This window comes from Rhodoferax sp. (assembly GCF_018063565.1).
In the GTDB taxonomy this organism is placed as follows: Bacteria; Pseudomonadota; Gammaproteobacteria; order Burkholderiales; family Burkholderiaceae_C; genus Rhodoferax.
The window spans coordinates 1-54,021 of the sequence record NZ_JAGPBB010000015.1 but is presented as its reverse complement, the minus strand read 5'-3'; the positions used below and the strand labels follow the sequence as shown (position 1 = coordinate 54,021).

General features: G+C 60.0%; 54 protein-coding genes and 1 pseudogene. 41 read left to right on the top strand and 14 right to left on the bottom strand.

Annotated elements, in window-relative coordinates; translation table 11 throughout:
- Positions 1-182: pseudogene (locus KBF66_RS05720) on the bottom strand (efflux transporter periplasmic adaptor subunit); the annotation flags it as partial.
- Positions 179-820: a TetR family transcriptional regulator gene (locus KBF66_RS05715; protein ID WP_296653708.1), complete on the bottom strand. Its 642-nt coding sequence runs from the start codon at positions 818-820 to the stop codon at positions 179-181. The pseudogene KBF66_RS05720 and the gene KBF66_RS05715, both read right to left, overlap by 4 nt.
- Before the next feature lie 76 nt (positions 821-896).
- Here KBF66_RS05715 and KBF66_RS05710 point away from each other — a divergent pair, with 76 nt between their 5' ends.
- From KBF66_RS05710 to KBF66_RS05690, 5 genes are read left to right on the top strand one after another with little or no spacing between them, the layout of a single operon-like run.
- A complete protein-coding gene (locus tag KBF66_RS05710; RefSeq protein ID WP_296653705.1) occupies positions 897-2,249 on the top strand; it encodes a S41 family peptidase in 1,353 nt (450 codons plus the stop codon).
- Between the two features lie 13 nt (positions 2,250-2,262).
- Entirely contained in the window at positions 2,263-3,795 is a 1,533-nt protein-coding gene (locus KBF66_RS05705; protein WP_296653702.1) for a wax ester/triacylglycerol synthase family O-acyltransferase, read from the top strand.
- A gap of 2 nt (positions 3,796-3,797) precedes the next feature.
- Positions 3,798-4,622, top strand: a complete 825-nt coding sequence (locus KBF66_RS05700; protein ID WP_296653699.1) for an alpha/beta hydrolase — start codon at positions 3,798-3,800, stop codon at positions 4,620-4,622.
- A gap of 4 nt (positions 4,623-4,626) precedes the next feature.
- Positions 4,627-6,162, top strand: coding sequence for a wax ester/triacylglycerol synthase family O-acyltransferase (locus KBF66_RS05695; protein WP_296653696.1), 1,536 nt, complete (start codon positions 4,627-4,629; stop codon positions 6,160-6,162).
- 3 nt (positions 6,163-6,165) lie between these two features.
- Positions 6,166-7,116, top strand: coding sequence for an alpha/beta hydrolase (locus KBF66_RS05690; protein ID WP_296653694.1), 951 nt, complete (start codon positions 6,166-6,168; stop codon positions 7,114-7,116).
- On the opposite strand, the gene KBF66_RS05685 is transcribed toward KBF66_RS05690, so the two are convergent.
- Positions 7,044-7,202: a DUF3309 family protein gene (locus KBF66_RS05685; RefSeq protein WP_296653691.1), complete on the bottom strand. Its 159-nt coding sequence runs from the start codon at positions 7,200-7,202 to the stop codon at positions 7,044-7,046. The two genes, KBF66_RS05690 and KBF66_RS05685, sit on opposite strands and share 73 nt — an antisense overlap.
- Positions 7,203-7,379: 177 nt before the next feature.
- On the opposite strand from KBF66_RS05685, the gene KBF66_RS05680 reads away from it, so the two are divergent.
- The gene (locus KBF66_RS05680; RefSeq protein ID WP_296653687.1) at positions 7,380-7,919 is read left to right on the top strand and encodes a lipocalin family protein; all 540 of its coding nucleotides are present in this window, start codon (positions 7,380-7,382) and stop codon (positions 7,917-7,919) included.
- A 128-nt stretch (positions 7,920-8,047) separates the two neighbouring features.
- On the opposite strand, the gene KBF66_RS05675 is transcribed toward KBF66_RS05680, so the two are convergent.
- Entirely contained in the window at positions 8,048-9,409 is a 1,362-nt protein-coding gene (locus tag KBF66_RS05675; RefSeq protein WP_296653685.1) for a sigma-54-dependent Fis family transcriptional regulator, read from the bottom strand.
- A 178-nt stretch (positions 9,410-9,587) separates the two neighbouring features.
- On the opposite strand from KBF66_RS05675, the gene petA reads away from it, so the two are divergent.
- The 9 genes from petA (at position 9,588) to rlmD (ending at position 17,693) form a co-directional block, all read left to right on the top strand.
- On the top strand, positions 9,588-10,214 hold the full coding sequence (gene petA, locus KBF66_RS05670) for a ubiquinol-cytochrome c reductase iron-sulfur subunit (RefSeq protein ID WP_296653682.1): 627 nt from the start codon (positions 9,588-9,590) through the stop codon (positions 10,212-10,214).
- A gap of 2 nt (positions 10,215-10,216) precedes the next feature.
- Positions 10,217-10,633 (top strand): group II truncated hemoglobin, encoded by a 417-nt coding sequence (locus KBF66_RS05665; protein ID WP_296653679.1) that lies wholly within the window; start codon positions 10,217-10,219, stop codon positions 10,631-10,633.
- A gap of 29 nt (positions 10,634-10,662) precedes the next feature.
- A complete protein-coding gene (locus KBF66_RS05660; protein WP_296653676.1) occupies positions 10,663-11,295 on the top strand; it encodes a hypothetical protein in 633 nt (210 codons plus the stop codon).
- A gap of 3 nt (positions 11,296-11,298) precedes the next feature.
- Positions 11,299-12,735 (top strand): cytochrome c oxidase accessory protein CcoG, encoded by a 1,437-nt coding sequence (ccoG, locus tag KBF66_RS05655; RefSeq protein WP_296653673.1) that lies wholly within the window; start codon positions 11,299-11,301, stop codon positions 12,733-12,735.
- Positions 12,736-12,780: 45 nt separating this feature from the next.
- Entirely contained in the window at positions 12,781-13,656 is an 876-nt protein-coding gene (locus KBF66_RS05650) for an alpha/beta fold hydrolase (protein ID WP_296653670.1), read from the top strand.
- Between the two features lie 68 nt (positions 13,657-13,724).
- Positions 13,725-14,501, top strand: coding sequence for a 5'/3'-nucleotidase SurE (gene surE / locus KBF66_RS05645; RefSeq protein ID WP_296653667.1), 777 nt, complete (start codon positions 13,725-13,727; stop codon positions 14,499-14,501).
- A gap of 95 nt (positions 14,502-14,596) precedes the next feature.
- Complete coding sequence (locus tag KBF66_RS05640; RefSeq protein WP_296653662.1) at positions 14,597-15,289, top strand: protein-L-isoaspartate(D-aspartate) O-methyltransferase; 693 nt, start codon at positions 14,597-14,599, stop codon at positions 15,287-15,289.
- 14 nt (positions 15,290-15,303) lie between these two features.
- Positions 15,304-16,224 (top strand): peptidoglycan DD-metalloendopeptidase family protein, encoded by a 921-nt coding sequence (locus tag KBF66_RS05635; RefSeq protein ID WP_296653660.1) that lies wholly within the window; start codon positions 15,304-15,306, stop codon positions 16,222-16,224.
- Between the two features lie 26 nt (positions 16,225-16,250).
- Positions 16,251-17,693 (top strand): 23S rRNA (uracil(1939)-C(5))-methyltransferase RlmD, encoded by a 1,443-nt coding sequence (gene rlmD / locus KBF66_RS05630; protein ID WP_296653655.1) that lies wholly within the window; start codon positions 16,251-16,253, stop codon positions 17,691-17,693.
- A 21-nt stretch (positions 17,694-17,714) separates the two neighbouring features.
- On the opposite strand, the gene KBF66_RS05625 is transcribed toward rlmD, so the two are convergent.
- A complete protein-coding gene (locus KBF66_RS05625) occupies positions 17,715-18,071 on the bottom strand; it encodes a hypothetical protein (RefSeq protein ID WP_296653652.1) in 357 nt (118 codons plus the stop codon).
- Between the two features lie 127 nt (positions 18,072-18,198).
- Positions 18,199-18,894, bottom strand: coding sequence for a Bax inhibitor-1/YccA family protein (locus tag KBF66_RS05620; RefSeq protein ID WP_296653649.1), 696 nt, complete (start codon positions 18,892-18,894; stop codon positions 18,199-18,201).
- Positions 18,895-19,078: 184 nt separating this feature from the next.
- Here KBF66_RS05620 and KBF66_RS05615 point away from each other — a divergent pair, with 184 nt between their 5' ends.
- Positions 19,079-19,486 carry a heme-binding protein gene (locus KBF66_RS05615; RefSeq protein WP_296653647.1) on the top strand — a complete coding sequence of 136 codons (408 nt, stop codon included), beginning with the start codon at positions 19,079-19,081 and terminating at the stop codon, positions 19,484-19,486.
- Positions 19,487-19,510: 24 nt separating this feature from the next.
- Here the strand turns inward: KBF66_RS05615 and KBF66_RS05610 are convergent, their stop codons facing one another.
- Positions 19,511-20,332, bottom strand: coding sequence for a pyruvate, water dikinase regulatory protein (locus KBF66_RS05610; RefSeq protein ID WP_296653641.1), 822 nt, complete (start codon positions 20,330-20,332; stop codon positions 19,511-19,513).
- Positions 20,333-20,553: 221 nt separating this feature from the next.
- On the opposite strand from KBF66_RS05610, the gene ppsA reads away from it, so the two are divergent.
- The 7 genes from ppsA (at position 20,554) to dnaB (ending at position 28,494) form a co-directional block, all read left to right on the top strand.
- Positions 20,554-22,947 carry a phosphoenolpyruvate synthase gene (gene ppsA, locus KBF66_RS05605; RefSeq protein WP_296653638.1) on the top strand — a complete coding sequence of 798 codons (2,394 nt, stop codon included), beginning with the start codon at positions 20,554-20,556 and terminating at the stop codon, positions 22,945-22,947.
- A gap of 37 nt (positions 22,948-22,984) precedes the next feature.
- A complete protein-coding gene (locus tag KBF66_RS05600; protein WP_296653636.1) occupies positions 22,985-25,315 on the top strand; it encodes a VC_2705 family sodium/solute symporter in 2,331 nt (776 codons plus the stop codon).
- Between the two features lie 114 nt (positions 25,316-25,429).
- Positions 25,430-25,795 (top strand): 30S ribosomal protein S6, encoded by a 366-nt coding sequence (gene rpsF / locus KBF66_RS05595; RefSeq protein WP_296653631.1) that lies wholly within the window; start codon positions 25,430-25,432, stop codon positions 25,793-25,795.
- Positions 25,796-25,816: 21 nt separating this feature from the next.
- Positions 25,817-26,134 carry a primosomal replication protein N gene (gene priB, locus KBF66_RS05590; protein WP_296653627.1) on the top strand — a complete coding sequence of 106 codons (318 nt, stop codon included), beginning with the start codon at positions 25,817-25,819 and terminating at the stop codon, positions 26,132-26,134.
- A gap of 15 nt (positions 26,135-26,149) precedes the next feature.
- Positions 26,150-26,434 carry a 30S ribosomal protein S18 gene (rpsR, locus tag KBF66_RS05585; RefSeq protein WP_011464487.1) on the top strand — a complete coding sequence of 95 codons (285 nt, stop codon included), beginning with the start codon at positions 26,150-26,152 and terminating at the stop codon, positions 26,432-26,434.
- A 12-nt stretch (positions 26,435-26,446) separates the two neighbouring features.
- Positions 26,447-26,899, top strand: a complete 453-nt coding sequence (gene rplI / locus KBF66_RS05580) for a 50S ribosomal protein L9 (protein WP_296653622.1) — start codon at positions 26,447-26,449, stop codon at positions 26,897-26,899.
- Positions 26,900-27,084: 185 nt separating this feature from the next.
- On the top strand, positions 27,085-28,494 hold the full coding sequence (gene dnaB / locus KBF66_RS05575; RefSeq protein ID WP_296653618.1) for a replicative DNA helicase: 1,410 nt from the start codon (positions 27,085-27,087) through the stop codon (positions 28,492-28,494).
- 48 nt (positions 28,495-28,542) lie between these two features.
- On the opposite strand, the gene KBF66_RS05570 is transcribed toward dnaB, so the two are convergent.
- The 3 genes from KBF66_RS05570 to KBF66_RS05560 form a co-directional block, all read right to left on the bottom strand.
- Positions 28,543-30,213: a PhoH family protein gene (locus tag KBF66_RS05570; RefSeq protein WP_296653615.1), complete on the bottom strand. Its 1,671-nt coding sequence runs from the start codon at positions 30,211-30,213 to the stop codon at positions 28,543-28,545.
- A gap of 173 nt (positions 30,214-30,386) precedes the next feature.
- The gene (locus KBF66_RS05565; protein WP_296653613.1) at positions 30,387-30,872 is read right to left on the bottom strand and encodes a peroxiredoxin; all 486 of its coding nucleotides are present in this window, start codon (positions 30,870-30,872) and stop codon (positions 30,387-30,389) included.
- 98 nt (positions 30,873-30,970) lie between these two features.
- Positions 30,971-31,339: an Mth938-like domain-containing protein gene (locus KBF66_RS05560; protein ID WP_296653611.1), complete on the bottom strand. Its 369-nt coding sequence runs from the start codon at positions 31,337-31,339 to the stop codon at positions 30,971-30,973.
- Between the two features lie 115 nt (positions 31,340-31,454).
- Between KBF66_RS05560 and KBF66_RS05555 the strand changes: the two genes are divergently transcribed.
- The 7 genes from KBF66_RS05555 (at position 31,455) to KBF66_RS05525 (ending at position 38,227) form a co-directional block, all read left to right on the top strand.
- Positions 31,455-32,681, top strand: a complete 1,227-nt coding sequence (locus KBF66_RS05555) for a pyridoxal phosphate-dependent aminotransferase (RefSeq protein WP_296653607.1) — start codon at positions 31,455-31,457, stop codon at positions 32,679-32,681.
- An 81-nt stretch (positions 32,682-32,762) separates the two neighbouring features.
- On the top strand, positions 32,763-34,121 hold the full coding sequence (locus tag KBF66_RS05550; RefSeq protein ID WP_296653604.1) for a homoserine dehydrogenase: 1,359 nt from the start codon (positions 32,763-32,765) through the stop codon (positions 34,119-34,121).
- A 28-nt stretch (positions 34,122-34,149) separates the two neighbouring features.
- Positions 34,150-35,577 (top strand): threonine synthase, encoded by a 1,428-nt coding sequence (gene thrC / locus KBF66_RS05545; protein ID WP_296653602.1) that lies wholly within the window; start codon positions 34,150-34,152, stop codon positions 35,575-35,577.
- Between the two features lie 61 nt (positions 35,578-35,638).
- Positions 35,639-36,172, top strand: coding sequence for a molybdopterin-guanine dinucleotide biosynthesis protein B (gene mobB, locus KBF66_RS05540; RefSeq protein WP_296653600.1), 534 nt, complete (start codon positions 35,639-35,641; stop codon positions 36,170-36,172).
- Complete coding sequence (gene glp, locus KBF66_RS05535) at positions 36,169-37,419, top strand: gephyrin-like molybdotransferase Glp (protein ID WP_296653599.1); 1,251 nt, start codon at positions 36,169-36,171, stop codon at positions 37,417-37,419. Before mobB ends, glp begins: the two co-directional genes overlap by 4 nt.
- A complete protein-coding gene (locus KBF66_RS05530; RefSeq protein ID WP_296653598.1) occupies positions 37,416-37,667 on the top strand; it encodes a MoaD/ThiS family protein in 252 nt (83 codons plus the stop codon). Before glp ends, KBF66_RS05530 begins: the two co-directional genes overlap by 4 nt.
- Positions 37,668-37,723: 56 nt before the next feature.
- Positions 37,724-38,227: a molybdenum cofactor biosynthesis protein MoaE gene (locus KBF66_RS05525; RefSeq protein WP_296653596.1), complete on the top strand. Its 504-nt coding sequence runs from the start codon at positions 37,724-37,726 to the stop codon at positions 38,225-38,227.
- Between the two features lie 6 nt (positions 38,228-38,233).
- Here the strand turns inward: KBF66_RS05525 and KBF66_RS05520 are convergent, their stop codons facing one another.
- Genes KBF66_RS05520 through KBF66_RS05505 form a run of 4 tightly spaced genes read right to left on the bottom strand, consistent with a single transcriptional unit; the run spans position 38,234 to position 41,006 of the window.
- Positions 38,234-39,433 (bottom strand): YbfB/YjiJ family MFS transporter, encoded by a 1,200-nt coding sequence (locus KBF66_RS05520; protein WP_296653593.1) that lies wholly within the window; start codon positions 39,431-39,433, stop codon positions 38,234-38,236.
- On the bottom strand, positions 39,433-39,825 hold the full coding sequence (locus KBF66_RS05515; RefSeq protein WP_296653590.1) for a glutathione S-transferase N-terminal domain-containing protein: 393 nt from the start codon (positions 39,823-39,825) through the stop codon (positions 39,433-39,435). The genes KBF66_RS05520 and KBF66_RS05515 overlap by 1 nt, the downstream gene beginning before the upstream one ends.
- Before the next feature lie 13 nt (positions 39,826-39,838).
- Positions 39,839-40,267 (bottom strand): universal stress protein, encoded by a 429-nt coding sequence (locus KBF66_RS05510; RefSeq protein WP_296653587.1) that lies wholly within the window; start codon positions 40,265-40,267, stop codon positions 39,839-39,841.
- Positions 40,268-40,286: 19 nt separating this feature from the next.
- On the bottom strand, positions 40,287-41,006 hold the full coding sequence (locus tag KBF66_RS05505; RefSeq protein ID WP_296653585.1) for a TerC family protein: 720 nt from the start codon (positions 41,004-41,006) through the stop codon (positions 40,287-40,289).
- A gap of 271 nt (positions 41,007-41,277) precedes the next feature.
- Between KBF66_RS05505 and KBF66_RS05500 the strand changes: the two genes are divergently transcribed.
- The 11 genes from KBF66_RS05500 to KBF66_RS05450 all read left to right on the top strand — a co-directional run.
- Entirely contained in the window at positions 41,278-42,534 is a 1,257-nt protein-coding gene (locus KBF66_RS05500) for a lipoprotein-releasing ABC transporter permease subunit (protein WP_296653582.1), read from the top strand.
- The gene (lolD, locus tag KBF66_RS05495) at positions 42,527-43,201 is read left to right on the top strand and encodes a lipoprotein-releasing ABC transporter ATP-binding protein LolD (protein ID WP_296653579.1); all 675 of its coding nucleotides are present in this window, start codon (positions 42,527-42,529) and stop codon (positions 43,199-43,201) included. Before KBF66_RS05500 ends, lolD begins: the two co-directional genes overlap by 8 nt.
- A gap of 143 nt (positions 43,202-43,344) precedes the next feature.
- A complete protein-coding gene (locus KBF66_RS05490; RefSeq protein WP_296653576.1) occupies positions 43,345-44,418 on the top strand; it encodes a response regulator in 1,074 nt (357 codons plus the stop codon).
- On the top strand, positions 44,415-45,062 hold the full coding sequence (locus KBF66_RS05485) for a response regulator transcription factor (RefSeq protein WP_296653573.1): 648 nt from the start codon (positions 44,415-44,417) through the stop codon (positions 45,060-45,062). The genes KBF66_RS05490 and KBF66_RS05485 overlap by 4 nt, the downstream gene beginning before the upstream one ends.
- A 177-nt stretch (positions 45,063-45,239) precedes the next feature.
- Positions 45,240-47,315: a GGDEF domain-containing response regulator gene (locus KBF66_RS05480; RefSeq protein ID WP_296653569.1), complete on the top strand. Its 2,076-nt coding sequence runs from the start codon at positions 45,240-45,242 to the stop codon at positions 47,313-47,315.
- 21 nt (positions 47,316-47,336) lie between these two features.
- A complete protein-coding gene (locus KBF66_RS05475) occupies positions 47,337-50,030 on the top strand; it encodes a transporter substrate-binding domain-containing protein (protein WP_296653564.1) in 2,694 nt (897 codons plus the stop codon).
- 99 nt (positions 50,031-50,129) lie between these two features.
- On the top strand, positions 50,130-50,537 hold the full coding sequence (locus KBF66_RS05470) for a response regulator transcription factor (protein WP_296653561.1): 408 nt from the start codon (positions 50,130-50,132) through the stop codon (positions 50,535-50,537).
- Entirely contained in the window at positions 50,534-51,685 is a 1,152-nt protein-coding gene (locus KBF66_RS05465; RefSeq protein ID WP_296653558.1) for a methyl-accepting chemotaxis protein, read from the top strand. Before KBF66_RS05470 ends, KBF66_RS05465 begins: the two co-directional genes overlap by 4 nt.
- Before the next feature lie 10 nt (positions 51,686-51,695).
- Complete coding sequence (locus KBF66_RS05460) at positions 51,696-52,064, top strand: response regulator (RefSeq protein ID WP_296653555.1); 369 nt, start codon at positions 51,696-51,698, stop codon at positions 52,062-52,064.
- Entirely contained in the window at positions 52,061-52,369 is a 309-nt protein-coding gene (locus KBF66_RS05455) for an STAS domain-containing protein (RefSeq protein WP_296653552.1), read from the top strand. Before KBF66_RS05460 ends, KBF66_RS05455 begins: the two co-directional genes overlap by 4 nt.
- Before the next feature lies 1 nt (position 52,370).
- Positions 52,371-54,021, top strand: a 1,651-nt coding sequence (locus tag KBF66_RS05450; protein WP_296653549.1) for a chemotaxis protein CheA, incomplete at its 3' end; no start/stop codon positions are given.

The following is a 54,021-nucleotide window of genomic DNA, read 5'->3' as shown; positions in this document are numbered from 1 at the left end:
GCCTCGACCGTGCCAATGCCAAAAATCGCCGGGCTCAGGCTGCCCTCTTTGGGTTGGGTCACGGTGACCTTGATCGGGGCCAGCGGCCCGGTACGCAGCGACACATAGGCGACGGCACCGATCAGCAGCAGCGCAGCAGCGCCCAGGGCAATGCGGCGCAGCAGGGTTTGTTGGGGGTTCATGGGATTCCTTGGGTTGAATGGGGGGTGGCGTGTTGCAGTCCGCGCTGGTAGATGGCAAACACGGCCGCTGCCTGCTGGCACATGACAGATACATCACCGGCCATCAACGCCTGCATCACCAGCCCTTGAACTGAACCAAGAAACAGCACGCTAGCGCTTTCCTTATCAATGTCAATAGCTATCAAATTTGAATATTCTGCCGAAGTCAGCAGGCGCATGAGCAGTGCGCGGTAGGCTTGCATCAGGGCCCGCACCTCGGCTTTGTGCGGAGAATCCTCAGGTTGCTGCAGTTCGTGGAACAAGATGCGGGGCACGCCCGGGTGTGCCAGCACAAATTCCACATGCGCCATGAAAACGGCGCGCAGGGCTTCCAAGGGCTTGCCCTCATTCAGTTCGGCGGCTTCTTGCAAGCGACTCAGCAGCGTGTCATGAACCCAGCACAACACCGCCAACCAGAGCGACTGCTTGCTGTCAAAGTGGCGGAACATGGCACCCTGGGTGATACCCACGGCCATGGCCAAGTCGCCGGTGGTGATGGCTGCAGGGCTGCGTTGCGCGGCGAGTTGAATGGCGGCGTCGATCAAACTTGCCTGGCGGATTTCAGTGGCTTGCTTGCCGGGTTTTTCGCTTGAATACATACTGAAGTAATTAATCTATTACTTATTCTAGCGGCTGGTTGTTTACCCCAGGTCGTTTTGCCCTGAGAATCCATATATGAAGTACTTTTTTAAAATGTGTTGTGCCAGGACGATGCTGTGCGTGGCAGTGGCGGCCCTGGCAGGTTGTGGTGGCGGCGGTGCTGACCCGGCACCGACCACGCCGGTTGCCAACAGCTGTGATGTCTCGGTACAAAAGACCTGGCTGCGCGACACCATGCGCCAGACCTACTTTTGGTCAGGTGTGGCACCTGATCTGGCACCCCTGGCCGAACAGAGCTTGAGCAGTTATTTCTCAACCCTGCTGTTTGCCGGCAATGCCCAGACGCCGGCGGACCGCTGGAGTTACCTCGCGGACCGGGCTGCCTACGAGCAGTTTTTTGAAGAAGGCACAACGCTGGGTTATGGCGTAGCGGTGAATGCGCTGGAGGGTCAATTGCCACTGAAAATCCGGTGGGTGGATCCGGGCAGTCCGGCAGCAGTGGCTGGCCTGATGCGTGGCGACGAGATTCTGGCGATCAACGGAGTCAGTGTGGCCGATGTGTTGGCCTCCGGCAACTTTTCGGTGTTAAGCCCCGCCAAGGTGGGCGACACACTCTCGCTGCAAATTGCCGCGGCGACGGGCAGTCGGTCCGTTGCGGTGGTGGCGGCTACTTACGCATTGACGCCGGTGCCGGTATCGCGCGTGCTGGATTTGCCCAACGGTCGACGTGTGGCCTATCTGATGCTCAAAGACTTTGTGACCCAGGCGCGCAGCCCGCTGGCCAGTGCCTTTGCTGCCTTTAGCGCGGCAGGAGCCAGTGAACTGGTGGTGGATTTGCGCTACAACGGAGGGGGACTGATTTCGGTCGCCGACGCGCTGGCGTCCCTGGTGGCAGGGCAGGCGCACAGCGGCAAACTGTTCACTGCACTGGTTTACAACCCGCTGCAAAACCGTGCCGACGTCAACTATTGGCTTGACGCCAGCAGCAACGGGTTCTCACGCGTGGTCATACTGAACGGTCGGCGCACCTGCTCGGCCAGTGAACTGCTGGCCAATGGCCTCAAACCATATGTGCAGGTGGTCACATTGGGCGAGACCACTTGTGGCAAACCGGTGGGCTTCACGCCCGTGGACCACTGCGACAGCACGCTGAGCGCGGTCAACTTTGAGGCGCTGAATGCGCTTGGTGAAGGGCGCTATTACAACGGCCTGTCGCCCACGTGTGCCGTGGCTGAAGATTTTGCCGGCGCTCTGGGTGACCCGTCTGAGAAGCTGCTGGCTGCCGCCAGCCAGTACCTGGTCAGTGGGCAGTGCCCGGCCACAGCCAGCGATTCGGGTTTGCAACGGCGTGCGCTGGCCGCGCCACAAGCCGCGGCGGCCAGAGCGGTGATAGAACCCGGCGGTTTTGTCGGAATGCGAGCCGATTGACGGGCAGCACGGTATGAATCCATCACGCTCCGATGTTGAGGCTCTGACCGGCCTGGATGGCGCTTTTTTGAACCTTGAGACCCTGGCCACGCCCATGCACGTGGGTTCGCTTCACACTTTTGTGGTACCGGCTGACTATGGCGGAGATTTCTTTACGGATGTCAAAGTACTGCTGTCCCAGCGCATGGTGCCGGTGCTGCGCCGGCGCTTGGGCGCAATGCCGCTGCAAATGGCCAATCCGGTGTGGCTCGATGGTGAAGTTGACCTGGACCAGCATATCGAGCGTATTCATATTCCGGCACCAGGCGGGCGCGAGCAGCTCGAGGTGGTGGTGGCAAATCTGCACGCCGATTTGCTCAACCGCTCGCGGCCCTTGTGGATGATGTATGTGCTCGACGGCCTGGCCAACGGCGAGCGCGCCTACTACTTCAAGATTCACCATGCCATGCTCGACGGGCAGGCGGGCAGTGCGCTGGCGGCTGCCTTGTTTGACACGGCGCCACACGCGCTGGAGGCCAATGTCGAGTCGTTTGTGCCCACTGTATCGAGCGCCAAGCCGGGTGCGCTCAAGCTGGTGGCAGCCGCGTTTCGCCACGATGCGACGCAATACGTCAAACTGGTGCGCGACTTGCCGGGGGTGGTGCGCACGCTGGCCGGGCTGGTGCGCAGTTCGGGTGACAAACACTCCGACGTCGATACAAGAGCGGCAAGCGCGGGGTCGGGTCACAAGGCTGGCCGTAGCCGCATGGCGTTTGGGCCGCGCACGCCGCTCAATGTGGCGATCACCCGCGATCGCGGGTTTGCCGCCGAGTCGGTGGCACTCGCTGAAGTCAAGGCCATTGCCGCGGCGACCGAGTCAACCGTCAATGACGTGGTGCTGGCGCTGTGTGGCGGTGCGCTGCGCCGCTACCTGGCACGCCACGATACGCTGCCCAAAAAGTCGCTGATCGCCTCAATGCCGATTTCGTTGCGCGACAAGGGAGACACTGGGTTTCACACCAAGGCCACGCTGAGCCTGGTCAGCCTGGCCACACACCTGAAAGATCCGCTCAAGCGCTTGCAGGCGGTGCGTGGCAATACCACGGCCACCAAGGCGGTGGCGCGGCGGGCCAAGTCGGTGATTCCCACCGACTTCCCCTCGATTGGCGTGCCGTGGCTGATGGGTGCCCTGGCAAACCTGTATGGCCGCGGTGGCGTCTCTGAGGTATTGCCACCGCTGGCCAATGTGCTGATTTCCAATGTGCCGGGTCCGGCCGTGCCACTGTATGTGGGGCAAGCCCGCATGACCGGTTACTGGCCGCTGTCGATCGTGGAGCACGGCGTGGGGCTCAACATCACGCTGATGAGCTACGCCGGGCGGGTGTACCTGGGTTTTACCGTGGCACGCTGTGCCGTGCCCGATGTACGGCTGCTGGCTGACGACTTCATGCTCGCCTATGCCGAACTCAAGGCGGCTGCGCTCATGCCGGCCAAAGCCAAGCAAGGGCGCCAGCCTCCCGCCAAACCAGCTGCAAAGCTGGGGAACTCATCGTCTGTAAAGGGTTGACCATGTTGTCCGCCGCCAAAGTTGTGCGCCACCGCCATACGGGCGCGCCGCACCTGCTGCACTCGCTGCTGGAGCCACGCGCTTTGATCGAGGCCGCGCTGCTGCCGATGACACTGCCGCTGTTGATGCAAGCACCGCACGGCGATGGCCATCCGGTGCTGTTGCTGCCGGGTTTCATGGCTGATGAGAAGTCCCTGTTTGTGCTCAAAGCCTTCCTGCAGCGCAAAGGTTATGACGTGCACACCTGGGGGTTGGGGCGTAACCTGGGCTTTCGCAGCAAACATGCCAGTGCATTGCCGCAGAAAATTCGCTACCTGCACCATGTGACCGGGCGCAAAGTCAGTCTGGTGGGCTGGAGCCTGGGCGGTGTGTTTTCGCTGTTTGGTGCGGAGAACGCGCTGGAATGCGTGCGCAGCGTTGTCACCCTGGGCAGCCCGGTGAGCATGGACGCGCAGGGCAGCCAGTCGCCCGCCGCGGTCAAGGCGCTGTACCGGCTGGTATCGCACCGCCTGGGCAGCAACGCCCATGCCATGGCACCCCGTGCCAAGGCGTTGCGCGAGCACCGCCGGCTGGCGATCCCAACGAGTTGCCTGTATTCGCTGGGCGACGGCGTGGTGCCGCCGCAGGAGGCCACCATTGACGGCGACCCGGCGCTGCACGAGAACATCCGTGTGCCGGGCAGCCACATTGGCCTGGGCTTTAACGGTGTGGTGCTGGCAGTGGTGGCCGATCGGCTGGCGCAAGCCGAGGGGCAATGGTTGCCGTTCAAACCCGCTGGCCTGCTGGCTCAGGTCTGGCGCGTGATGCCCACCGATACAAAGGCTTGACCCCATGCCACATGCCCCTCGAACGCCCTTGCGCCAGCTTGGTGAAAGTGATGCCGCGTTTATTTACTCTGACTCCGAGCATGCCAACTCCAACGTCACGTTGCTGCATATTTATGACCAAACCACGGCACCGGGCGGTGTGGTGCGCTTCAAGCAGATTTTGACGCACCTGGAAAACCGCCTGAGCCAGTTGCCCATTTTTCGGCAAAAGATCCTGCGCGTGCCGCTGGACCTGGACTACCCGTATTGGGTGGAAGACGAGAACTTTGACATCGAGTACCACGTGCGCCACATCGCGCTGCCCAAGCCGGGTGACTGGCGCCAGTTCTGCATCCAGGCCTCGCGCATCCATGCGCGGCCACTCGACCTGCAGCGGCCCTTGTGGGAAATGTATGTGATCGAGGGCTTGGACAGTTTTCTTGACCTGCCGGTGGGCAGCTTTGCAGTCTTGCTCAAGGTGCACCATGCGGCGGTGGATGTGGCGCACGACCACGAAATCACCCGTTTGCTGCACGACCTGACACCCGACCCGCCGCCGGACCCTCCACCGCGGCCGTGGTTTGCGCAGTCGCCACCGGGCACGCTGGCGCTGATGTGGCGTGCCGGTTTTCATGCGGCAAGTTTCCCGATGCGTCTGGCTGGCTCGGTGTCGCAGGGGCTGGGCATGATGGCGTTGACCGTCAAGACGCTGGCGGGCGAGTTTTGGCGCCGCCCGCATGACTTTCCGGTCACCCGCTTTAACACCGTGGTTTCGGCACACCGGGTCTTTGATACGCGGCGTTTTGCGCTGGCCGAATGCAAACGCATCCAGACGCTGGTCGATGGTGCGACGATCAACGATGTGGTGCTGGCAGTGTGCGCCGGCGGCTTGCGCCGCTATCTGGAATTGCAATGCGAGCTGCCCGCTGCAAGCCTGCTGGCGGCCGCGCCGATTGCCGTCCACACCGATAAAGGATCAGCACAGGACGCGTTTTCGTGGGTGAGGGTGCGATTGCAGACCGACGAGCCTGACGCGCTCAAGCGCTTGCGAGCCATTGCCGCCACCACCTCGTCGAACGAAGTGCTGGACCAGGCTGCCCATGCGCGTGGCCTGACCGACCTGGCCAGCCAGGCCCCGGCGCTGGCCATTGCCGCCACCAGCAAGATGATGCGGGCCGCATCGGCACGGTTGGGCGACTGGACACCGCTGGCCAATTGCAGCATCACCAATGTGCAGGGGCCGCAGGCGGCGCTGTACCTGAAAGGCGCACGCCTGACGTACCTGTCGGCCATCATGCCGATTGCCGATGGCATGGGGCTGGTGTTTTCCGTCACCAGTTACAACGAGATGCTGGTGATCTCGTTTACCGCCTGTTACGAACAATTGCCTGATCCAGAGGTGTTGGCGCAGTGCTTGCGGGACAGTTTTCAAGAGTACCTGGGGCTGCTGGGGCCAGCGCTGTTGCCGGTGCCAAAGGTGTCGCCCGCACGTGGACGCAAGCCACGTCCTGCTCGCAAAAGACCGCTTTCAAGACCGGCCCAGTCGCGCCAGAGCGCTTGAGGCATGCGCACTGCAGGCGAGTGGCCAATCGAGTACGAGGTGCTGGGTGACCCCCTGCACCCGGCGATCGTGCTGATCATGGGCTTGGGCATGCAGCTCACCAGTTGGCCGGACGCGCTTTGTCAGACACTGGTTGCGGGCGGCTACCGGGTGGTGCGCCTTGACAACCGCGACAGCGGGCTGTCGGCGCGCGCACCAGCGGGCAAGTTGCCCGGAGTCTGGCAAGCGGTGGCGGCAACGCTGCTGCGGCTGCCTTTGCGGATTCCGTATCAACTGCACGACATGGCCGCAGATGCAGTGTGCGTCATGGATGCGCTGCAGATTGACCGTGCCCATGTGGTCGGGGCGTCGATGGGTGGCATGATTGCCCAAGTGCTAGCCGCGCAGTTTCCGCACCGGGTGTTGAGTCTGACCTCCATCATGTCCTCCAGCGGCAACCCGCGCTTGCCATTGCCCACGCGCCCGGCGCGCCGGGCTCTGCTGAGCCGTCCGGCTGATTCGGGCAATCTGGATTCGGTGGTTGACCATCTGGTACAGGTGTTTGGAGTGATTGGCAGCCCGGCCTATCCCGAACCAGAGGGCAGCCTGCGCGAGCGGGTGCACAGGGGGGTGTTGCGAGCCTACGATCCACCTGCCACCCAGCGCCAGTTGCTCGCCGTGATCAGGAGTGGTGACCGACGCCCTTTGTTACGCCGCATCCAGGCGTCCACGCTGGTGATTCATGGCCGCGCGGATCCATTGGTACCCCTGGCCGCCGGCCAGGACACGGCTGCCAACGTGCCAGGTGCCAGATTGCTGGTGATCGATGGGATGGGACACGACTTGCCAGGTGCCTTGTTGGGGCAGATAGCAGCGGCGATTCTGGCACATTGCGACGCCGCTCAGATCCGGCCCATCAACAGCAGCACCACGATGATGATCACGACCAGCCCGAGTCCACCACTGGGTCCATAGCCCCAACTGTGACTGTGTGGCCAGGCGGGAATGGCACCGATCAGCATCAGGATCAGGACGATCAACAGGATAGTGCCGAGACTCATGACAGCCTCTTGGAGGCAAACGGCGTGTTTTGGGAGGTGTGGCGCATGGTGTCCTTTGCAGGAAATGGTTGAAGGAATTTGATGTTGCCCTGCCGTTCCCTGTGGGTCTGTTCGATGGCGTACCCTGATTGGGACCGGTCTTGTGGCACCATGACTTTTTTTGAGCGGAGGGACGCCATGTTCAGAAGATTTGCAGGGGGACTCGTGTGCTGGCTGGGCTTGAGCAGCTGGGGCGCAGCGCAAAGCCCGGGTCTGGTTGACGCGCCTGTGGCCAGCGTGGCAGCCGTTGATTTGGCCCGCTACGCCGGCAAGTGGTTCGAAATTGCCAGTTTTCCGATGTTTTTTCAGCGACAGTGTGTCGGTGACACCAGCGCCAGTTACACGCTGGGTGCCGATGGCCGGGTCGAGGTCAGCAACCGCTGTCGCACTGAAAACGGCTTCGATGAAGCCAAGGGGGTCGCCACCGTGGTCGAAGGCTGGCGCAACAGTCGCCTCAAAGTCTCATTCTTCTGGCCATTCAAGTCCGACTATTGGGTGTTGGGTCTGGATGACGATTACCGCTGGGCAGTGGTGGGTAACCCGAACCGCAAATACCTGTGGGTTTTGTCCCGCACGCCGCAGTTGTCCAAACCCTTGCTGGATGCGGCGCTGGCTTGCGCCACGGCGCAGGGCTATGACTTGAGTCAGCTGCGCTATACGCCGCAGACTGCGCCCTAGGCGGTTGTGTTGCCGCGCACGAGGCAAATGCCCTGGTCGCCCCAGCGCGCTACTTGCACCCAAGTTCTTGAATGAATTGCACTCTAGCGCAAGTCAGTCAATCCTCTATAGCAATAATAATAATAGCGCTAAGATCGTTTCAGAGCCTTGATCCTTCGATACAGTGAACGCTCGCTGATGCCCAGTTGCGCCGCCAGTTCAGCTCGACTGCCGGGATGGGCCTTGAGTATTTCACTCAGTGCGGCGTGTTCGGCTGACTTGAGGCCACCAGGGACGGCGAAGGTCGGCTTGGCACTGGCTCCGCTGGCAAATGGCAGTGGTCCGGGGGCATCGTGCTCTCGTGCAGGAGAAACGGGCGGACGCCGGCCGGACCTGAGGGCCTGTTCGACGTGGGTGGCGTCGAGTGTGCTGCCGTCGCACAGCAGGGCCGAACGCTCCAGCAGGTTGCGCAGTTCACGCACATTGCCAGGATAGTCCTGAGCTTGCAGCAGGTTCAATGCTGCGTTGCTGATGCCCAGCTTGCGCTGTGCCGCGACCCGTTTGAGCAGGGCCATGGCCAGCAGCGAGATATCGTCGCGGCGCTCCCGCAAGGCCGGCAGGTGGATGGGAAAGGTGCTCAGGCGGTAGTACAGGTCTTCGCGGAAGCGACCTTGCACCACCATCTGATCGAGATCACGGTGGGTCGCTGAGACCACGCGGATGTCGGCATGACGCTGCTCGGTGCTGCCGACGCGGCGATAGGTACCCGTCTCCAGCAACCGCAGCAGCTTGACCTGCATGGTCAGCGGAATGTCACCCACCTCGTCCAGAAACAGCGTGCCGCCGCTGGCAGCCTCGACCAGGCCGCCACGGGCGGTATTGGCGCCGGTGAATGCGCCACGCTCATGGCCAAACAGTTCGGACTCAAACAGGTTCTCGGGCAGACTGGAGCAGTCGACCGGTACCAGCGCCCGCTGCGAGCGACTGCTGGCCTCGTGTACGGCGCGTGCCACCAGTTCCTTGCCGGTGCCCGACTCTCCCAGCAGCAAAACTGTCGCCATGGCCGGCGCCACCCGCGCCACCAGCGACAGCATGTGCTGAAACACCGCTGAACGCCCGATCAGCCCCTGGGCCGTTGCCTGGCCCTGAGCAACGCGCAACGACTCCATTTTCTCAACAAAAAACGCCTGCTCCCCATCGGCATTGAGCAGCGGTGCCAGCTCAATATTGACATACTCCTCACCTTTGGCGGTGTGATGGAGGTGCAGCACCCGCTCGCGTTGGCCCGACTCGCGCGCCTTGACCAGTGGACACGATTCACCCGCCTGATCACACGGCACGCTGAAATGGTGAGACACCTCAAAGCAGGTCCGCCCGACCACGCTGCGATCAGGGCTGAACTGGCGCCGGTACGACGCGTTGGCGGCCAGAATTCGGTATTGCGTGTCAAACAAAATGTGGGGCTCGGGCAAGCCCTCCAGGAACGACATCAGTTCGGGAAGCGGTTTCATGCGGCAAGTTTATGCCAGATGACTGCCAGTCTGTCATATCTGGCAGAACCTGGCGATGCTCCTGCCAGCCATATTGGGGTTGTTTTGTTTGCTAAGTATATGAATTCATTTGATGTTCTTTGTTTAACGGGGGTGGCACGATTATTGATTGATACGTTGGTCTTTCCTGGAGTACCTGATGACGACTGTGAACACCTTTGATGCGCTGGCAGCCAATTCACACGAGCACGATGCAGAGCGGCGCAGAATGCTTGTTCTGACGGCTACCGCTGGTGCAGTGGCTGCAGGCGCAGTGGCACTGCCGTTGGTGGCGAGTTTTTCCCCCAGCGAGCGGGCGCTGGCCATGGGTGCAGCGGTTGAGGCCGATATTTCAGACATCGCGGTGGGGGCCGTCAAGACCATCGAGTGGCGAGGCAAACCCGTTTGGGTGATGCGACGAACCCCTGAAATGCTGGCCTCGCTGCCCTTGCTTGACAGCCAATTGGTGGATCCAGCCTCAGAAGTCAAGTCCCAGCAACCTGATTACGCACAAAACGCCCATCGCTCCATCAAGCCTGAGTTCATGGTGACGGTGGGCATTTGTACCCACCTGGGCTGTTCACCCACGTCGGTACCGGCCGGCACCAACAATCCGAGCGTCGGTGCCGACTGGAAGGGCGGTTTTTTCTGCCCTTGTCACGGCTCGACCTTTGATCTTGCGGGTCGAGTCTTCAAGAACAAGCCGGCCCCGACCAATCTGGAAGTGCCGCCCCACAAATACCTTTCCGATGGTCGGCTGCTGATTGGCGAAGACAAGGTGGCATGAACATGAATACTGCAGTTGTCGTGACGCCATACGAACGCCTGGGTCAAGAGGCGGGCATTCGTCAGCTCGTCTCGCGCTTTTACGCGCTGATGGATGAACTGCCTGAGGCCTATACCGTGCGCCAGATGCACCCCGAGAGCCTGACGGGCAGCGCGCAAAGCCTGTTTGAGTTTTTATCGGGCTGGCTGGGTGGGCCACCCCTGTATGAGCGAAAGAAAGGCCACCCGCGCCTGCGCATGCGTCATGCACCTTACACGGTGAACCAGGTGGTGCGTGACGAGTGGATGTTGTGCATGACACAAGCCATCTCCGAGCAGGTGCCTGACCTGGTGTTCCGGCAATGGCTGCTCGAGACCTTTGGGCAGATGGCGGATCATCTTTTGAACGCTGGCGACGCATCGTCTTGCTCCGCGCATTGATACAACCTGAGACAGTCCGGAGGCCGCGCATGTACTTCAGAATATTGAACGATGACGCCAGCGGTGAACTGACCTACCTGCTGGCTGACCCGAGCGCTCGCGAAGCGGTACTGATCGACCCGCACGGTCGCGATCTGCCGGTTCTGCACGCTCTGCTGTCCGAGCGTGACCTGCGTCTGCGCTGGATTTTGCGCACCCATCACCATGACGATATGCAGCGGCGCGAGCCCGCCCTGCTGGCACGTCTGGCCGCGCCTGTGGTGCAAGGTGATTCGGCTGACCCCGTCAGCGCGTCGGTCTTGCCGTTTGGTGACGAGCTGATTCATGTGGTGTCCACGCCGGGGCACACCCGCTTCTGCCTGAGCTTTTCCTGGCGCGACAGGTTTTTTTGCGGCGGCTTGCTGGCGGTGACCGCCTGCCCACATCAACCGCGCCCACAGGCACCCCAGGACTTGTGGGACAGCGTGACGCAGAAAGTTTTTACACTTCCGGATGAAACTTTGTTGTTTGCCGGACATGAGCGGCGTGCGCGGGCGGTTAGCACCGTACTGGAGCAACGCCGCTGGCATCCGTTTTTTTCCGGATTGACGCGCGACGAATTCCTCGCGCACATGGCGGCCCTTCCAGAACAACAGATACTCACACCAACTTTAGAGGAATGACACATGACTAACAGCACGAAAGACGGCAAGAAGGTGATTCCCATCGCCGCTGCTGAGCCCGAAGAGGAGATGATTTCGCTGTACGCAGCGCACAAGAAGATCTATCCGCGCAGTGTTTCAGGGGTATTTTCCAACTGGCGCTGGATCATGGTCTGGGTCACGCAGATCATTTTTTATGGCCTGCCGTGGATCGAATGGGGACAGCGTCAGGCGGTGTTGTTTGACTTGAGTGTGCGCCGCTTTTACATCTTTGGTTTGGTGTTGTACCCGCAGGACTTTATTTACCTCACCGGATTGATGATCATTGCGGCCTTGTCGCTGTTCTTGTTCACCGCGGTGGCCGGGCGCCTGTGGTGCGGCTACGCCTGCCCGCAAACGGTGTACACCGAGATTTTCCTTTGGTTCGAAAAACTGGTCGAGGGGGATCGCGCCGCGCGCATGCGTCGTGATGAAGCGGGTATGTCGGGCGAAAAGCTGGCGCGCAAGGCGGCAAAACACTTCCTCTGGATTGCGTTTTCGTTCTGGACCGGGTTTACGTTTGTGGGTTACTTTGTGCCGATGCGTGAAATGGCGGGGGCATTCATGGGTGGTCAGCTGGCCGCCTGGGAGTTTTTCTGGGTATTTTTCTACGGCTTTGCGACCTATGGCAACGCCGGTTTCATGCGTGAACAGGTGTGCCTGCACATGTGCCCGTACGCGCGGTTTCAAAGCGCCATGTTTGACAAGGACACCCTGATCGTCACTTACGATGCTGAGCGCGGTGAGCCACGCGGTGCACGCTCGAAAAAGGCCGACCCGAGCAAACTCAATCTGGGCGCCTGTGTGGATTGCAGTCTATGTGTGCAGGTGTGCCCGACCGGGATCGACATCCGCAATGGCCTGCAGTACCAGTGCATTGGCTGTGGTGCCTGTGCCGACGTCTGTGACACGGTGATGGACAAGGTGGGTTACCCGCGTGGTTTGGTCAAGTACTCGACTGAAAACGCGATGAAAAACCATTGGAGTTCCAAGCAGACCATGCGGCATGTGTTGCGGCCGCGGGTGCTGGTCTACACCAGCATTCTTACCGCCATCGTGCTGGCGATCTTCATCAGTCTCGCCATGCGCACGCCGTTCAAGGTGAATGTGGTACGGGACCGCGGTGTCATGGCGCGGGTGGTCGATGCAGGCAAAACAGAAAACGTTTACCGCTTGCAGGTGATGAACGCGACGGAGACCGACCAACATTACCGGTTCTCCGTCAACGGGTTGCCGAGTTTGGTCATCACCTCGGACACCACTGTCAAGGTGGAATCGACGAAGGCCGTGACCATACCGGTTCGGGTACAGGCTGATTTTGGTGCCGCCAGCGCCGGCTCGCATGAAATTCACTTTGAAATCGAGTCGCTGGACAGCCCAGGCAAACTGATCGAGAAATCGACCTTTATCGTGCCCAACTGAGTCGGGTGGTGCCGGGACCTTGAGATGGAGGGTGCGGGGTCCTGGATGTGGCTGGCCGCCACATTGGGGCTGGCCTTGTACGGGCTGCGTTTCCTGGCCCACCGTCTGATTTTGCGCGGCTTGCGCGCCCCGCGCGTCGGCCATGCGCAGCCATTGGCTGCCCTTGATCCGGCTGGCGTCGGGGTCCGATGTCGCGTCACCTCAGGCAAATCCTTGTTTGGCTGGTTCTCTGCGTTGCCGGATGATTCTGTGGTGCCTGCGGTGCTGGTCATGCATGGTTGGGGTGCCAATGCAGCCATGATGTCAGCCTGCATCGCGCCCATCAGGGCCGCCGGTTACTCAGTGCTATTGCTCGATGCGCGCTGTCATGGTTTGAGCGACGATGAGCCGTTCACTTCGCTGCCACGCTTTGCTCAGGACATCGAGGCTGGACTTGACTGGCTGGCAGCCCAGCCCCAAGTGGACCGGTCGCGTCTCGCGGTGATTGGGCACTCTGTCGGCGCGGGTGCGGCACTCTTGTGCGCTTCACGCTCGCCAAGACTGCGGGCGGTCGTCAGCATCAGTGCCTTCGCCCATCCACAGGAGGTGATGCGACGGTTCTTGGCTGACCACCATGTTCCATACTTTGTCATCGGCTGGTATGTGTTGCGCCACGTGCAAAAAGTGATTGGGGCCTGTTTTGGCGATATTGCACCACTCCACTCGATCGGACGGGTCTCATGCCCGGTCTTGCTGGTCCATGGTACGCAAGACGAAATGGTGCCGTTTGATGACGCAAGGCGCATTCTTGACGCAGCTCGACCGGGCGTCGCGACCCTGATGGCTGTGCCAGGGCGACATGATCCCAGTGATGCATTGCACGAGGAGTTGCCGCAGATCGTTGATTTTTTGCGACGGGCATTTGTTCCTTCATCGGCCTGAACAGGCGTCCTTGCAGCGATCAGGCGGCTGGGTTCGACCCCTACAATTCGGCAGCAAAGGGCAACTCCATGAAAATACTCATTTCCAATGACGACGGCTACCAGGCTCCGGGTCTTGTTGCGCTCTACGAGGCGCTCAAAGATATCGCCGAAGTCGAGGTGGTTGCGCCGGAGCAGAACAACAGCGCCAAGTCCAACGCGTTGACCCTGCATTCACCGTTGTATGTTCACCGCGCCGGCAATGGCTTTCGCTTTGTCAATGGCACACCGGCGGACTGTGTGCACATTGCCTTGACGGGCCTGCTGGACTATCGCCCGGATCTGGTGGTATCGGGCATCAACAACGGTGCCAACATGGGTGACGACACCATTTACTCCGGCACCGTCGGGGCGGCAATGGAGGGTTACCTGTTTGGGATTCCGTCGATCGCGTTCTCACAGGTTGAGCGGGACTGGCATCATTTGGACGCTGCGGCCACCAAAGCGCGTGAATTGGTGCTGCAAATGGCAGCGCAAAATCTGGTTGGCAGCAGTGCGTGGTTGCTCAATGTCAACATTCCCAACCTGCCATTGGCACAGATGGGTCATCTCAAGCTGTGCCGGCTTGGGCGCCGCCATGCTGCTGAGCCGGTAATCACCCAACTGAGCCCACGCGGCGAGACGATGTATTGGATTGGCGCCGCCGGGGCTGCCAAAGACGATGCGGATGGCACGGATTTTCATGCCACCGCGCAAGGTCATATCGCCATGACACCTTTGAAGGTTGACCTGACCGACCATGACCATCTGGGATATTGGGCACAAACGGCGGCGCGACTGTCCAGCGGTATGGGGCGCGGCGGATGACGGGCAGCGCCAAGCCTGGTGCCAAGCGGCGCCCTGGCTTTCCGGTTCAGCTTAGAACTGCCGTCAGTTCGGCGCGTCCGACCAGTCCGCGCTCCATGCCGTCCAACCATCCTTTGCTCACGGTGATTCCGCAAGGTGTGGGTATGGATTCGAGTGCGGTGCGCCGAAGTATGGTGCAAAAACTGGCACAACAGGGCATTCTCGACGCACAGGTGTTGGCTGCGATGGGGCGGGTTGAGCGGCATCGGTTTGTCGACACGGCGCTGGTCAATCAGGCCTACGAGGATACCAGTTTGCCCATCGGCCTGGGGCAAACGATTTCGAAGCCCGGCGTGGTGTCGCGGATGCTCGAACTGTTGTGTCAGGGTAAAACCACCCGCCTTGGACGTGTGCTGGAGATCGGCACTGGCTGCGGCTATCAGGCGGCACTGTTGAGTGAACTCTGTGCCGAGGTGTATTCCATCGAACGACTGCGTGGCCTGCACGACAAGGCGCGTGACAACCTGCGGCCACTGCGTCTGGCCAATGTGCATTTGTTGTTTGGTGACGGCATGGTGGGCTACGCCAAGGGTGCTCCCTATGCGGGCATCATTGCGGCAGCGGGCGGCGAGTCGGTGCCCAGCGCCTGGACAGACCAACTGGCCGTGGGCGCGCGACTGGTGGCTCCGGTGGCGGCTGCCGGTGGCCGACAGCAGGTGCTGATGGTGATTGATAAAACCCCGCAAGGCTTGCGCCAGACCGTGATGGAAGCCGTGCACTTCGTCCCCTTAAAATCCGGGGTCGCTTGATGGGGAACCCAATGATGCTTATGAATCGTGTGCTTGTTATGCCTGGCTTGGCGTTGCTGATGGCCGTGACACTTGCGGCATGCAGCAGCCGGAGTCTGAACCGTGCACCGGTCGAAGAGCGAGGCAGCCGCCCGGTGACAGCGTCTGCCCCGATTCCAGCGACGCCACCGATGGCACCCAGCGGCAACCCCGCCGGTGCCCCGGTACCAGTTGAACTGCCGCCCGTGCATCAGCCACAAGGCTGGGAGAACGCCGGCAAGCCAGGTTACTACACAGTCAAGTCGGGTGATACCCTGCTGCGCATCGCGCTTGAGAACGGACAGTCGATGCGCGATATCGCGCGCTGGAGCCAGGTGGAGAACCCCAATCGTATTGAAGTCGGGCAAGTGCTGCGTGTGGTACCCCCAAGCGCCGGCGAGCCTGTGGTCAAGCCGGTCACTCGACCCAGTGTGACTGCCAGTGCAGCCGTTGCGCCAGCTTCAGCGGGAGCCGCAGCCAGTGCCGCGCCTGCACCCGCGTCAGCCGCCAGTGCCGTGCCTGCCGTGACCAGACCGTTGGTGACCGATTCGGATATTCAGTGGATCTGGCCCACCAGCGGGGCCGTGCTGGCAGGTTTTGACGAGGTCAAGAACAAGGGAGTGGATTTGGGTGGCAGCGCCGGTGACCCGGTGCTGGCGGCGGCGGATGGTCGGGTGGTGTATGTGGGTGCCGGTTTGCGCGGCTATGGCAATCTGATCATTCTGAAACACGACAACGTGTTCTTGACGGCTTATGCCCATAACCAGACACTGCTGGTCAAAGAAGACCAGTCGGTGATCAAGGGGCAGAAGATTGCCGAAATGGGCAACAGTGATGCCGACCGGGTCAAGCTGCATTTCGAGGTGCGTCGCCAGGGCAAGCCGGTCGATCCGCTCAAGTACCTGCCGCCGCGCTAAGGCGCGGCAATACCGGCACAACCCACATGGACAGTTCGAACCAGCGCGACAGCGCTGCCATACCCGCCGATTGGTTACGGGTTGAATCACTGGATCTCGATGCCCAGGGTGTGGCGCACAAAGCCGACGGCAAGGTGGTTTTTATTGAAGGTGCGCTGCCCTTCGAGTACGTCAGCGCCAACATCAACCGCCACAAAAACAATTGGGAGCAAGGTACTCTCACGGCGGTGCATCGTGCGTCGTCCCAGCGAGTGCAGCCGCATTGCCCACACTTCGGTTTGCACAGTGGTGCCTGCGGCGGCTGCAAGATGCAGCATCTGCACACCGGTGCCCAGGTGGCGGTGAAGCAGCGGGCGCTTGAGGACAATCTTTGGCATCTGGGCAAAGTCAAACCCGAGCAGATTCTGAGGCCGATTGAAGGACCCCATTGGGGTTATCGCTATCGGGCACGGTTGTCGGTGCGGTTTGTCCGCAAAAAGGGTGTGGTGCTGGTGGGTTTTCATGAGCGCAAAAGCCGTTACGTGGCCGACATGCAAGTGTGCCCGGTGTTGCCACCCCATGTGGACGCGATGTTGATGCCGCTGCGCAGCCTGATCCAGTCGATGGATGCGGCAGAAACCTGTCCGCAGATCGAGTTGGCCTGCGGTGACAGCGTGACCGCATTGGTGTTGCGGCACCTGGAACCGCTGAGCGCGGGTGACCGTGAGCGCCTGCGTGTCTTTGCAGATGAGCACCCCGGCGTTCAGTGGTGGCTGCAACCCAAAGGCCCGGAGACCGTGCAGTTGCTTGATCCGGATGGCGAGGTTCTGAGTTACGCCCTGCCAGAGTTTGGCATCACCATGCCATTCAAGCCGACCGACTTCACTCAGGTGAATCCGCACATCAACCGTGTGCTGGTGTCGCGCGCCTTGCGCTTGTTGGCAGCGCAGCGCAGCGAGCGCGTGATCGACTGGTTTTGCGGATTGGGCAACTTCACCTTGCCGATCGCCACCCAGGCGGGTCAGGTGCTCGGTGTCGAAGGCAGCGAAACCCTGGTGGCACGATCGCGCCAGAATTACAAGCAAAATTGCGCTCTAGCCCAATCAGGGCGTGAACTTTCAGCTACTGAATTCGTTACACGAAATTTGTTTGAAATGACCCCCGCCCTGCTGGTCGGTGATGGTGTTGCCGACAAATGGCTGGTGGATCCACCGCGGGAAGGCGCGTTTGCGCTGGTTCGCGCGCTGGCAGACTTGCATCAGCAGGCGATGGGTCGATTTGAAGGCGAGGTGACGGCGGGTGCTGCCGACTGGCAGGCACCGAGCCGGATTGTTTATGTCAGCTGCAACCCCTCCACGCTGGCCCGCGATGCCGGTTTGCTGGTGCATCAGGCCGGCTACCGGTGCACGGCCGCCGGGGTGGTGAATATGTTTCCGCATACCGCGCATGTGGAAAGCATGGCGGTTTTTGATCGGCTTGGCATGGCCTGACTGACGGCTTGCGCTGTTGGCCTAATGCGCGGCTGTTTTGGCTTTGGGTTTTGCCTTGGGATCTTCGATCACTTCTTCTTGTGCCACCGGGGCGGGCGTGGCTGGCGGCGCGACAGGAATTTCGGCGCGCAGACCTTCGAGCTTGTTTTCCCGCATGTACTCGTCCATTTCGCGCCAGCCGGCATAAATCGCCGCTTTATTGACTCCCTTGTTCAGGGTGTAACAATCTTCAATGCTGCGCAAGCCATGCCGGCACGCACCGCCGATGGCCTTGGCATCGGCTTCCTTTTGGGCAATTCTGGGGTCGGGCCCGAGCCCAAGCAGGTCGCAGGCTGACAACAGCAAGGCTGCGGTGAGTATCAGCAGTTTTCTGAGCATGGGGGCAATTCAATCGATGGCGTACAGGCAGGACTGACTGGATTCAATCATGATTGTCGCGATGCAAGCAAGAAAAAAGGGCTGCAAAGAGCCCTTTTTTTCAAATGCTTGCGCGCGTCATGGAGTGTCAGTCACGCTCGCCACCAGCAATGCCAAGCAAAGCCAGCAGGCTTTGGAACACATTGATGATGTCCAGATAAAGAGCCAGCGTTGCGCTGATGTAGTTGGTTTCGCCACCATCCACAATGCGCTTGAGGTCATACAACATGTAGGCGCTGAACACCCCGATGGCGGCAACTGAGATCGCCATCATGCCGGCGGTTGACCCGACAAACACGTTGATGATGCCACCGACCATGATCGCCAGCGCACCGACAAACAGCCACTTGCCCATGCCCGACAGATCCCGTTTGATGACACTCGACAGGCTCGCCATGACAAAAAACACGCCCGCTGTGCCACCAAATGCGGTCATGATGAGTTCAGTGCCATTTCTGAAGCCCAGTATCATGGCAATCATGCGTGACAGCATCAGGCCCATGAAAAAGGTGAAGGCCAACAGAACCGGCACGCCTGCGGCCGAGTTTTTGGTCTTTTCGATGGCGTACATGAATCCAAAGGCACCACCGAGAAACACCATCAAGCCCAAGCCGCCACTCAGCGATTGGGTGATGCCGGTCGCGACCCCCAGCCAGGCGCCCAGAACTGTTGGCACCAGACTGAGCGCCAGCAGCCAGTAGGTGTTGCGCAGCACTTTGTTACGCTGTTGTGCCGAGTAGCCATAACCTAAATCCTGGCCCAGGGTTTGAATGTGGTCAGACATCTGTATTGCTCCTTGCAGCTTGTTGAATCAATGTCATAAATTTTAGGGTGATTCCAGCAAAATCAAGGTACTGAAGGAACTCCGCCGCCTACTTTTTGTGAGGTTACTTGTGACCAGAATGGCGATGAAAGATGGCCAGCTTCGCGTTATCCTTGCAGCCAACATACTTGAAAGGTGATCCAGCATGAGAACAAAAACTTTCCTTGAACTCTCCGATATCAAAGCCATTGCGGCGGCTGCCGAACAGGAGGCCCTGGACAACCAGTGGGCGGTGAGCATTGCGATTGTCGATGATGGTGGCCATCTGTTGTGGTTGCAGCGTCTTGACGGTGCGGCTGCCTTGTCTGCCCACATTGCGCCGGCCAAAGCCAATACTGCTGCTTTGGGGCGACGTGAAAGCAAGGCCTACGAAGAGGTGGTGAACGGTGGACGTACGTCTTTTTTGAGTGTGCCCACCATCCATGGTTTGCTCGAAGGGGGTGTTCCCATCATGAAAGATGGCATTTGTCTGGGTGCAGTAGGCGTCAGCGGGGTCAAATCCAGCGAAGATGCACAAATCGCACGCGCCGGCATTGCCGCGTTGGGCCTCTGAATTGACACAGACACTGCACCAGTGTCAGTAGGTCAGTCGCTCCGGGCGGAGCTCCTGCAAGATGGTGGTGGAGATTTCCTCGATCGACTTGGTGGTGGTTGAGAGCCAGCGGATGCCAAAGCGGCGCATCATGGACTCGGCCTCCTTGATTTCGTAACGGCAGTTTTCCAGCGACGCGTATTTGGAGTTGGGGCGACGTTCGTTGCGGATTTCGCTCAGCCGCTCGGGCTGAATGGTCAGGCCAAACAATTTTTTGCGCTGCGCTTTGAGCGCGGGTGGTAAATCCTGACGTTCAAAATCTTCCGGAATCAGTGGGTAATTGGACGCCTTCAGGCCGTATTGCATGGCCAGATAAAGTGAGGTGGGTGTTTTGCCACTGCGGCTTACACCGACCAGAATGACATCCGAGTTTTCCAGATCGCGGTTCGATTGCCCATCGTCGTGCTCAAGTGAAAAATTGATCGCCGCGATGCGAGACTGGTACTCCTCACTCTTGCTCGTGTCACTGAAACGACCGATGCGGTGATTCGACTTGAGATTGAACTCTGCCTCCAGAGGATGAACAAAGGTGCTGAACATGTCCAGCAGCATCGCCTGGCATCCCTGCGAGATGACCCTGAAAACCTCCTCATTGGCCAGCGTGGTAAACACGATCGGTCGCTTGTTGTCGATCACCCCCGCATGGTTGATCTGACGCACCGCCTGGTGCGCTTTGTCGATACTGTCGGTGAACGGCAGGCGCACATGCTGCAACTCAATCTCAAACTGCGCAAGGATGGCATTGCCAAAGGTTTCGGCGGTAATACCGGTCCCGTCGGAGACAAAAAACACAGTGCGATTGGGCATGACGACAGCGCTTGGCGCTTCCGGTTGAGGTTGCTGCGGAGATGTTTTGAGGTCGGTGGCACTCGACCTCCAAGCCTACAATTGCGATTATCTGACCGAATTCCTGGCGTGACACTGGTTCACCAAAGCATCACAACAAAGAATCAAGTTCACGCACGCAAGCCGCTGCGCTAAAGAAGCGGCGCAACTGAAACAGTTTTGTAACTTCTGGAGCTTGTCTCATGTCAGCACGATTTGCACCGACCGATCTGGTCGTTCCATTTGAAAAATTGCGCATGTCCGATGTGGATTCGGTCGGCGGGAAAAATGCCAGCCTGGGTGAAATGATTGCCAACTTGCCCACCGGGGTCAAGGTGCCAACCGGGTTTGCCACCACGGCCCATGCTTTTCGGGAGTTTCTGGCGTTTGCCGACTTGAGCGGCCGGATCAATGCTCGTCTGTCCAGGCTCGATACCGAGGACGTGAACGCGCTGGCGCTGGCGGGTGCCGAGATTCGGGCGATGGTCGAATCGCAGCCCTTTCCTGCCGCCTTGGAGCAGCAGATTCGCGAGGCCTTTTTGCTGCTCAGCGGTGATAACCCGCAGGCGTCGTTTGCGGTTCGGTCGTCGGCTACGGCCGAGGACCTGCCAGACGCCTCATTTGCCGGGCAACAAGAGACGTTTTTGAACGTCACTGGTATCGACGATGTACTGCACAAGGTCCGCGAAGTGTTTGCTTCCCTCTACAACGACCGCGCGATCAGCTACCGGGTTCACAAAGGATTTGCGCACGAGAACGTGGCCCTGAGTGCGGGCATTCAACGCATGGTGCGCTCTGATCTGGGTGCTGCGGGCGTGATGTTCACACTCGACACGGAATCAGGCTTCGAAGACGTGGTGTTCATCACGTCGAGTTACGGATTGGGTGAAACCGTGGTGCAGGGTGCGGTCAATCCGGATGAGTTCTATGTGCACAAACCCATGCTGCAAGCGGGAAAGCAGGCACTGATTCGGCGTAATTTGGGTTCCAAGCTGATTCAGATGCAGTTTTCGACGGACGCAGAAAAGGCGGCAACCGGCAAACTGGTCAAAACCGTGGATGTGCCCACAGAGTTGCGCAACCGTTACTCCCTGACCGATGCAGATGTGCACAAACTGGCGGCCTACGCATTGGTGATCGAGGCGCACTATGGCCGCCCCATGGATATCGAGTGGGGCAAGGATGGCCTGGATGGCGAGATCTACATTCTGCAGGCGCGCCCCGAGACGGTCAAAAGTCAGGCAGCAGGCAAGGTTGAACACCGCTACAAACTTAAAGGCAAAGGGGTGGTGCTGGCGGAGGGCCGGGCCATCGGACAAAAAATAGGAACCGGCCCGGTCAAAGTGGTACATCACATCAGTGAGATGGACCGTGTCCAGGCCGGTGACGTGCTGGTGACCGACATGACCGATCCCAATTGGGAGCCAGTGATGAAACGCGCCTCGGCGATCGTGACCAACCGCGGTGGACGCACTTGCCATGCCGCCATCATTGCCCGCGAACTCGGTATCCCCGCCGTGGTGGGGTGTGGCAATGCGGATCGTGTGCTCAAGGATGGTATGTTGGTAACCGTCAGTTGTGCCGAGGGTGACACCGGCTTCATCTACGACGGCCTGCTCGAGACGGACGTGACCGAAGTCCGACGCGGCGAGATGCCACCCCTGGATGTCAAGATCATGATGAACGTGGGCAATCCGCAACTGGCGTTTGACTTTTGCCAGTTACCCAACAATGGCGTGGGCTTGGCACGTCTGGAGTTCATCATCAACAATAACATCGGCGTCCATCCCAAGGCCATTTTGGACTATCCAAACATCGATGCCGACCTGAAAAAAGCCGTGGAATCGGTGGCGCGTGGTCACGCTTCGCCGCGTGCGTTTTATGTGGACCGTGTGGCCGAAGGTGTGGCCACCATCGCTGCAGCCTTCTGGCCCAAGCCCGTCATTGTGCGGCTCTCTGACTTCAAGAGCAACGAGTACCGCAAGCTCATCGGCGGCAGCCGGTATGAGCCCGAGGAAGAGAACCCGATGCTCGGTTTTCGTGGTGCGGCCAGGTACGTCAGTGCCGATTTTGGAGAGGCATTTGCCATGGAGTGTGATGCCCTCAAGAGGGTTCGCACCGATATGGGTCTGACCAATGTCCAGGTGATGGTGCCATTTGTGCGAACTTTGGGGCAGGCCAAGAAGGTCACCGAACTGCTGGCGGAACATGGCTTGAAGCGCGGTGAGAACGAGCTCAAGCTGATCATGATGTGCGAGATACCCAGCAACGCCATTCTGGCCAAGGAGTTCTTGCAGTTTTTCGACGGATTTTCAATCGGCTCCAACGATCTCACCCAACTCACATTGGGCCTGGATCGGGATTCTGGTCTGGAATTGCTGGCGCGGGATTTTGACGAGCGGGATCCGGCGGTGACGACCCTCATCAGCCAGGCGATTGCGGCTTGCCGCGCACAGGGCAAATACATTGGCATCTGTGGTCAGGGGCCAAGCGATCACCCCGACTTTGCCCGTTGGCTGATGCAGGAGGGGATCTCGTCGATCTCACTCAACCCCGATACCGTTGTGGCAACCTGGCAAAACCTCGCCAAACCCTAGGAAACACCTATTGAGGTCGGGTTAAGCCGAGGTGATCATGGCCTCCATGATCAACACACCGTTGGAACAGCAGCCTACCGAGTCCATCAACCAACCCATTGCGAGCGTTTCCGGCTTGCAACTGGGTTTGTTGGTGATCTGGTTTGTGGCATCGTTTGGCGTTGTTTTTTTTGCCAACAGTCTGCAGCAGATTGTGGCCGGTTGGCCGGTTTCGTATTGGTTCGCAGCGCAGGGCAGTGTGCTGGTCTTCATCGGCGTGGTGGCGGTGTTTGCCTGGTTCGCCAACCGGCGTGATCGCCTGCAGCAGCAGCCCGATGTTTTTTACGAAAGGTACCAGCGCCGCATTCACCAGAGATTTGCCATTTACGTGGTTTTGTTTTTGGCGTTTCTGTTGGTGCTGGCTGCAGCGGAGCAGGCCGGTTTCAGGAAAATCTGGGTTGGCGCGGTGTTTCTCTTTGCAACCGTCTTCCTGTATGCCTTGATCGGCATTTATGGCCGCACCTCCAAGGCTTCTGAATACTATGTGGCGGGGCGCAAGATTCCGCCCATTTACAACGGCATGGCCGTGGCGGCGGACTGGATGAGCGCCGCATCGTTCATCAGTATGGCAGGCGGCCTGTACCTGCAGGGTTTCTCGGGGGCGGGCTCACAGCCGGGTGGATTGGTGTACGTGCTGGGCTGGACGGGTGGCTTCTGCCTGGTTGCCTTGCTGGTGGCTCCCCATTTGCGAAGCCTGAACCTCTACACCGTGCCGGACTTCTTTGATGTGCGTTTTGGCGGTCGATGGCCCCGTATCATCGCAGCGTGGGCGGCTGTCTTGTGTTCATTCACTTACGTGGTGGCCCAAATCTATGGTGTGGGCCTGATCACATCGCGCCTGACCGGGGTGCAGTTCGAGATCGGCATTCTTTTGGGTCTCGGGGGGGTGCTGGTGTGTTCATTTTTGGGTGGCATGCGAGCCGTGACCTGGACCCAAGTGACGCAGTATGTTGTGCTCATCCTGGCCTTCCTGATACCGGTGTCCTGGCTGGCTTACAAGCAGCTGGGCAACCCCTTGGCACCCTTGGTGTATGGGCAGCAACTGTCGAAAATAGCCGAGCTGGAGCGCCAGTTGGTCAGCGCACCGGCCGAGCAGGCCGTGATCCAGGAATTCAAGCGTCGTGCCCAGGAGTATGCGTTGAAGCTTGAGAACGTCCCGGAGGCGTTGGAGCAAGAGCGAAAAACACGTCGTGAAACCATTCGCCGATTGACTGAACAGCAGGCCGACGAGTCTGTCATTGTGGCAGCACGCCGGGACCTGGCGACCCTGCCGCGCGATGAAGCCGCCGCGCGGGACCTTTGGACCCGTGTACTCAATGAAAACCGGGAACGCGCGCGACCGTTGGCGGGAATGCCGGCGCATACCCGGCCGTTTGCGGGTGATCCTGCCGGCTCACCCCAGGAGAAGCAGGCGTTCGAGTCCTCGCGTCGCAATTTCTTGGCGTTGATGTTTTGTCTCATGATTGGGACCGTGGGTTTACCGCATTTGTTGACTCGATTTTTCACCACCCGTAGCGTGGCCGATACACGCGACTCGGTGACTTGGTCATTGTTTTTTATCGCCCTGCTGTATCTGGCGGCACCGGCACTGGCAGTGCTGGTCAAGTTCGAAATCATGGGCAACCTGGTGGGGCAGCGTTTTGACGAGTTGCCGGTTTGGATTGCGCAGTGGGCCAAAGTGGATCCCTCCCTGATTTCTGTGAGCGACATCAATGGCGACCAGATCCTTCAGTTTGCCGAGCTCAAACTTGGCGCTGACATTGTCATGCTGGCCACACCTGAAATTGGTGGATTGCCCTACGTGGTGTCCGGTCTGGTTGCGGCGGGCGGGCTTGCCGCTGCGTTGTCAACCGCAGACGGGCTGTTGCTGACAATTGGTAATGCACTGGCGCACGATCTGTTCTTGCGCGGCGGGGATGACCGAGTTGGTGCGGTGCGTCGGGTGATGTTGTCAAAGTTTGCCTTGTTGCTGGTGGCATTGATTGCGGCTTATGTGGCCGCGCAGAGGCCGGCAGACATCCTGATTCTGGTTTCTGCGTCTTTTTCCCTGGCTGGCGCAGCGCTGGTTCCGGTGATGGTGTTGGGGATCTTCTGGCGGCGCACGACACGTTTCGCGGCGGTGATGGGTATGTTGAGTGGTTTGGGTGTGACGCTGTACTACATGCTGATCAATGTGCCGACGTTTCGTCAATACTTCAAGATGAGCGGATCAGGCCTGTGGTTCGATATCGAACCCGTGGCTGCCGGTGTGTTTGGTGTCAGTGCGGGTTTGCTGATCACCTTCATGGTCAGCTGGTTGACCCCGTCAAGAGTGACGACCGCCAAGTAACTGGAACGGCGCTGGACGACGCGCTATAATCGCGGGCTTGCCTTGCTGCACCTCAATGAGACGCTGAGGGCAGCTTCATCGCCCCTTGCAGGGGTTTATCCAAAAGGAGTTTAGATGCGTCATTACGAAATCATACTCATGATTCATCCGGATCAGAGTGAGCAGGTTCCCGCCATGCTGGAGCGTTACAAAAGCATGATCACCAGTGGTGGTGGCAAAGTGCACCGGGTCGAGGACTGGGGCCGTCGCCAGTTGGTCTATATGATCAATAAATTGGCCAAGGCGCATTACCTGTGTGTCAACATCGAAGCCGATCAGGCCGTGATGGTTGAGCTGGAACATGCCTTCAAGTTCAACGACGCCGTGTTGCGACATCTCACTGTGTTGAAGAAGAAGGCTGAAACCGGTCCTTCTTCCATGATGAAGACGGTCGAGCGCGAAGAAACCCGCAAGACCCAACAAGCTGAATACCAAGCTTAAGCACGGTAATTTCAGCGTGGTGTGAGCCATATTTTTACCAACCAACTTGTACTGAGCGCCACCATCATTGAAGTAGAGCCTTTGCGTTACACCCCGGCTGGTTTGCCGGCCCTGAATCTGCGCTTGGAGCATGCCTCGGAAATTTCTGAGGCGGGCCTTTCCAGGCAGGTCAAGGTCAATATCAGATCAGTGGCCCTGGGAGCGGTTGCCGAGCAACTTGCGGTACAGGACATCGGCAGCAAAGGTGCTTTCAAGGGTTTTCTGGCCTCGCCTCGTGGTGGAAAAAACGTGGTGTTCCACCTACAGGAATTTGCCAAAGAGTCATCTTTACCCCCGTAATTTAAGGAGTCCATCATGGCCGGACCAAAACGTTTCAATAACAAAGACAAGCGCCCCAAGCGCCCCGCTCAAAACCTGCTGTTCAAACGCAAGCGTTTTTGCCGTTTTACAGTGACAGGTGTTGAAGAGATTGACTACAAAGACATCGATACCCTGCGCGATTTCATCGCTGAAAACGGCAAGATCATCCCGGCACGCCTGACCGGCACGCGTGCGATTTTCCAGCGTCAACTCAACACTGCCATCAAGCGCGCACGCTTTTTGGCCATGCTGCCGTACAGCGACCAGCACAAGATCTAAAGGATACACACCATGCAAATCATTCTGCTCGACAAGGTGGTGAACCTTGGTAATCTGGGTGAAATCGTCAAGGTCAAAGATGGTTATGCCCGCAATTTTCTGATTCCGGCGGGACGCGCCCGCCGTGCGACCGAGGCTGCAAAGAAGGAATTTGAAGCACGTCGCGTTGAACTTGAAAAAGTGGCAGCTGCCAAGTTGGCCGAAGCACAGGCCGTGGGTGAGAAATTGGCGGGCACCGTTTGCAAGCTGACCCAGAAGGCCGGTGTTGATGGTCGTCTGTTTGGCTCGGTGACCAATGCCGATATCGCCGAAGAACTGACCAAGAACGGCTTTGCGGTGACCAAGGCGCAAGTTCGCATGCCCAATGGCCCGATCAAAATCGTCAGCGACAGCAAAGTAAGTGTGGCCTTGCACACCGACGTGGTGGTTGACATCACGGTTTCGGTTTACGGCGAAACTGCTTAAACGCTGACAGCGCGAGATCAGTCCTGCTGGCCGCCTGGGTGCAAGCCCTGGCGGCTTTTTTGTTGGTACCTTGGCCAGTCGGGGCAATGCACAACTTATGCACAGCTTTTACAAGGGTCGCCCCCAGCTTCTCCCTCGACAGCGGTCTTTACACGCCGTAGCATTCAGGGTTTCCTGAAAACCATATGTCTGCCGTACTTTCCATTCATAACGACGATACCGGGCTGGACCGCCAGGTGGCCCAATTACGTATTCCGCCCCATTCGATCGAATCCGAATCCAGTGTGCTGGGGGGCTTGCTGCTGGACAACGCGGCGTGGGACCGGGTCAGTGATGTGCTCGGTGAGCAGGATTTTTACCGTTACGAGCACCGTGCCGTGTTCTCTGCCATGAGCACGCTGATCAATGCGTCCAAGCCGGCCGATGTGATCACCGTCTACGAGCAATTGCAGAGTTTGGGCAAGGCGGAAGAAATGGGGGGCCTGAGCTACCTCAACGCTTTGGCCCAGTACGTGCCTAGTGCCGGCAATATTCGCCGCTATGCGGAGATTGTTCGGGATCGCTCGATTCTGCGCAAACTGGTGTCCACCAGCGAGGAAATATCGGCCAACGCGTTCAACCCGAAAGGGCGTCCGGTTGCCGCCATCCTGGATGAGGCAGAACAGAAGATATTCAACATTGGTGAAGAGGGTGCGCGCACCAAGCAGGGTTTTCAAACCATGGATACCCTGGTGGTCGAGTTGCTCGACCGTGTTCAGGAGATGGCTGACAACCCCAATGATGTCACCGGGGTGCCCACCGGTTTTTATGATCTGGACCGTCTGACGGCAGGTTTGCAGGCGGGGGATCTGGTGGTTCTGGCGGCCCGACCATCGATGGGAAAAACGGCTTTGGCGATCAATATTGCTGAGCATGTGGCGTTGCACGAGGGCCTGCCGGTTGCCGTGTTTTCCATGGAAATGGGTGCTGCTCAACTGGCAGTGCGCATCGTCGGCTCCATCGGTCGCATTGATCAGGGGCATTTGCGTACAGGCAAACTCACAGACGACGAATGGCCCCGGTTGTCGGAAGCGATTGAGCGGCTGCGCACCATCTCGTTGCACATCGACGAGACCGCTGGCCTTACCTCCAGTGAACTGCGTGCCAACGCCAGGCGCCTGGCGCGCCAGTGTGGCCAACTTGGTCTGATCGTGGTCGACTATTTGCAATTGATGAGCGGCTCCAATGGCAGTGATGGTGAAAACCGTGCCACTGAACTCGGAGAAATTTCGCGTGGGCTGAAGATGCTGGCCAAAGAGCTCAAGTGCCCGGTGATTGCTTTGTCTCAGCTCAACCGCAGTGTTGAGCAACGTCCCGACAAACGTCCGATGATGAGTGATCTGCGCGAGTCAGGGGCCATCGAACAGGACGCCGACATCATCATGTTCATCTACCGCGACGAGTACTACACCAAAGACGCCTGCAAAGAGCCGGGTGTCGCGGAAGTGATCATTGCCAAGCAGCGCAATGGCCCGACCGGCGTGGTCAAGCTGGCCTTCCTCAACAAAATCACCAAATTTGAGTCACTGGCCTCAGGTTCATCGGGCGATTTTTAGCAAAAAAAGGCTGTAGCGCTTATCCCTCAATCGCTGATAGCTACTGAATTAGAGAGCCTCACTGGCGAAGTCTGCCAAGCGCGAGCGCTCGCCACGGGCCAACGTGATGTGGCCGCCGTGTGCCCAACCCTTGAATTTGTCGACCGCGTACGTCAAGCCGGAAGAGCCCTCGGTCAGGTAAGGCGTGTCAATCTGTGCAATATTGCCCATACAAACGATCTTGGTACCCGGTCCGGCCCGGGTGATCAGGGTTTTCATTTGCTTGGGTGTGAGGTTCTGCGCCTCGTCAATGATCAGATACTTGTTCAGGAAGGTGCGACCGCGCATGAAATTCATGCTTTTGATCTTGATCCGGCTGCGAATCAGTTCGTTGGTCGCGGCGCGTCCCCATTCACCCGCTGCGGAGTCGGTCTTGCCAAGCACCTCCAGGTTGTCGTCCAGAGCGCCCATCCAGGGGCCCATTTTTTCTTCTTCGGTACCGGGCAGGAATCCGATATCCTCGCCCACGCTGACCGTGGCGCGCGTCACGATGATTTCGGTGTAGCGACGCTCGTCGAGCACCTGTGTCAAACCGGAGGCCAGCGCCATCAGTGTCTTGCCGGTGCCGGCGGTGCCGGTCAGGGTGACAAAGTCAATCTCCGGATCCATCAGCAGGTTCATGGCAAAGTTCTGCTCACGGTTGCGGGTGGTGATGCCCCACACGGCATTTTTCAGGTGGGTGAAGTCACGCAGGGTCTTGAGCACGGCCTGTTTGCCGCGGATCTCGGTGACTTTGGCATACAGGCTGGGTTCACCCGGTGCTTCAAAATAGACGAACTGGTTCACCAGCAACTGCGGCACCACGGGTCCGCTGAACCGGTAAAACGTGCTGGCACCTTGTTGCCAGCTCTCGATGGTACTGCCGTGGGTGGTCCAGAAATCTGACGGCAGTGCCAGTGCTCCTGAGTACAGCAGGTCGCCATCGTCGAGTGTTTTGTCGTTCTGATAGTCATCGGTATGCAAGCCCAGCGCACGCGCCTTGACACGCATGTTGATGTCTTTCGAGACCAACACCACCTCGCGCGGTGCATGCTGTTTGCGCAGCGATTGCACCACGCCGAGTATCTGGTTGTCCGCCTTGCCCTGCGGCAAGCTGCTGGGCAACTCGTACTCGAGCAACTGGGTCTGAAAGAACAAACGGCCACGCGCTTCGGTGTGCCCGGTGACGTTCAGTGGCAAACCTGTGGCGATGTCGGCCCCTTGATGTTCTGCCAGCGCATCAAGCGTGCGGCTGGTCTGGCGACCATTGCGCGCCACCTCGGTCATGCCTTTTTTGTGCGCATCGAGTTCTTCGAGCACGATCATCGGCAGGAAGATGTCATGTTCCTCAAAGCGGAACAGGCAAGTCGGATCGTGCAGCAGCACATTGGTATCGAGGACGAACAACTTGCCGGGGCCGGTGGTCACCTTGCGGTTGGCTTTGGCGCGCTGTGCCGGACGCGCCACCGGTTTGTCTGCGGCAGCCCTGACCTCAATGGCAGGCGCAGGCGACGGTGCCGTGACGGTCGGTGGTGCCGGATGCGGGGCTGTTACCGGCACGGGGGGCGTGGCCTTGACCGCCAGGTTGGGGACCAGATCTCTGTCGCCGGACTTGTCACGTGGTTTGGCCGTGGCAGACACTTCAAAGTCTTTCTGCGACAACAGGGAAGCACGTTTGCTGGGAGCAGTGGGCAGGGGCATTGGGGGTTCCAGGGCTAGAAGTAAGCAGTCAACAATCAAAAATAAAAAAGCCGCCCGATAAGCGGGGCGGCTCCAGCAGGACGGGTGCGCTTCAAGGACATCCCTTGATTATGCACAGTCACCAAGTCAGGCGGTGTGTGGGGCAAAAAAGCGCCTCATGGCGGCAGCAAAGGTCAGGCCAGGACAACGGCCTTCTTGAGCGCCTTGACCGCCTCCAGCACCTCGTCAACGTGGCCGGGCACTTTCAGGCCACGCCACTCGTCCTTGAGGCAGCCGTCTGCACCGATCAAGAAAGTGCTGCGCTCAATGCCCTTGACCTTTTTGCCATACATGATCTTGTTTTTGACCACGCCGAACATGTGGCACATCTTCTCTTCGGTATCAGCGATCAGTTCAAAGGGCAACTCAAGCTTTTGTTTGAAATCGTCGTGTGACTTCATGTTGTCGCGAGACACGCCAAACACGGTGGCACCGGCGCGCACGAAATCATGGTATTTGTCACGAAACTCCATCGCCTCGGTGGTACAGCCTGGCGTGTTGTCCTTGGGGTAGAAGTACAGCACAATGATTCTGCCAAGATGTGAAGTGTGAGTGACACGAACGCCTCCGGTTGCGTTGGACTCAAACTCAGGGATGGGTTTATTGACAACAATCGCCATATTTTTCTATCTCGTGTGACAGGATGCGTCGGTCTTTCAAGTCGCGGACACTATCCTCATTCAAGCGCTGCTGCGCCCTCGACTGCAAGCGCGGTATTTTACTGCATCAGCAAGGCGGCGACGACCTGGCGGCCTTCGGCGGCCAAAATGTTGTAAGTGCGGCAGGCCGCATGGGTGTCCATGGTTTCCAGTCCGATCTGCCGCTCGATCAGCGCAAGGCTCAGCGCCGGCGCGGCGAACCGCAGGCGTGGACCACTGCCAAAAATCACCAGTTCCGCGGGAAAGTGCGTCAACTGCTCAAAATGCGCGGTGCTGAGTTGCTCAAAGTGCTGACACGCCCAATCGATGCGATCTCCTGCCGGGGTAATGATCACGCTATGAAAGATCTTTTCTGCACCGACTTGCACCCAGCCCGGGCCGTAACCGTGAATGGACTGCACGCCGATGTGGTCAGGATGGATTTTCATGGGTGGGTTGTGTTGCGGTGGCAAGCAGCATGTCGGGTGCAGCAAACACTGCCCGACACGCCAAATGTGGTCAAATTGTAGGTTTAACCGCCATACAGTCGCGCCCGGAGGGACATTGAAAACCATTCGCAAATCTGCCAAACTGGCCAACGTGCTTTACGACATTCGTGGCCCGATCATGGACGCAGCGCGCCAGATGGAGGAGGACGGCCAGAAAATCATCAAGCTCAATCTGGGTAACCTGGCAGTGTTTGGCTTTGACGCGCCAGAGGAAATCCAGCAGGACATGATCCGCAACCTGCCCAATTCGGCCGGCTACTCTGACAGCAAGGGTATTTTTGCAGCACGCAAAGCGGTGATGCATGAAACGCAGCGTCAGGGCATTGCCGGCGTCACGCTCGACGATATTTACCTCGGCAATGGCGCCAGCGAACTGATCACCATGGCCACCAACACTTTGCTGGACAACGGCGACGAGTTGCTGTTGCCGATGCCGGATTACCCTTTGTGGACGGCTTCGACCAGTTTGTCGGGTGGCACCCCTGTGCATTATTTGTGCGACGAGGCCAATGGCTGGATGCCGGACCTGGCCGATATTCGCAGCAAGATCACGTCGCGCACCAAGGGCATTGTCGTGATCAACCCCAACAATCCCACCGGCGTGTTGTACAGCGATGACCTGCTCAGCGGCATCATTGCCATCGCACGCGAATTTGGCCTGGTCATTTTGGCCGATGAGGTTTACGACAAGGTGCTGTACGACGGCGTCAAACACACGGCGCTGGCCAGTTTGTCGACCGACGTGCTCACGCTGACCTTCAACTCATTGTCCAAAAGTTACCGCTCGTGCGGTTACCGCGCGGGCTGGATGGTGGTGTCCGGCGACAAGAAGTCAGCCAGTGACTATATCGAAGGCCTGACCATGCTCTCGAACATGAAGCTGTGCTCCAACGTCCCCGGTCAATGGGCCATTCAGACTGCGCTCGGTGGGTATCAGAGCATCAACGATCTGGTGGGCGAGGGTGGGCGCCTGCGTCGCCAGCGCGACCTGGCCTACGAACTGATCACTGCCATCCCGGGCGTGAGTTGTGTCAAACCGCAGGCCGCGCTGTACATGTTTCCCAAGCTTGACCCGACCTTTTATCCGATCAGCGACGACCGCCAGTTTTTCCTGGAGCTGTTGCGCGAGACGCGGGTGATGCTGGTCCAGGGGACCGGTTTCAACTGGCCGCAACCCGACCATTTCCGCATTGTGTTTTTGCCGCATGAGGATGACCTGCGCGAGGCGATTGGCCGCATTGCCAGGTTTCTGGAGGCTTACCGGAAACGGCACAGCAACTGAGTTATTCCTGATTTAATAGCTTCTAGCGCTGATATTAAAAGGGCTGGAGCCATATAACGATAAATTTTTTGCAAAGATCTTATGAAACCAATTCAAGTCGGCCTGTTGGGCATCGGTGTGGTGGGTTCGGGCACGTTCAATGTGCTGCAGCGTAACCAGGAAGAAATCAAACGGCGCGCCGGTCGTGGCATTGCCATCACCATGGTGGCTGATCTCAATGTCATGCGCGCGCAGGCATTGGTCGGGCCGGATGTCACCGTGGTGAGCGACGCGCGCGCCGTCATTGCCAACCCCGACATCGACATCGTCATCGAGCTCATTGGCGGCTACGGCATTGCCAAAACGCTGGTGCTTGAGGCCATTGCCGCGGGCAAACATGTGGTCACCGCCAATAAGGCCTTGCTGGCGGTACATGGCACCGAGATTTTTGCGGCTGCCTCGGCCAAAGGTGTGATGGTGGCGTTTGAAGCGGCCGTGGCCGGTGGCATCCCGATCATCAAGGCGCTGCGCGAGGGGCTCACCGCCAACCGAATCCAGTGGATTGCCGGCATCATCAATGGCACCACCAATTTCATCCTGAGCGAGATGCGCGACAAGGGGCTGGACTTTTCTGCGGTGCTTGAGGAAGCGCAGCGTCTGGGTTACGCCGAGGCTGACCCGACGTTCGATATCGAAGGCGTTGATGCCGCGCACAAGGCCACCCTGATGAGCGCCATCGCCTTTGGCGTCCCGGTACAGTTTGACAAAGCCTATGTCGAAGGCATCACCCGGCTCGGTGCTGCCGACATCAAGTACGCCGAGCAGCTGGGCTACCGCATCAAGCTGCTCGGTATCACCAAACGCCGGGCGGGCGACAGTGGCAAGGGCACCCCTGAAGGCATCGAGTTGCGTGTGCACCCCTGCCTGATTCCCGCCAAGCGCTTGATCGCCAACGTCGAAGGGGCCATGAACGCCGTGGTGGTACAGGGCGACGCTGTGGGCACGACCCTGTACTACGGCAAGGGTGCCGGCTCTGAGCCCACCGCCAGCGCGGTGATTGCCGACCTGGTGGATATTGCCCGCCTGCAGTCGGCAGACCCTTTGCACCGGGTTCCACATCTGGCGTTCCAGCCCAATGCCATGAGCAATTTGCCGGTGCTGCCGATGAGCGAGGTGGTGACCAGTTATTACCTGCGTTTGCGGGTGGCCGACGAAACCGGGGTGCTGGCCAAGGTGACCGGTATTCTGGCCACTTCGGGCATCAGCATTGATGCGGTGCTGCAGCGTGAAGCCGACGAGATCAGTGGCGAGGCCGTGGCCAACCAGGTACCACAGACCGATGTGATCATCCTGACGCATGACTGTGTGGAGGCGGATATGAGCGCCGCCATTGCCCAGATGCAAGCCCTGCCCACAGTGCTGGAGCCCATCACCCGTATCCGCAAGGAAGAGTTGGCCTGATTTCAAGATTTGCAGCGACACCACCACGATGAACTACATCTCCACCCGCGGCGACAAGAGCCCCAAACGATTTTGTGACATCCTGCTCGAAGGCCTGGCGCCGGACGGCGGCTTGTACCTGCCCGAGCGCTATCCCAGCGTCGACGGCACCACCCTGAGCCGTTGGCGCGATATCTATCACCAGCAGGGCTACGCCGAGCTGGCGTTCGAGATTTTGTCGCTCTACATCGATGACATTCCCGCTGATGACCTGCGTGCCCTGTGCGCCAAAACCTACACCGCCGAGGTGTTTGGTACCGGCGAGATCGTGCCGCTGCGCCACCTGGAGAACAACCTGTGGCTCGAAGCCTTGTCCAACGGCCCGACGCTGGCCTTCAAGGACATGGCGATGCAATTGCTGGGCAACCTGTTTGAGTACGAACTGGCACGCCGTGGCGAAGAACTGAACATTCTGGGGGCCACCAGCGGCGATACCGGCAGCGCCGCCGAATACGCCATGCGTGGCAAAAAGGGCGTGCGCGTCTTCATGACCAGTCCGGCCGGTCGTATGAGCCCGTTTCAGCAGGCGCAGATGTTCAGCCTGATGGACGACAACATCTTCAACATCGCCGTGGACGGGGTGTTTGATGACTGCCAGGACATGGTCAAAGCCGTCAGCAACGACCTCGATTTCAAGCGTCAGTACAAGATCGGCACCGTCAACTCCATCAATTGGGCGCGCTTGCTGGCGCAGGTGGTGTATTACTTTGCCGGTTACTTTCAGGCCACCGAGACCCAAGATCAGAAGGTCAGCTTCTGTGTGCCCAGCGGTAATTTTGGTAACGTCTGTGCGGGTCATGTGGCGCGCATGATGGGTCTTCCGGTGGCCAAGCTGGTGGTGGCCACCAATGAAAATGACGTGCTCGACGAGTTCTTCAAGACCGGCGTTTATCGCGTGCGCGCCAGCGCTGACACCCACGAGACCTCCAGCCCGTCGATGGACATCTCCAAGGCCAGCAATTTTGAACGTTTCATTTTTGACTTGCTCGGGCGCGATGGTGCACGCGTCAAGGCCTTGTTTGGCGACGCCCTGGCGCGTGACGGCAAGTTTGACCTGAGCCAGCATCCGGCCTTCAACGACATGCGTCTGCGCTACGGGTTTGAGAGTGGCAAGAGCACCCATGCCGACCGTCTGGCCACCATCAAGGACAGTTATCTGCGTCACGGCATGATGATCGACACCCACACCGCCGATGGTGTCAAGGTGGCGCTGGCGCATACGCACGCTGGTGTGCCGATGATCGTGCTAGAAACAGCCTTGCCCATCAAGTTTGCCGAAACGATTGTGCAGGCCACCGGGGTCGAGCCTGGGCGTCCGGCCAGGTTTGTTGGCATCGAGAATCTGCCCAGGCGCGTCACCGCCATGGCGGCCGAGGTCTCGGCGATCAAGCAGTTCATTGCCGAGAAATGTGCCTGAAATATGACTCTGGCCCAATATCTACGGATGTTTTAAGCTATATTGTTATGAGTAAATTCCCATGAACGTAGTGGCCTTTGCCGGTTACTCCGGTGCGGGTAAAACCACGCTGATCGAGCAGATCATCGTGCTGCTGCGGCAACGGGGCCTGCGTGTCTCGGTGGTCAAACATGCAGGGCATGGTTTTGATATGGATCACCCTGGTAAAGACAGTTACCGTCATCGGGAGGCCGGTGCGTTTGAGGTGATCATGACCTCGCCCAAACGGCTGGCGCTACTGCGGGAGTTTGAGCTGGACACCGAACTGTCGGTCCACGCCCTGATTGCCCAGCTCTACGATGGAGTGGACTGGGTCCTGGTGGAGGGATACCGTGATTCAGACCTGTTGAAAATCGAGGTCTGGCGCAGCGCCGCGGGCAAAGCGGCGCGCTACACCCATGATGACTTTGTCACCGCCATCGCCACCGATTCTCCCGCCGAGCTGCCACTCGCGACCGGGCTGCCGGTGCTTGACCTGAACCAGCCACAGGCGGTGCTTGACTGGCTGTTGTCCCAGGGGGACCGGTTTGAATACCGACCGGAGTTGTACCCATGAGCGCCGCCGGTCAACCAGCATCTGCGGCTGGGCGCGCGCCGCTCAAGTCACTCGATGATGCCTTGGCAGAGCTGATGACGCTGGCGCAACCCCTGACCGATCAGGAGGAGGTGGCGCTGTTCGCCGCCGATGGTCGGGTGCTGGCGCAGGACCTGGTGTCGCCACTGCAGGTGCCGCCGCAGGACAACAGTTCGATGGATGGGTATGCCGTGCGCTGTGCCGACCTGGCCGCTGGCCTGGCGTTGCCGGTGAGCCAGCGGATTGCCGCCGGCGCTTGCGGCACCGCTCTGGCATCGAATTCGGTCGCGCGCATTTTTACCGGTGCACCCATTCCGGCCGGGGCGGATGCAGTGGTGCCACAAGAAGACTGTGCTCTGCAAGACGACGGCCGGGTGTTGTTTACCCGGACCGTGCCGGTGGGTGCCTGGATCCGGCGCAGTGGTGAAGACGTCACCCGGGGCGCTGTGGTGCTGGCAACAGGGGCGCGTCTCACGCCGGCAGAACTCGGGTTGGCGGCCAGCATTGGTGCCAGCCGCGTGCCGGTGGTGCGGCGGCCCCGTGTGGCTCTGTTTTCCACCGGTGACGAGCTGGTGATGCCTGGCGATGTGCCACCGCGTGACATGCCACCCGGCGCCATTTACAACTCGAACCGGTTTTTCTTGCGCGCTTTGCTGATGCGCCTGGGGTGTGAGGTGAGCGATCTGGGCATCGTGCCCGACCAGCGTCAAGCCACCGTGGCGGCGCTGCAGGCGGCAGCACAGGATCATGACCTGATTCTGACCAGTGGCGGTGTATCCGTCGGTGAAGAAGACCACATCAAACCGGCGGTGCAGGCGCTGGGGCACTTGGACCTGTGGCAGATCGCCATCAAACCCGGTAAGCCGTTTGCATATGGCCGTGTCGGTGCGGCCCACTTCATGGGTTTGCCGGGCAATCCGGTGTCGAGTTTTGTCACCTTTTTGCTGCTGGTGCGCCCGTTTCTGCTCAAACTGCAAGGCGTGAAGCGCTACACGAGCCCCTCGGTGACGGCACGGGCGGCGTTCAGCTGGCCCAAGGCTGACAAGCGGCGCGAGTTTCTGCGTGCCAGGCGCAATGCCGACGGTTCACTGGCACTGTTTCCCAACCAGAGTTCGGGTGTACTCACCTCGACGGTCTGGGCCGACGGTCTGGTCGATAACCCGCCAGGGCAGGTCATCCAGCCGGGTGATACGGTACGCTTTGTTGCGTTGGCGGAGTTGTTGTCGTGAAAGTTGCGGTCAAGTACTTTGCCGGGATTCGCGAGTCCATCGGGCAGTCAGGTGAACTGGTGTCAACCCAAAGCGTCACTTTGGGTGACTTGCGTGACGAACTGATCGCACGCGGTGGTCCCTATGCGGAAAGCCTGGCCCGTGGCAAGGCCGTGCGGCTGGCGTTGCAGCAGGTCATGGCCGATGAACAAGCGGCATTGACCGATGGTGCCGAGGTGGCTTTCTTTCCGCCGGTCACCGGTGGTTAGTTTCTTCATTTAGATAGCATTAAAGCTATATCTGTATTGCGCTAGAGGCTTGTTGGATGCAAAAAAGTGCGCGTGTTGTGATTCAGACTGAAGATTTCAACGTGGCCGAAGAAATCGCGTTGTTGCGCGGACAGGACGGCCGGGTGGGGGCCGTCTGCAGCTTTGTCGGCACGGTCCGTGACCGTACCCGTGGCGAGTCCGAGGCCATTCAAAGCATGGAGCTTGAGCATTACCCCGGCATGACCGAGCAGGCCATCGAGGCCATGATCGACGCGGCCCAGACACGGTTTGACATCCTGGGCGCACGGGTTATCCACCGCGTCGGGCGGCTGCAGCCGCTGGACCAGATCGTGCTGGTGCTGGTCACCTCGGCCCACCGCGGTGAAAGTTTTGCCGCCTGTGAGTTCCTGATGGACTACCTGAAAACCCAGGCCCCGTTCTGGAAAAAAGAACAGACTGCTCAGGGTGCGCGCTGGGTCGATGCGCGTGTCAGCGACGACGCGGCTCTGGCCAAGTGGGGCATCGTGGCCAGCAATTCGACGCCTGCTGCGCCGAACTGAACCGGCTCAACCCGTCGCGGTACGGGTGGCTGGCATCGTGGCCGCATCGCGCCGTTCCACCGCTTTGAGCCACAGCAGCAGCAAGGTGCCCAGCGACATCACCGCTGCCGCAAAGTAGAGCCCGGCGTTGTAACTGCCCAGGCGCTCGGCGAGCGATCCGGTCAGCGCCGGACCGATGATTTGCGCCGCCCCGTACGACAGCGTCATCTTGCCCATCATTTTGGCCGGACGGGTGGGGTAATAACGTCCGGCCATGCTCAACACCAGGCTGACCATGCCGATGAACGTACCGCCAAACAGCAGGGCCCCCAGCAAGGCGGCCACTTGTCCACCCACCACGACTGGCAGCAGGATGCCGATGATCTGCAACACAGCGGCCAGAATCAGCGCGTTGAGGTCGCCGGTGCGACGGGCGATCAGGTCCCAGTTGATGCAGGCGGGCGCGGCACCCACACCAATGGCCAGAAACACCCAGTTGCCCTGGCCGGCCAGTCCGGGCAGCCGGTTGACGATCGCGACGATGAAGGTGGCGCTGATCACATAGCCAAAACCGGCACAAAAATAGGCCGCCATGAAAATGCGCAGATACAAGGTACTGGGTGGCCGGTCGGGCATTGGCTGGCCACTGGTGGTCAGCCCGCTGCGGTCGGGTGCCGGCAGCCAGGCCAGCGCCGGGTACAGCAGCACACAACCCAGCGCGCTGAAGGCAAACCACTGTTCTCGCCAGTCCAGCGCCGGGCTGAACCACATCACAGCGGCGGCGCAACCCGCAATCCCCACGCCGATGCCCGCAAAATGAATCCCCAGTTCACTGCGGTGCTGGTGGCGGATCAGCCAGTTCATGATCAGCCCGGTGCCCAGCAACATGCCGGCCGCGCTGCTCAATCCTGCCAGGTAACGTGACACCGCCCAGACGACGACGTTTGTGCTCAGACCCATCACCACGGTGGTGACGATGGCCAGCACCATGCCAATGCGGTACAGCCGGTCTTTCAGCACCAGATCGCTGATCAGCGAGGCCAGCAACGCCCCGCTCAGATAACCCGCGTAATTGATGGCCGCCAGCCACCCGGCTTCGGCCACACCCAGACCGGCCTGTGCCTGCATCAGCGGCAACAGCGGTGTGTAGGCAAACCGCGCCACACCCAGCACCAGCACCAGGCTGAACACCCCGGCACCCAGCACTTTCAGGCGCGCAATGTCCATCAGGGTGCAGGAAAACGATCGCGCAGGTAGGTGATGATGGCACCCGACTCACTCAGCCACGACACCTGGCCGCCCGCATCGGTGATCTTCAGGCAAGGCACCTTGACCGACCCCAGCCCCTGCAACAGCGCTTCACGGTGCCGCCCATCGTGCTGGGCGTCACGCTTTTCAATCGGCAGGGCCAGCTGGTGCATCGCCTTGCGCACCTTGATGCAGAAAGGACAGGTCTTGAACTGGTACAACGCGAGCTGGGTACATTGCTGTGCCACCGCCTGTTGCTGTGCGGGTGCACGCTGCACGGCGGCGGGGCGGCTCAACCGCTCCCACAGCAGCATCAGCGGACCCAGCACGATGCGCAAGCCTCTGAAGAACAGGCGGATGACAGTTTTCATCGGCGCGACCCCATTATTTGATCAACAGCACGGGGATGGCCGACAACTGCACCACCTTGACCGTGACCGAGCCCATGAACAGGCCGATCACCGTGCCAAAACCATGTGCACCCATGATGATCATGTCGCAGTGGTTGGCGTTGGCAAATTCAACCAGCGTCGGTGCTGCTTCGCCCACCAATACATGGGCACTGTAGGCCAGTGAGGCCTGGTCCAGTCGGGTCCGCGCCGCGGCCAGCGCCGTGTCGCCAGCTTCACGCTGAAAATCCTCGACCGTCGCCTTGTCGACAAAGCGGGTGATGTCTGAGGGCAGGGACGGCTGCACATTAACGAGGTAAACGCGCGGGATGGCGGCTCGCGTGGCGGCGTCGGCAATGATGTACTCAATGCTCTTGAGCGACGGCTCGGAGCCGTCAATCGCAATCAGGCAGGTGTTGGGCATGGCGCTGGTCTCGGTTGGGTCAGTCTGGTGCACCTGAGGCAGGCAACTCCACTGCGGCTCTGGGTGTGCGTCGGCTGGCAATCAGTTTGCCCGCCAGCACCACCAGCAGGGCACCTGAGACTGCAAAAATGTAGTGGGCGTAAGGGAGGTCTTTTGAAATGGCGCTGGGTGTGGCCAGGTCGGTCAGCAACATGCCACCACCGATCCAGCCCAGCAAACCGGCACCCAGTGTGATCACGATCGGGAAGCGATCCATCAGTGTGAGCACCAGCTTGCTGCCCCACACCACGATCGGGATCGACACCAAAATACCAAAGGTCACCAGCACCATCGAACCATGCGATGCGCCAGCGACCGCGATCACGTTGTCCAGGCTCATCACGGCGTCAGCCACCACGATGGTCTTGATCGCCGCCATGAGGGTGGTACCGCCGTCAATGTTGCCATGTTCGTCGTCGTGCTCGGGCAGCATCAGTTTGATGCCGATCCAGAACAGCAACAAGCCACCGACAATTTTCAGGTAGGGGACGGCCAGCAACTGCAGGGCAAAGAAAATCATCACCACACGCAAGCCGATAGCACCGACCACCCCCCAGAAAATGCCTTTTTTACGTTGCTCGGCTGGCAACTTGCGGCACGCCAGCGCAATCACCACGGCATTGTCACCGCCGAGCATGATGTCGATGGCAATGATCTGCAGTACAGCGATCCAGAACATGGAAGAAGTGATATCAGGCATGGCGCAATGAAGTCGTTCAATCAAAAAAACAGCTCCGACGCGCAGGCGTGGGCCAGAATCGTCCGAATTATCGGGGATCGTCGTGGCGGCCAAAACGCAATCCGATTCAAGTCCCTTTTGCCGGCGCGCGATCAAGCTGTGACAGGCTTCCCATGATAATGTGCACCAAGCTCAACCCATGCACCATGCTCCGCCTGCCACCGACCATCACCCCACGCCTTTTGGACTCTGACAAACTTGACGCTTGCCGCGCTGGAAGGCATCAACGCTGATGGGTCTGCCGTTTGAACTCCGGCTGGGTTGGCGTTACACCCGCGCGGGTCGCGCGACGCGGCGCAACGGCTTCATTTCTTTCATCTCCGGTGTCTCCATGCTGGGCATTGCGTTGGGGGTGGCGGCGTTGATCATCGTGCTGAGCGTGATGAACGGTTTCCAGAAAGAAGTGCGTGACCGAATGCTGGGGGTGGTGTCTCACATTGAAATCATGGCGCCTGACGGTACTGCGCTGCCGGATGTGGCACGCACACTGGCCGAAGTTCGCGCCAACCCCTCGGTGATCGGTGCGGCACCTTTCATCGCGACCCAGGCCTTGCTGGCCAGGGGTGAAGACATGAAAGGCACGGTGGTGCGCGGCATTGATCCGGCGCTGGAACCGGACGTGACCGATCTGAGCGCCAACCTGCAAGACCTTTCACTACAACGCCTGATTCCAGGTGAGTTCGGTCTGGTGCTGGGTGCCGAACTGGCGCGCAGCCTGGGTGTGCGCCGCGGTGACAAGTTGACACTGGTGGCGCCCAGTGGCCAGGTGACACCGGCCGGTGTGGTGCCACGGCTCAAACAGATGACGGTGGTGGGCACCTTTGACTCCGGGCATTTTGAATACGACTCGGGTCTGGTGCTGATGCACGTGGACGATGCGGCGCGCATCTTCCGGCTGGACGGCCCGACGGGTGTGCGGGTGCGGCTCAAAGACCTGCACCAGGCGCGCCCGGTGGCGGCTGAACTCACGGTCGCCTTGAGCGGTAACCTGCTGGTGCGCGACTGGACCCGGCAGAACCGCAGCTGGTTTGCCGCGGTGCAGCTGGAAAAACGCATGATGTTCATCATCCTGACGCTGATCGTGGCGGTGGCGGCCTTCAATCTGGTCAGCACCCTGGTCATGACGGTGACCGACAAGCGCGCTGACATCGCCATCCTGCGCACGCTGGGGGCCAGTCCGGCCAGCATCATGGCGATCTTTGTGGTGCAAGGGGCCATGGTCGGGGTGATTGGCACGCTGGCCGGATTGGCGCTCGGGCTGGGCGTGGCGTTCAACATCGACGTCATCGTACCGGCACTGGAACGGCTTTTGGGTGCCAGCTTTTTGCCGCGCGACATCTACCTGATCAGCCGTATGCCCAGCGACCCGCAGCAGGGCGACATCCTGCCCATTGCCCTGATCTCGCTGGCACTGGCCTTTGTGGCCACCCTTTACCCCAGCTGGCGCGCCAGCCGGGTCAACCCGGCACAGGCCTTGCGTTATGAATGATGTTGTGCTGAGCGCGCGTGGCCTGAGCAAACGTTTCAGTGAAGGCCGGCTGGATGTGACCGTTCTGCAGGGGGTGGACCTGGACGTCCATGCCGGTGAAACACTGGCGATTGTGGGCGCCTCGGGCTCGGGCAAGAGCACCCTGCTGCATCTGCTGGGCGGGCTCGACGCCCCCACCCGTGGTGTTGTCAGGCTGCAGGGCAAAGATCTGGCCAGCAGCAGCGCGACCGAGCAGGGTCGGCTGCGCAACCGGCATCTGGGTTTTGTCTACCAGTTCCACCACTTGTTGCCCGAGTTCAGCGCGCTGGACAATGTGGCGATGCCGTTGTGGATCCGGCGCCAGTCACCCGCACAGGCCGCCGTTGCGGCCGGTGCCGTGCTGGCCGAGGTTGGCCTGCAAGATCGGCTGATGCACCGGCCCAGCGAGCTTTCGGGCGGTGAGCGCCAGCGGGTTGCCATCGCCCGCGCCCTGGTCACTCGGCCTGACTGTGTACTGGCCGACGAGCCCACGGGCAACCTCGATCGCGGCACCGCGCAGGCGGTGTTTGATCTGATGCTGCAACTGGCCCGCACGCAGGGCACGGCCTTTGTGGTGGTTACCCATGATGTCGCCTTGGCCGCACGCTGCACGCGTCAGCTCAATCTGCTGCAGGGCTGCCTGAGCTGAGTCACTTTTGTGGCTGATCTGACGCTACACTTTGTGCCACCCGTCGCAACGCCGCTTTTGCGCTGGCCTGTGCACGGTTCGCGGCCCCATCCGGGCTGGCAATCAACGGCATTGTTTTGAGGACGCCCGATGGTGAAGCGGTCATGACTCTGGTGAAACCCAAGGTGCTCGTAGTGGAAGACGAACTGCTGGTCGCGCGCGACATTGAACAGCAGCTGCTCGATCTGGGCTACCAGCCAGTGGGTCTGGCCACTCGTGGTGAAGAGGCGATCGCCCTGGCGAAACAATGGCGTCCTGATCTGGTGCTGATGGACATTCAGCTGGCGGGTGACATGGACGGCATCACTGCGGCGCAGGTCATTCGTGACCAATGTGCCCTGCCGGTGGTTTTTCTCACCGCCTACACGGCCGACGATGTGTTGGCCCGGGCCAAGCTGACCGAGCCCTTTGGCTACATGCTCAAGCCGTTTTCCGAACGTGAGCTGCGCACGGTGCTGGCGATGGCGCTGTACAAACACCAGGCCGAGGCGCGTCTGCTCAACAGTACACGCCAGCTCAAGGCCTTGTCGCGCCGGGTGCTGGAGGCGCAGGAGCAGGAGCGGCGTCGGGTCGCGGTTGAACTGCATGACGAGCTGGGTCAGTCCCTGACCGCCATCAAGATCAACCTGCAGCTCAGCGAGCGATTCAAGGATAAATCCCCCGCCGACCTGAACCTTGAGAACATTCGCATCGTGGAAGACGCGCTGCAACAGGTGCGCCGTCTGGCCACCACACTGCGCCCCTCCATGCTGGATGACCTGGGTTTGTCGCCGGCACTGAAATGGATGTCGGACCAGGCGGCGCAACGCGGTGGCTTTACCGTGCATTTTTTTCATGAGCGGGTGCAAGCGCGGCTGGCCCCGGAGATCGAGACGGCCTGTTTTCGCATCGTCCAGGAGGCGCTGACCAACATCACCCGCCACGCCCAGGCGCGTCGGGTGTCGATCCAGCTCGGTCGTGAGGGGGACGAGATGGTGCTGCTGGTGCAGGATGACGGGCTGGGCTTTGATCTGCCGGCCATGCATGAGCGCGCGGTGGCCGGTGGCAGTCTGGGTGTGCTCGGGATGCAGGAGCGCGCCACGCTGATTGGCGGTCAGCTCGACATCGAGTCGGTGCCCGGGCAAGGCACCACGCTGACGCTGCGCTGCCCGTGGCGCGGCCACGAGGACCCGGCATGAACCCGGTGCGTGTGTTGCTGGCCGATGACCACACCCTGGTGCGGGCCGGCCTGCGCAAGCTGCTGGAGGCCATCCCCGACTACGTGGTGGTGGGCGAAGCCGGCGATGGACTGGCCTTGCTGGAGCTGGCGCAGCAACTGCAGCCCGGCCTGGTGCTGATGGACATCGCCATGCCGGGGCTCAACGGTATCGAGGCCACCGCCAGGCTGGTGAAAAGCTGGCCCAACATCAAGGTGCTGATTCTGTCCATGCACCAGAACGAGGAATATGTGCGCCAGGCGCTGCGCCAGGGTGCGGTGGCCTATTTGCTCAAGGACGCAGCACCAATGGAGCTTGAACTTGCGCTCAGCGCCGTGATGCGTGGCGAGACCTATCTCAGTCCGGCGGTTTCCAAAGGAGTGGTACACGACTACGTGCAGCGCCTGCGCGACGAGGAGCAGCCCGCCACCGCCTTGTCGCCGCGCCAGCGCGAAGTGCTGCAACTCATTGCCGAAGGCCACAGCACCAAAGAGATTGCGCGTCGGCTGGAACTGTCGGTGAAAACGGTGGACACCCACCGCAGCCAGCTCATGCGACAGCTCGACATCCACGAGGTCGCCGGCCTGGTGCGCTATGCGATGCGCGTGGGTCTGGTCTCGTTTTAGCAATAAAAAGGCCTCCAGCGCAATATCTATAAGTATTTGGAGCTACGTTGTTGGTAGCTTTCATGGATCTAGGGGATTTTCCTGCCAGCACTCAGGTGATTACCGTATATCGCCCTGGGCGCTAAAGACGTATCGTTGCGCTCATCTTTGAAATGCTCTGCCGAAGAACCCCTTTCGATGAGTCCGCCCACCATCCTTCTGGTTGAAGACGAAACCCTTGTGGCGCACGATATCCGCTTGCAGTTGCAAGACATGGGTTATCGGGTTGCCGCGGAGGCCCGCACCGGAGAAGAAGCGATCAGCCTGGCCGGGCAGGTGAAACCAGATCTGGTGCTGATGGACATTCAGTTGGGCAGCGCCATGGATGGTATTGCTGCCGCGCTGGCCATCCGGGCACAGCAACCGCTGCCGGTGGTGTTCCTGAGCGCCTTTGCCGCCGACGAGATGTTGTCCCGCGCGATGCTGGTCGAGCCCTATGGGTACATCCTCAAGCCGTTTTCCAATCGCGAACTGCACACCGTGCTGCAAATGGCGTTTTACAAACACCAGGCCGACCAGCGTGAGCGCGATCTGGCGCTGCGCAATCAGGCGATTCTGGACAACATGGCCAACGGCGTCATCACGGTGGACGCACTCGGTCGCATCCAGTCCTTCAATCGTGGTGCCTGCACCATGTTTGGTTACGTCGCTGGCGAGGTACTGGGCTGCAACATCTCGGTGCTGATGCCCGAGCCGTTTGGCAGCGAACACCAGCAGCACCTGCAGAAGGACCAGCAAGGGGGGCACGATCGGGTGGTTTGCACCCAGCGCGAGGTCGAGGGCCGCCGCCACGACGGATCGCGCTTTCCGCTGGCGCTGACGGTGTCGCGGGTGACACTTTCCGGCAAACCCAGCTACATCAGCATTCTCAGCGACCTCAGTGCGCACCGTCTGGCCGAAGCGCGTATTCACCATCTGGCCTATTTTGACGACCTCACCGGGCTGCCTAACCGGCGCCGGTTGCAAGACCGGCTCAAAGCGGCGCTGGTCGCCTGCGCGCGATCCGGGCAACACGGTGCGCTGATTTTTCTCGATCTCGATCATTTTCGGCAAATCAACGAGACCCTCGGCCCTGGTTTTGGCGACGAGTTGTTGACGGCTGTGGCGCAACGGCTGGTGGCCTGTATCGGTGAGGACGATACGGCGGCGCACATTGGTGGCGACGAGTTCATGGTCATGCTGGAAAGTCTGGGACTCAGCAGTCAGAATGCCGCGGTCAGCGCCGAACACATGGCCAGCAAGATCCAGGACACCCTGTCCCTGCCTTACACGCTGCGCGGCCGCAGCTACAACAGTACGGCCAGCATGGGTATCGTCATGTTTGACCGTCACGCCAGTGACCCCGATGAACTGCTGAAGATGGCCGATGCTGCCATGTACCAGGCCAAGGAAGCGGGTCGCGGTACCGCGAGGTTTTTTGACCCCTCGATCCAGGCGCTGGCCATGGCGCGCACCAAGCTCGAAAAAGACCTGCAAAAAGCGTTGCAGGTCGGGCAGTTTGTACTGCACTATCAGGTCCAGGTGGACGCTCGGGGACGCCCCATCGGCGCCGAGTCACTGGTGCGCTGGGTGCACCCGGTGCTCGGGTTGGTGCCACCTGGTCAGTTCATTCCGTTGGCCGAGCAAACGGGGCTGATCCTGCAACTGGGCCAGTGGGTACTGCAGACGGCCTGCCTGCAATTGGTGACCTGGTCGGCGCATCCGGCGACGGCACAGTGGACCCTGGCGGTCAATGTCAGCTCATTGCAGTTTGCCCAGGCCGACTTTGTTGACGCGGTGGCGCAGGTGCTCGACGAAACCGGTGTCGATGCCTATAAGCTCAAGCTCGAACTCACCGAGAGCATGCTGGTGCACGATGTGACCGATGTCATTGCCAAGATGAGCAGCCTCAAGGCTTTGGGGGTGAGTTTCTCGCTGGACGACTTTGGCACCGGGTACTCGTCGCTGAGCTACCTCAAACGCCTGCCGATGGACCAGCTCAAGATTGACCAGTCCTTTGTGCGTGACATCCTGACGGACCATGACGACGAGGTGATCGCTCGCAGCATCGTGGCCTTGGGTCACAATCTGGGCATGTCAGTGATTGCCGAGGGGGTTGAGACCGTGGGGCAGCGTGACCTGTTGGCTCAGATGGGGTGTGACGCCTTTCAGGGGTATCTCTTTGGGCGCCCCGTTTCATGTGATCAAATTGACGTCCAGCCCATATACATCTAAGTTTTTACGCTACTGATCTTAATGCTCAGGCTGATACTCGCAGGCGTTTTGTATGGCATGTCCGCGCTGGCTTGGGGCCAGTCGCCACCGGTGCGTGAGCCGCTGCGCGCCATCACGGTGGTGCTCGATGACAACTATCCGCCCTACATTTTTCGCGACGCACAGGGTGAGCTGCAAGGGGTGCTGAAGGATTACTGGGCGCTGTGGCAGCAGCGCACCGGCGTGGAAGTCAAGCTGCAGGCGATGGACTGGGGGTTGGCGCAGCGGCGTATGCAGGCCGGACAGGCGGACGTGATTGACACCATCTTCAAGACGCCGGAACGCCAGAAAACGCTGGACTTCAGCCGGGCTTACGCGCGCCTTGAGGTGTCGATATTTTTTCACCGCAGCATCAGCGGCATTGTCGATGCCTCGTCCTTGCGCGGCTTTACCGTCGGTGTCAAAGCCGGTGATGCCTGCATCGACACGCTTCGGGCCAAGCAGGTTGATCAGCTCAAGGCTTACCCCAGTTACACCGCCGTGATCAGTGCCGCGCAGGCCGGCGAGATCCGGGTTTTCTGCATGGACGAGCCGCCCGCGGTGTACCTGCTCAACCAGCGCGGGGTGGCCGAAGACTATCGACATTCCGCCTCGATTGCGAGTGGAGAGTTTCACCGCGCGGTGTCCAAGGGCCAGGACGCCCTGTTGGCGTCGGTGGAACAGGGGTTTGCGTTGATCAAGCCCGACGAGATGACGGCCATCCACGAAAAATGGCTGGGCTCCCGGGTGACCCGAACCGGGCCGTCGCCCTATGCCCGCTATCTGGGGTATGGAGCGCTGGTCGCATCGGCCTTGGTGTTGCTCCTGTTTCTCTGGAATCTGACGCTGCGCCGCAGGGTTCAGGAAAAAACCCGTTCCTTGTCGGAGTCGCTGGAAACGCTGAGTCATACCCGCCAGGTGCTGGAGCAGACCTTGCTGGAGCAAAAGGCCATGCTGGACAACGATCTGGTGAGCATTGTGAAAGTGCGCAACCGCGTGGTGGTCTGGGCCAGTGGTGCTTTTGAGAAGATGCTTGGCTATGGCCCGGGCGAACTGGTGGGCACGCCCACCAGCCGGTACTACAGCAGTGTCGACACCTACCTGCGGCTGGCCACCGAGGGCTACCCGCAGATGGCCACGGGCCAGGTTTACCGGACCCAGGCCGAGTTCATCCGGCATGGGGGGCAGCGCATCTGGGTTGAACTCAGTGGTGTCATGCTGGCCCCCAATTCGGGCGAATTCTTGTGGGTATTTGTGGACATCAGCGAGTACCACCGGCTCGATCTGGCGCGTGAAGAAGCCCTGACCCGTTTGCGCAAGCTGGCCGACCGGGTGCCGGGCCTGTTGTACCAATATCTGCTGCGCCCCGATGGCAGCTCGTGTTTCCCGTTTGCCAGCGACTGGATCCGGGAGCTGTATCAGATCAGCCCGCAAGAGGCGGCAGTGGACGCCGCGGGTGCCTTCGCCGTCATTCATCCCGATGATGCACAGGCAGTGATGGTGTCGATTCAGGACTCCGCGCGGCTACTGACGCCGTGGCAACACGAGTACCGGACACTGTCGTCCAGCGGCTTGGTGCGCTGGTTGTACGGCAACTCGCTGCCCGAGCGCCTGGACGACGGTGCCGTGCTGTGGCATGGCTTCATCACCGACATCACCGAACGCAAAGCGGCGGACGAGCGGTTGCGCCAGTTGTCGCGTTCAGTGGAGCAGGCACCGCTGTCGATTGTCATCACCGACCTGCAAGGTGACATTCTGTACGTCAACCCCAGCTTCACGCGCAATACCGGCTACCGCCTGGACGAGGTGCTGGGTCACAACCCCCGTATTCTCAAGTCCGGTCAAACCCCCCCGGAGCGCTACCAGGAGATGTGGGACGCCCTGTGTTCGGGCACGGTCTGGGAGGGCGAACTGCACAACCGGCGCAAGAATGGTGAACTGTTCATCGAGCACGCGGTGATCGCGCCCGTGCTCGACGCACATGGCCGAACCAGCCATTACGTTGCGGTCAAAGAGGACATCACCCAGCGCAAAGGGGCCGATCAAGCCTTGCAAGCCTCGCTGCATGAAAAAGTGGCGCTGCTCAACGAGGTGCATCACCGCGTCAAAAACAATCTGCAAGTGATCTCGAGCCTGCTGCGGCTGGAGGCCAGTCGCTGCACCGAAAGTGCCACCAAGGATGTGCTCAAGGACATGCAGGGCCGCATCCTGACCATGGCGCTGCTGCACGAAACCCTGTACCGGGTCGGCAGCTTTGCGTCCGTCGAGTTGGGGGCTTACCTCAGACAACTGGCCACCCAAACCTTCAGGGCACAAAGCAGCCAGATGGCCACGGTGCGCCTCAGCCTGGACGTGGCCGAGGTGCAGGTGGTGATGGACCAGGCCACACCGTGCGGTCTGCTGGTCAACGAGTTGCTGTCCAACTGTCTCAAACACGCCTTCCCGGATGGGCGCACCGGCGAGGTCCAGGTCCGCTTGCAGCCCGACCAACAGGCCGGCCGCTGGCTGGTCCAGGTGCGCGACGACGGAGTGGGTTTGCCGCCCGACTTTGAGTTGCGTGGACGTCAGTCGCTGGGGCTGCAACTGGTGTCAGACCTTGCGCGCCAGCTCGACGGAACATTGCAAGTGGATTCAAGCGCGGGTACCACCTTCACGGTGAGCTTCCAGCGGGTGCCCATTAAATCACCCGCCGCGTGAACTTGCCAGGGCGGCACTGGCGAACTCAGGTGTTTTACCGGCCCGACTAGGGTAATGGCCTGATGGTCGGCGCGGCTGCCGCGACGTACAGTTTCCACCATGACGCTCAAGATACTTCTGGTGGATGACAACAGGACCTTCATGGCCTCGGTCAAGAACCTGTTGTCCATGTACTCGCCGGTGCAGATCGTTGGTGAGGCCTATGACGGGGTCCATGCCCTCGAAATGGGACGCCAGCTGGCTCCGGATCTGGTGCTGCTCGACATCGTGATGCCGGGGATGTCCGGGCTGGATGTGGCCCGTGCCATGAAAGCCTGGCCCAGCGCGCCAAAAATTCTGTTTCTGTCCTTGCACGACAACATTTTTTACCGTGCCGCAGCGCGTGAGCTGGGCTGTTTGGGCCTGGTGGGCAAAGCGAACTTTGTCATGGAACTCCTGCCGTTGATCGCGGGCATGCTGGAAGAATCCAAGGACGACACCTCCACCGACGTTGGTGCTGCATCATGAAAAAGTATCAGGACTCCACTTTGTCTTTGGTCTACAGCCTTGGCCTGGGTACCCTGGGTGCAGCAAGCGTTGTGGCTGTTGGTGGTTTGACGCTGCCAGCCCTCTCGGCTGCGGTGGTGTTGCTGGCAGCCGGCGCCGGCGTTGGCAAGTTGCAGTCTGCTTTGCACCAGCGCCATAGCCGCAATCTGGCCGTTTATCTGGACGCGCAATCCGGTTTTGCCGGTGAAGTGATTCCGGTCTGGAAGCGCCATTTTGAATCTTCCCGCGAGCAGATGGAAACTGCGGTCAACCAGTTGTCTGACCGCTTCGGCGGCATTGTCGACAAGCTGGATGTCGCCTTGCGCACCGCCACCCAGGAAACCGACGCCGTTGAAGGTGGCGGTCAGGGCATGGCAGGGTTGTTCAACAAGAGCGAGCAGGACCTCCGGGCATTGATCGAAACCCAACAGGCCAGCATGGGCAACATGGAATCGATGTTGGGCAAGGTACAAGGCCTGGACCGCTTCATTGCCGAGCTGCACGACATGGCCGCCGATGTGGCGCGTATTGCCCAGCAAACCAATCTGCTGGCGCTCAATGCCGCCATTGAAGCCGCCCGCGCCGGTGATCTGGGTCGGGGTTTTGCCGTGGTGGCCAAAGAGTTTCGTATGTTGTCGCAGCAGTCTGGCGACACGGGTCGCAAGATTGCCGAAAAGGTCAAACTCATCAGCGCCGCCATCACCGACACCTGCACCGTGGTGCGTGAAGCGGTGGTGGCAGAAGACGGCTCATTGCAGGCCGTACACACCACCATCGACCGCGTGCTGGGCGACTTCAAGGGTGTGACCGAGGTGTTTCAACGCTCCAGCAACCTGTTGCAAGACGAAAGTGTCAGCATTCAGTCCGAAGTCAACAACGCGCTGGTGCAACTGCAGTTTCAGGACCGTGTCAGCCAGATCATGGGCCAGGTGCTCAAGAACATGGACCGACTGCCCGAGGTGTTGCAGCAACAGCACGACGACTACCTGCAGTCCCTGACGCTGCAACCGCTTGACCCGACCGAGATGCTGGGCGAGCTGAAAAAAACCTACGTGATGGCCGACCAGCATGTGATCCATGAAGGCGGCACGGTTGAGCAAAAGAACACCACCGATATCAGTTTTTTCTAGAGGAAGAGCCATGGCTAAAACCATCATGATTGTTGACGACTCCGCGTCCATGCGGCGTGTCGTGGGAATAGCGCTCAAGGGCGCTGGCTACGACGTGATTGAAGGTGTGGACGGCAAGGACGCACTCTCCAAACTGACTGGCCAGAAAGTCCACATGATCATCAGCGACGTCAACATGCCGGTGATGGACGGAATTGCGTTTCTGAAGGCTGTCAAAGGCATGCCGGCTTACAAGTTCACCCCGGTGATCATGCTCACCACCGAGTCGGCCGAGGAGAAAAAGCGCGAAGGCCAGGCGGCCGGTGCGCGCGCCTGGGTGGTCAAGCCGTTTCAACCCGAACAACTTGTGAACGCCGTGCAACGGCTGTGCCTGCCATGAGTACCAACACCTTGCGCATTGAAGGCGAGCTCACCATTTTTCGCGCGATGGAGCTCAAACCCCTGCTGCTGGCGACACCGCCAGTGGACGAGGTGGACCTGTCGGGTGTGACTGACCTGGACACCGCCGGGGTCCAGTTGTTGATGCTGGCCAAAAAAACCGCGCAGGCAGCGCAGCGCGACGTCAAGCTGGTGGGGCACAGCCCGGCGGTGCTGGAAGTCTTTGAGCTGCTCAATGTGGCGGCTTTTTTTGGTGACCACCTGGTGATGGACTCACGCAAGTCCTCCGCTGCTGCAAGGAGCTGATATGGATCTGGATGATGCACTGTCGACATTCCTCACCGAATGCCGCGAACTTCTTGAAGACATGGAAACCGCGTTGCTGGCCGTGGAGGGCGCCGATGACAAGACCGAAATGGTCAATGCCATTTTTCGCGCTGCCCACACCATCAAAGGCTCCAGTGGCTTGTTCAGCCTGGACCATGTGGTGGCTTTCACCCATGTGGTGGAGAGCGCGCTCGACCGGGTGCGTGGCGGCAAGCTGGTGCTGGACGACGCGCTGGTCGCCGTGTTGCTGGCCTGCTGCGACCACATTGGCGCGCTGATCGACGGTGTGGCTGCTGGCGAAACCGAAGGCAATGCCGACCTTCAGGCGCAAGGCGACCCGCTGGTGGCGCAACTGCGCGGTTTTCTCGACGGAGCCAAGCCAGCCACGGAACCCGCCAAGGCCAAAGCTTCACTCCCCAGCGCCGACCCCGAACGCGTTGAGCGCATCCATTCGGATGCCGTCAATGCGGATCACTGGCATATTTCGCTGCGTTTTGGCCCCGACGTGCTGCGCAATGGCATGGACCCGCTGTCGTTCATCCGTTACCTGGGCACCATGGGCACCGTCACCGCCATCGAAACCATCAGCGACCAGCTGCCCGATGCCGAGCACATGGACCCCGAGCTGTGTTACCTGGGCTTTGAAATGGCTTTTCAGACCCAGGCAGACAAGGCCGCCATTGAAAAGGTGTTTGAGTTTGTCCGGGACGACAGCCGTCTGATCATCTTGCCGCCGCACAGCCGCATCTCGGAATACATCAGTCTGATCAGCCTGCAACAGGGTGAAGCCACCCGCCTGGGCGATATGCTGGTGCGCTGCGGCACGCTCAGCCCGCAAGAGCTCGACATGGCGCTGGACGTGCAGGTCGACGAGCCAGGCAAGCCTATTGGCACCATTCTGGTGGAACAGGGCTCGGTGCAACCCGAGGTGGTGGAAGCCGCGCTGACCAAGCAGAAGCAGGTCAAGGAAATGGGCGCGGCCGAAAGCAAGTCGATTCGCGTCGACGCCGACAAGCTCGACCAGCTCATCAACCTGGTGGGCGAGCTGATCATCGCCGGTGCCAGCGTCAACATGATTGCGCACCGCTCCAAGGTGATTGAGCTGCAGGAAAGCACCTCCAAACTGGCCACACTGGTTGAAGAAGTGCGCGACAGTGCGCTGCAACTGCGCATGGTACGCATTGGTGCCACTTTCAGTCGCTTCCAGCGCGTGGTGCATGACGTGTCGCGCGACCTGGGCAAAGACATCGGTTTGCTGATTGACGGCGAAGAAACCGAACTCGACAAAACCGTGGTTGAAAAAATTGGCGACCCGCTGATGCACCTGGTGCGCAACAGCATGGACCACGGCATTGAGAGTGCCGAGCTGCGCCGCCAGCGTGGCAAGCCTGCGCAGGGCACGGTCAAGCTCAACGCCTACCACGACAGTGGCGCGATTGTGATCACCGTCGAAGACGACGGTGGTGGCCTGAAAAAAGACAAGATTCTGGCCAAAGCGATTGAGCGTGGTCTGGTCGAGGCCGGCCACCACATGAGCGAGAGCGAGATCTTCGGGTTGATCTTCGAGCCCGGCTTTTCTACCGCCGAAAAGGTGACCAACCTCTCGGGCCGGGGGGTGGGGCTGGACGTGG

Coding starts and splice junctions, on each gene's coding strand:
- KBF66_RS05715 (WP_296653708.1), bottom strand. CDS start 820: ATGTATTCAAGCGAAAAACCCGGCAAGCAAGCCACTGAAATCCGCCAG.
- KBF66_RS05710 (WP_296653705.1), top strand. CDS start 897: ATGAAGTACTTTTTTAAAATGTGTTGTGCCAGGACGATGCTGTGCGTG.
- KBF66_RS05705 (WP_296653702.1), top strand. CDS start 2,263: ATGAATCCATCACGCTCCGATGTTGAGGCTCTGACCGGCCTGGATGGC.
- KBF66_RS05700 (WP_296653699.1), top strand. CDS start 3,798: ATGTTGTCCGCCGCCAAAGTTGTGCGCCACCGCCATACGGGCGCGCCG.
- KBF66_RS05695 (WP_296653696.1), top strand. CDS start 4,627: ATGCCACATGCCCCTCGAACGCCCTTGCGCCAGCTTGGTGAAAGTGAT.
- KBF66_RS05690 (WP_296653694.1), top strand. CDS start 6,166: ATGCGCACTGCAGGCGAGTGGCCAATCGAGTACGAGGTGCTGGGTGAC.
- KBF66_RS05685 (WP_296653691.1), bottom strand. CDS start 7,202: ATGAGTCTCGGCACTATCCTGTTGATCGTCCTGATCCTGATGCTGATC.
- KBF66_RS05680 (WP_296653687.1), top strand. CDS start 7,380: ATGTTCAGAAGATTTGCAGGGGGACTCGTGTGCTGGCTGGGCTTGAGC.
- KBF66_RS05675 (WP_296653685.1), bottom strand. CDS start 9,409: ATGAAACCGCTTCCCGAACTGATGTCGTTCCTGGAGGGCTTGCCCGAG.
- petA (WP_296653682.1), top strand. CDS start 9,588: ATGACGACTGTGAACACCTTTGATGCGCTGGCAGCCAATTCACACGAG.
- KBF66_RS05665 (WP_296653679.1), top strand. CDS start 10,217: ATGAATACTGCAGTTGTCGTGACGCCATACGAACGCCTGGGTCAAGAG.
- KBF66_RS05660 (WP_296653676.1), top strand. CDS start 10,663: ATGTACTTCAGAATATTGAACGATGACGCCAGCGGTGAACTGACCTAC.
- ccoG (WP_296653673.1), top strand. CDS start 11,299: ATGACTAACAGCACGAAAGACGGCAAGAAGGTGATTCCCATCGCCGCT.
- KBF66_RS05650 (WP_296653670.1), top strand. CDS start 12,781: ATGTGGCTGGCCGCCACATTGGGGCTGGCCTTGTACGGGCTGCGTTTC.
- surE (WP_296653667.1), top strand. CDS start 13,725: ATGAAAATACTCATTTCCAATGACGACGGCTACCAGGCTCCGGGTCTT.
- KBF66_RS05640 (WP_296653662.1), top strand. CDS start 14,597: ATGCCGTCCAACCATCCTTTGCTCACGGTGATTCCGCAAGGTGTGGGT.
- KBF66_RS05635 (WP_296653660.1), top strand. CDS start 15,304: ATGCTTATGAATCGTGTGCTTGTTATGCCTGGCTTGGCGTTGCTGATG.
- rlmD (WP_296653655.1), top strand. CDS start 16,251: ATGGACAGTTCGAACCAGCGCGACAGCGCTGCCATACCCGCCGATTGG.
- KBF66_RS05625 (WP_296653652.1), bottom strand. CDS start 18,071: ATGCTCAGAAAACTGCTGATACTCACCGCAGCCTTGCTGTTGTCAGCC.
- KBF66_RS05620 (WP_296653649.1), bottom strand. CDS start 18,894: ATGTCTGACCACATTCAAACCCTGGGCCAGGATTTAGGTTATGGCTAC.
- KBF66_RS05615 (WP_296653647.1), top strand. CDS start 19,079: ATGAGAACAAAAACTTTCCTTGAACTCTCCGATATCAAAGCCATTGCG.
- KBF66_RS05610 (WP_296653641.1), bottom strand. CDS start 20,332: ATGCCCAATCGCACTGTGTTTTTTGTCTCCGACGGGACCGGTATTACC.
- ppsA (WP_296653638.1), top strand. CDS start 20,554: ATGTCAGCACGATTTGCACCGACCGATCTGGTCGTTCCATTTGAAAAA.
- KBF66_RS05600 (WP_296653636.1), top strand. CDS start 22,985: ATGGCCTCCATGATCAACACACCGTTGGAACAGCAGCCTACCGAGTCC.
- rpsF (WP_296653631.1), top strand. CDS start 25,430: ATGCGTCATTACGAAATCATACTCATGATTCATCCGGATCAGAGTGAG.
- rpsR (WP_011464487.1), top strand. CDS start 26,150: ATGGCCGGACCAAAACGTTTCAATAACAAAGACAAGCGCCCCAAGCGC.
- rplI (WP_296653622.1), top strand. CDS start 26,447: ATGCAAATCATTCTGCTCGACAAGGTGGTGAACCTTGGTAATCTGGGT.
- dnaB (WP_296653618.1), top strand. CDS start 27,085: ATGTCTGCCGTACTTTCCATTCATAACGACGATACCGGGCTGGACCGC.
- KBF66_RS05570 (WP_296653615.1), bottom strand. CDS start 30,213: ATGCCCCTGCCCACTGCTCCCAGCAAACGTGCTTCCCTGTTGTCGCAG.
- KBF66_RS05565 (WP_296653613.1), bottom strand. CDS start 30,872: ATGGCGATTGTTGTCAATAAACCCATCCCTGAGTTTGAGTCCAACGCA.
- KBF66_RS05560 (WP_296653611.1), bottom strand. CDS start 31,339: ATGAAAATCCATCCTGACCACATCGGCGTGCAGTCCATTCACGGTTAC.
- KBF66_RS05550 (WP_296653604.1), top strand. CDS start 32,763: ATGAAACCAATTCAAGTCGGCCTGTTGGGCATCGGTGTGGTGGGTTCG.
- thrC (WP_296653602.1), top strand. CDS start 34,150: ATGAACTACATCTCCACCCGCGGCGACAAGAGCCCCAAACGATTTTGT.
- mobB (WP_296653600.1), top strand. CDS start 35,639: ATGAACGTAGTGGCCTTTGCCGGTTACTCCGGTGCGGGTAAAACCACG.
- glp (WP_296653599.1), top strand. CDS start 36,169: ATGAGCGCCGCCGGTCAACCAGCATCTGCGGCTGGGCGCGCGCCGCTC.
- KBF66_RS05525 (WP_296653596.1), top strand. CDS start 37,724: ATGCAAAAAAGTGCGCGTGTTGTGATTCAGACTGAAGATTTCAACGTG.
- KBF66_RS05520 (WP_296653593.1), bottom strand. CDS start 39,433: ATGGACATTGCGCGCCTGAAAGTGCTGGGTGCCGGGGTGTTCAGCCTG.
- KBF66_RS05515 (WP_296653590.1), bottom strand. CDS start 39,825: ATGAAAACTGTCATCCGCCTGTTCTTCAGAGGCTTGCGCATCGTGCTG.
- KBF66_RS05510 (WP_296653587.1), bottom strand. CDS start 40,267: ATGCCCAACACCTGCCTGATTGCGATTGACGGCTCCGAGCCGTCGCTC.
- KBF66_RS05505 (WP_296653585.1), bottom strand. CDS start 41,006: ATGCCTGATATCACTTCTTCCATGTTCTGGATCGCTGTACTGCAGATC.
- KBF66_RS05500 (WP_296653582.1), top strand. CDS start 41,278: ATGGGTCTGCCGTTTGAACTCCGGCTGGGTTGGCGTTACACCCGCGCG.
- lolD (WP_296653579.1), top strand. CDS start 42,527: ATGAATGATGTTGTGCTGAGCGCGCGTGGCCTGAGCAAACGTTTCAGT.
- KBF66_RS05490 (WP_296653576.1), top strand. CDS start 43,345: ATGACTCTGGTGAAACCCAAGGTGCTCGTAGTGGAAGACGAACTGCTG.
- KBF66_RS05485 (WP_296653573.1), top strand. CDS start 44,415: ATGAACCCGGTGCGTGTGTTGCTGGCCGATGACCACACCCTGGTGCGG.
- KBF66_RS05480 (WP_296653569.1), top strand. CDS start 45,240: ATGAGTCCGCCCACCATCCTTCTGGTTGAAGACGAAACCCTTGTGGCG.
- KBF66_RS05475 (WP_296653564.1), top strand. CDS start 47,337: ATGCTCAGGCTGATACTCGCAGGCGTTTTGTATGGCATGTCCGCGCTG.
- KBF66_RS05470 (WP_296653561.1), top strand. CDS start 50,130: ATGACGCTCAAGATACTTCTGGTGGATGACAACAGGACCTTCATGGCC.
- KBF66_RS05465 (WP_296653558.1), top strand. CDS start 50,534: ATGAAAAAGTATCAGGACTCCACTTTGTCTTTGGTCTACAGCCTTGGC.
- KBF66_RS05460 (WP_296653555.1), top strand. CDS start 51,696: ATGGCTAAAACCATCATGATTGTTGACGACTCCGCGTCCATGCGGCGT.
- KBF66_RS05455 (WP_296653552.1), top strand. CDS start 52,061: ATGAGTACCAACACCTTGCGCATTGAAGGCGAGCTCACCATTTTTCGC.